This window comes from Metabacillus idriensis (assembly GCF_009674765.1).
In the GTDB taxonomy this organism is placed as follows: Bacteria; Bacillota; Bacilli; order Bacillales; family Bacillaceae; genus Bacillus_P; species Bacillus_P idriensis.
Genome location: NZ_WKKF01000002.1, coordinates 802,885 through 856,619, shown reverse-complemented (window position 1 = coordinate 856,619; position 53,735 = coordinate 802,885). Strand labels below are relative to the sequence as shown.

The 53,735-nt window shown below is 38.8% G+C and carries 78 protein-coding genes (1 of these 78 running past the window's edge); 25 read left to right on the top strand and 53 right to left on the bottom strand.

The genetic code is table 11. The annotated features are described in order from the left end of the window. From GJU41_RS12700 to GJU41_RS12640, 13 genes are all read right to left on the bottom strand, one after another. Nucleotides 1-417 carry the beginning of a phage portal protein gene (locus GJU41_RS12700; RefSeq protein ID WP_154318786.1) on the bottom strand. 1,083 nt of this gene lie to the left of the window's left edge, so the window shows 417 of its 1,500 coding nt (coding positions 1-417); the start codon lies at nt 415-417; its stop codon lies off the left edge, out of view. A 10-nt stretch (nt 418-427) separates the two neighbouring features. Continuing rightward, complete coding sequence (locus GJU41_RS12695; protein ID WP_154318785.1) at nt 428-1,627, bottom strand: PBSX family phage terminase large subunit; 1,200 nt, start codon at nt 1,625-1,627, stop codon at nt 428-430. After that, complete coding sequence (locus GJU41_RS25230; protein ID WP_154318784.1) at nt 1,602-2,441, bottom strand: terminase small subunit; 840 nt, start codon at nt 2,439-2,441, stop codon at nt 1,602-1,604. The genes GJU41_RS12695 and GJU41_RS25230 overlap by 26 nt, the downstream gene beginning before the upstream one ends. Nucleotides 2,442-2,483: 42 nt before the next feature. Beyond that, the gene (locus GJU41_RS12685) at nt 2,484-2,714 is read right to left on the bottom strand and encodes a hypothetical protein (RefSeq protein WP_154318783.1); all 231 of its coding nucleotides are present in this window, start codon (nt 2,712-2,714) and stop codon (nt 2,484-2,486) included. Between the two features lie 45 nt (nt 2,715-2,759). Continuing rightward, a complete protein-coding gene (locus GJU41_RS12680) occupies nt 2,760-3,173 on the bottom strand; it encodes a DUF3908 family protein (protein WP_154318782.1) in 414 nt (137 codons plus the stop codon). 115 nt (nt 3,174-3,288) lie between these two features. Then, entirely contained in the window at nt 3,289-3,786 is a 498-nt protein-coding gene (locus tag GJU41_RS12675) for a sigma factor-like helix-turn-helix DNA-binding protein (RefSeq protein WP_154318781.1), read from the bottom strand. A gap of 15 nt (nt 3,787-3,801) precedes the next feature. Beyond that, complete coding sequence (locus GJU41_RS12670; protein ID WP_154318780.1) at nt 3,802-3,990, bottom strand: hypothetical protein; 189 nt, start codon at nt 3,988-3,990, stop codon at nt 3,802-3,804. Between the two features lie 604 nt (nt 3,991-4,594). Continuing rightward, complete coding sequence (locus GJU41_RS12665) at nt 4,595-4,777, bottom strand: DUF3954 domain-containing protein (protein WP_170292798.1); 183 nt, start codon at nt 4,775-4,777, stop codon at nt 4,595-4,597. A gap of 164 nt (nt 4,778-4,941) precedes the next feature. Then, nucleotides 4,942-5,112, bottom strand: a complete 171-nt coding sequence (locus GJU41_RS12660; RefSeq protein WP_154318779.1) for a hypothetical protein — start codon at nt 5,110-5,112, stop codon at nt 4,942-4,944. Between the two features lie 21 nt (nt 5,113-5,133). Next, the gene (locus GJU41_RS12655; protein WP_154318778.1) at nt 5,134-5,298 is read right to left on the bottom strand and encodes a hypothetical protein; all 165 of its coding nucleotides are present in this window, start codon (nt 5,296-5,298) and stop codon (nt 5,134-5,136) included. A 3-nt stretch (nt 5,299-5,301) separates the two neighbouring features. Next, nucleotides 5,302-5,565: a hypothetical protein gene (locus GJU41_RS12650; protein WP_154318777.1), complete on the bottom strand. Its 264-nt coding sequence runs from the start codon at nt 5,563-5,565 to the stop codon at nt 5,302-5,304. Continuing rightward, complete coding sequence (locus GJU41_RS12645; RefSeq protein ID WP_154318776.1) at nt 5,562-5,711, bottom strand: hypothetical protein; 150 nt, start codon at nt 5,709-5,711, stop codon at nt 5,562-5,564. The genes GJU41_RS12650 and GJU41_RS12645 overlap by 4 nt, the downstream gene beginning before the upstream one ends. A gap of 175 nt (nt 5,712-5,886) precedes the next feature. After that, the gene (locus tag GJU41_RS12640) at nt 5,887-6,447 is read right to left on the bottom strand and encodes a hypothetical protein (RefSeq protein ID WP_154318775.1); all 561 of its coding nucleotides are present in this window, start codon (nt 6,445-6,447) and stop codon (nt 5,887-5,889) included. Between the two features lie 559 nt (nt 6,448-7,006). On the opposite strand from GJU41_RS12640, the gene GJU41_RS12635 reads away from it, so the two are divergent. Further along, the gene (locus GJU41_RS12635; RefSeq protein ID WP_224771406.1) at nt 7,007-7,216 is read left to right on the top strand and encodes an aspartyl-phosphate phosphatase Spo0E family protein; all 210 of its coding nucleotides are present in this window, start codon (nt 7,007-7,009) and stop codon (nt 7,214-7,216) included. An 89-nt stretch (nt 7,217-7,305) separates the two neighbouring features. Here GJU41_RS12635 and GJU41_RS12630 read toward each other — a convergent pair whose 3' ends face one another. From GJU41_RS12630 to GJU41_RS12520, 23 genes are all read right to left on the bottom strand, one after another. Continuing rightward, entirely contained in the window at nt 7,306-7,542 is a 237-nt protein-coding gene (locus GJU41_RS12630; protein WP_154318774.1) for a hypothetical protein, read from the bottom strand. 15 nt (nt 7,543-7,557) lie between these two features. Next, nucleotides 7,558-8,040 carry a hypothetical protein gene (locus GJU41_RS12625; RefSeq protein WP_154318773.1) on the bottom strand — a complete coding sequence of 161 codons (483 nt, stop codon included), beginning with the start codon at nt 8,038-8,040 and terminating at the stop codon, nt 7,558-7,560. 97 nt (nt 8,041-8,137) lie between these two features. Further along, nucleotides 8,138-8,350: a hypothetical protein gene (locus tag GJU41_RS12620; RefSeq protein WP_154318772.1), complete on the bottom strand. Its 213-nt coding sequence runs from the start codon at nt 8,348-8,350 to the stop codon at nt 8,138-8,140. A gap of 138 nt (nt 8,351-8,488) precedes the next feature. After that, nucleotides 8,489-9,133 carry a dUTP diphosphatase gene (locus tag GJU41_RS12615; RefSeq protein ID WP_154318771.1) on the bottom strand — a complete coding sequence of 215 codons (645 nt, stop codon included), beginning with the start codon at nt 9,131-9,133 and terminating at the stop codon, nt 8,489-8,491. After that, nucleotides 9,111-9,353: a FliH/SctL family protein gene (locus GJU41_RS12610; protein WP_154318770.1), complete on the bottom strand. Its 243-nt coding sequence runs from the start codon at nt 9,351-9,353 to the stop codon at nt 9,111-9,113. Before GJU41_RS12610 ends, GJU41_RS12615 begins: the two co-directional genes overlap by 23 nt. Before the next feature lie 171 nt (nt 9,354-9,524). Next, nucleotides 9,525-10,238, bottom strand: coding sequence for a hypothetical protein (locus GJU41_RS12605; RefSeq protein ID WP_154318769.1), 714 nt, complete (start codon nt 10,236-10,238; stop codon nt 9,525-9,527). A gap of 24 nt (nt 10,239-10,262) precedes the next feature. Then, nucleotides 10,263-10,643, bottom strand: a complete 381-nt coding sequence (locus GJU41_RS12600) for a replication terminator protein (RefSeq protein WP_154318768.1) — start codon at nt 10,641-10,643, stop codon at nt 10,263-10,265. 11 nt (nt 10,644-10,654) lie between these two features. Continuing rightward, nucleotides 10,655-11,098, bottom strand: a complete 444-nt coding sequence (locus GJU41_RS12595) for a RusA family crossover junction endodeoxyribonuclease (RefSeq protein WP_154318767.1) — start codon at nt 11,096-11,098, stop codon at nt 10,655-10,657. After that, nucleotides 11,095-11,325, bottom strand: a complete 231-nt coding sequence (locus GJU41_RS12590; RefSeq protein ID WP_154318766.1) for a hypothetical protein — start codon at nt 11,323-11,325, stop codon at nt 11,095-11,097. The genes GJU41_RS12595 and GJU41_RS12590 overlap by 4 nt, the downstream gene beginning before the upstream one ends. Next, nucleotides 11,325-11,525: a Fur-regulated basic protein FbpA gene (locus GJU41_RS12585; protein ID WP_154318765.1), complete on the bottom strand. Its 201-nt coding sequence runs from the start codon at nt 11,523-11,525 to the stop codon at nt 11,325-11,327. Before GJU41_RS12585 ends, GJU41_RS12590 begins: the two co-directional genes overlap by 1 nt. Next, nucleotides 11,525-11,704 carry a hypothetical protein gene (locus tag GJU41_RS12580; RefSeq protein WP_154318764.1) on the bottom strand — a complete coding sequence of 60 codons (180 nt, stop codon included), beginning with the start codon at nt 11,702-11,704 and terminating at the stop codon, nt 11,525-11,527. Before GJU41_RS12580 ends, GJU41_RS12585 begins: the two co-directional genes overlap by 1 nt. Next, nucleotides 11,697-12,614, bottom strand: a complete 918-nt coding sequence (locus tag GJU41_RS12575) for an ATP-binding protein (protein ID WP_154318894.1) — start codon at nt 12,612-12,614, stop codon at nt 11,697-11,699. The genes GJU41_RS12580 and GJU41_RS12575 overlap by 8 nt, the downstream gene beginning before the upstream one ends. Beyond that, nucleotides 12,535-13,494, bottom strand: coding sequence for a replication protein (locus GJU41_RS12570; protein WP_154318763.1), 960 nt, complete (start codon nt 13,492-13,494; stop codon nt 12,535-12,537). The genes GJU41_RS12575 and GJU41_RS12570 overlap by 80 nt, the downstream gene beginning before the upstream one ends. 13 nt (nt 13,495-13,507) lie before the next feature. Further along, nucleotides 13,508-13,687: a hypothetical protein gene (locus GJU41_RS24670; protein ID WP_170292787.1), complete on the bottom strand. Its 180-nt coding sequence runs from the start codon at nt 13,685-13,687 to the stop codon at nt 13,508-13,510. Further along, entirely contained in the window at nt 13,674-14,378 is a 705-nt protein-coding gene (locus GJU41_RS12565; protein WP_154318762.1) for an MBL fold metallo-hydrolase, read from the bottom strand. The genes GJU41_RS24670 and GJU41_RS12565 overlap by 14 nt, the downstream gene beginning before the upstream one ends. Next, nucleotides 14,375-15,262 (bottom strand): recombinase RecT, encoded by an 888-nt coding sequence (locus tag GJU41_RS12560; RefSeq protein WP_154318761.1) that lies wholly within the window; start codon nt 15,260-15,262, stop codon nt 14,375-14,377. The genes GJU41_RS12565 and GJU41_RS12560 overlap by 4 nt, the downstream gene beginning before the upstream one ends. Nucleotide 15,263: 1 nt before the next feature. Beyond that, complete coding sequence (locus GJU41_RS12555; protein ID WP_154318760.1) at nt 15,264-17,249, bottom strand: AAA family ATPase; 1,986 nt, start codon at nt 17,247-17,249, stop codon at nt 15,264-15,266. Further along, nucleotides 17,246-17,413 carry a hypothetical protein gene (locus GJU41_RS12550; RefSeq protein ID WP_154318759.1) on the bottom strand — a complete coding sequence of 56 codons (168 nt, stop codon included), beginning with the start codon at nt 17,411-17,413 and terminating at the stop codon, nt 17,246-17,248. The genes GJU41_RS12555 and GJU41_RS12550 overlap by 4 nt, the downstream gene beginning before the upstream one ends. Before the next feature lie 56 nt (nt 17,414-17,469). Further along, nucleotides 17,470-17,706, bottom strand: coding sequence for a hypothetical protein (locus tag GJU41_RS12545; protein ID WP_154318758.1), 237 nt, complete (start codon nt 17,704-17,706; stop codon nt 17,470-17,472). Nucleotides 17,707-18,037: 331 nt separating this feature from the next. Further along, on the bottom strand, nt 18,038-18,604 hold the full coding sequence (locus GJU41_RS12535) for a helix-turn-helix transcriptional regulator (RefSeq protein WP_154318756.1): 567 nt from the start codon (nt 18,602-18,604) through the stop codon (nt 18,038-18,040). Nucleotides 18,605-18,677: 73 nt separating this feature from the next. Continuing rightward, nucleotides 18,678-19,430, bottom strand: a complete 753-nt coding sequence (locus GJU41_RS12530; RefSeq protein WP_224771405.1) for a BRO family protein — start codon at nt 19,428-19,430, stop codon at nt 18,678-18,680. After that, on the bottom strand, nt 19,427-19,747 hold the full coding sequence (locus GJU41_RS12525) for a hypothetical protein (RefSeq protein ID WP_191559197.1): 321 nt from the start codon (nt 19,745-19,747) through the stop codon (nt 19,427-19,429). Before GJU41_RS12525 ends, GJU41_RS12530 begins: the two co-directional genes overlap by 4 nt. A gap of 201 nt (nt 19,748-19,948) precedes the next feature. Further along, the gene (locus GJU41_RS12520; protein ID WP_154318755.1) at nt 19,949-20,092 is read right to left on the bottom strand and encodes a hypothetical protein; all 144 of its coding nucleotides are present in this window, start codon (nt 20,090-20,092) and stop codon (nt 19,949-19,951) included. Nucleotides 20,093-20,166: 74 nt separating this feature from the next. Between GJU41_RS12520 and GJU41_RS12515 the strand changes: the two genes are divergently transcribed. After that, a complete protein-coding gene (locus GJU41_RS12515) occupies nt 20,167-20,445 on the top strand; it encodes a hypothetical protein (protein WP_154318754.1) in 279 nt (92 codons plus the stop codon). Here the strand turns inward: GJU41_RS12515 and GJU41_RS12510 are convergent. Continuing rightward, nucleotides 20,438-20,620, bottom strand: a complete 183-nt coding sequence (locus tag GJU41_RS12510) for a hypothetical protein (RefSeq protein ID WP_154318753.1) — start codon at nt 20,618-20,620, stop codon at nt 20,438-20,440. The two genes, GJU41_RS12515 and GJU41_RS12510, sit on opposite strands and share 8 nt — an antisense overlap. 11 nt (nt 20,621-20,631) lie before the next feature. Further along, nucleotides 20,632-20,865 (bottom strand): helix-turn-helix transcriptional regulator, encoded by a 234-nt coding sequence (locus GJU41_RS12505; RefSeq protein WP_154318752.1) that lies wholly within the window; start codon nt 20,863-20,865, stop codon nt 20,632-20,634. 132 nt (nt 20,866-20,997) lie between these two features. Between GJU41_RS12505 and GJU41_RS12500 the strand changes: the two genes are divergently transcribed. From GJU41_RS12500 to GJU41_RS12475, 6 genes are all read left to right on the top strand, one after another. Continuing rightward, complete coding sequence (locus GJU41_RS12500; protein WP_154318751.1) at nt 20,998-21,357, top strand: helix-turn-helix domain-containing protein; 360 nt, start codon at nt 20,998-21,000, stop codon at nt 21,355-21,357. A gap of 21 nt (nt 21,358-21,378) precedes the next feature. After that, nucleotides 21,379-21,936: a PH domain-containing protein gene (locus GJU41_RS12495; RefSeq protein ID WP_154318890.1), complete on the top strand. Its 558-nt coding sequence runs from the start codon at nt 21,379-21,381 to the stop codon at nt 21,934-21,936. A gap of 33 nt (nt 21,937-21,969) precedes the next feature. Continuing rightward, nucleotides 21,970-23,199, top strand: a complete 1,230-nt coding sequence (locus GJU41_RS12490) for a type I restriction endonuclease (protein ID WP_154318750.1) — start codon at nt 21,970-21,972, stop codon at nt 23,197-23,199. 107 nt (nt 23,200-23,306) lie between these two features. Next, nucleotides 23,307-23,954 carry an ImmA/IrrE family metallo-endopeptidase gene (locus GJU41_RS12485; RefSeq protein WP_154318749.1) on the top strand — a complete coding sequence of 216 codons (648 nt, stop codon included), beginning with the start codon at nt 23,307-23,309 and terminating at the stop codon, nt 23,952-23,954. Next, nucleotides 23,917-24,297 (top strand): hypothetical protein, encoded by a 381-nt coding sequence (locus tag GJU41_RS12480; protein ID WP_154318748.1) that lies wholly within the window; start codon nt 23,917-23,919, stop codon nt 24,295-24,297. The genes GJU41_RS12485 and GJU41_RS12480 overlap by 38 nt, the downstream gene beginning before the upstream one ends. 12 nt (nt 24,298-24,309) lie before the next feature. Then, entirely contained in the window at nt 24,310-25,473 is a 1,164-nt protein-coding gene (locus tag GJU41_RS12475; RefSeq protein ID WP_154318747.1) for a tyrosine-type recombinase/integrase, read from the top strand. A 98-nt stretch (nt 25,474-25,571) separates the two neighbouring features. Here the strand turns inward: GJU41_RS12475 and GJU41_RS12470 are convergent, their stop codons facing one another. After that, nucleotides 25,572-26,924 carry a glucose-6-phosphate isomerase gene (locus tag GJU41_RS12470; RefSeq protein ID WP_154318746.1) on the bottom strand — a complete coding sequence of 451 codons (1,353 nt, stop codon included), beginning with the start codon at nt 26,922-26,924 and terminating at the stop codon, nt 25,572-25,574. A gap of 143 nt (nt 26,925-27,067) precedes the next feature. Further along, nucleotides 27,068-28,231: an iron-containing alcohol dehydrogenase gene (locus GJU41_RS12465; protein ID WP_070875874.1), complete on the bottom strand. Its 1,164-nt coding sequence runs from the start codon at nt 28,229-28,231 to the stop codon at nt 27,068-27,070. Between the two features lie 158 nt (nt 28,232-28,389). Here GJU41_RS12465 and GJU41_RS12460 point away from each other — a divergent pair, with 158 nt between their 5' ends. Then, a complete protein-coding gene (locus GJU41_RS12460) occupies nt 28,390-28,623 on the top strand; it encodes a DUF378 domain-containing protein (RefSeq protein WP_070875875.1) in 234 nt (77 codons plus the stop codon). A gap of 181 nt (nt 28,624-28,804) precedes the next feature. Here GJU41_RS12460 and yugI read toward each other — a convergent pair whose 3' ends face one another. From yugI to GJU41_RS12430, 6 genes are all read right to left on the bottom strand, one after another. After that, the gene (gene yugI / locus GJU41_RS12455) at nt 28,805-29,203 is read right to left on the bottom strand and encodes a S1 domain-containing post-transcriptional regulator GSP13 (RefSeq protein ID WP_154318744.1); all 399 of its coding nucleotides are present in this window, start codon (nt 29,201-29,203) and stop codon (nt 28,805-28,807) included. Between the two features lie 100 nt (nt 29,204-29,303). Further along, nucleotides 29,304-29,834: a GNAT family N-acetyltransferase gene (locus tag GJU41_RS12450; RefSeq protein ID WP_154318743.1), complete on the bottom strand. Its 531-nt coding sequence runs from the start codon at nt 29,832-29,834 to the stop codon at nt 29,304-29,306. 68 nt (nt 29,835-29,902) lie between these two features. Then, complete coding sequence (locus GJU41_RS12445; protein WP_154318742.1) at nt 29,903-31,549, bottom strand: hypothetical protein; 1,647 nt, start codon at nt 31,547-31,549, stop codon at nt 29,903-29,905. Continuing rightward, nucleotides 31,542-32,099: an RNA polymerase sigma factor gene (locus GJU41_RS12440; RefSeq protein ID WP_070875879.1), complete on the bottom strand. Its 558-nt coding sequence runs from the start codon at nt 32,097-32,099 to the stop codon at nt 31,542-31,544. The genes GJU41_RS12445 and GJU41_RS12440 overlap by 8 nt, the downstream gene beginning before the upstream one ends. Before the next feature lie 208 nt (nt 32,100-32,307). Continuing rightward, on the bottom strand, nt 32,308-33,474 hold the full coding sequence (locus tag GJU41_RS12435; protein ID WP_070875880.1) for an aminotransferase: 1,167 nt from the start codon (nt 33,472-33,474) through the stop codon (nt 32,308-32,310). Then, nucleotides 33,471-33,971: an Lrp/AsnC family transcriptional regulator gene (locus GJU41_RS12430; RefSeq protein WP_070875881.1), complete on the bottom strand. Its 501-nt coding sequence runs from the start codon at nt 33,969-33,971 to the stop codon at nt 33,471-33,473. The genes GJU41_RS12435 and GJU41_RS12430 overlap by 4 nt, the downstream gene beginning before the upstream one ends. A 242-nt stretch (nt 33,972-34,213) precedes the next feature. On the opposite strand from GJU41_RS12430, the gene GJU41_RS12425 reads away from it, so the two are divergent. Next, the gene (locus tag GJU41_RS12425; protein ID WP_154318741.1) at nt 34,214-35,047 is read left to right on the top strand and encodes an alpha/beta fold hydrolase; all 834 of its coding nucleotides are present in this window, start codon (nt 34,214-34,216) and stop codon (nt 35,045-35,047) included. A gap of 183 nt (nt 35,048-35,230) precedes the next feature. Here GJU41_RS12425 and GJU41_RS12420 read toward each other — a convergent pair whose 3' ends face one another. Continuing rightward, complete coding sequence (locus GJU41_RS12420) at nt 35,231-35,485, bottom strand: DUF1871 family protein (protein ID WP_070875886.1); 255 nt, start codon at nt 35,483-35,485, stop codon at nt 35,231-35,233. A gap of 237 nt (nt 35,486-35,722) precedes the next feature. Here GJU41_RS12420 and GJU41_RS12415 point away from each other — a divergent pair, with 237 nt between their 5' ends. The 3 genes from GJU41_RS12415 to GJU41_RS12405 all read left to right on the top strand — a co-directional run bounded on the left by GJU41_RS12415 (nt 35,723) and on the right by GJU41_RS12405 (nt 38,776). Beyond that, the gene (locus GJU41_RS12415) at nt 35,723-36,889 is read left to right on the top strand and encodes a MalY/PatB family protein (RefSeq protein ID WP_070875887.1); all 1,167 of its coding nucleotides are present in this window, start codon (nt 35,723-35,725) and stop codon (nt 36,887-36,889) included. A 176-nt stretch (nt 36,890-37,065) separates the two neighbouring features. Beyond that, nucleotides 37,066-38,361 carry an ATP-binding protein gene (locus GJU41_RS12410; RefSeq protein ID WP_224771416.1) on the top strand — a complete coding sequence of 432 codons (1,296 nt, stop codon included), beginning with the start codon at nt 37,066-37,068 and terminating at the stop codon, nt 38,359-38,361. A gap of 49 nt (nt 38,362-38,410) precedes the next feature. Beyond that, nucleotides 38,411-38,776: a hypothetical protein gene (locus GJU41_RS12405; RefSeq protein ID WP_154318739.1), complete on the top strand. Its 366-nt coding sequence runs from the start codon at nt 38,411-38,413 to the stop codon at nt 38,774-38,776. A gap of 35 nt (nt 38,777-38,811) precedes the next feature. Here the strand turns inward: GJU41_RS12405 and GJU41_RS12400 are convergent, their stop codons facing one another. Both GJU41_RS12400 and GJU41_RS12395 read right to left on the bottom strand, forming a co-directional pair. Then, nucleotides 38,812-39,384 (bottom strand): superoxide dismutase family protein, encoded by a 573-nt coding sequence (locus tag GJU41_RS12400; RefSeq protein WP_070875884.1) that lies wholly within the window; start codon nt 39,382-39,384, stop codon nt 38,812-38,814. Between the two features lie 104 nt (nt 39,385-39,488). Continuing rightward, on the bottom strand, nt 39,489-39,701 hold the full coding sequence (locus tag GJU41_RS12395) for a hypothetical protein (protein WP_375142574.1): 213 nt from the start codon (nt 39,699-39,701) through the stop codon (nt 39,489-39,491). A gap of 351 nt (nt 39,702-40,052) precedes the next feature. On the opposite strand from GJU41_RS12395, the gene kapB reads away from it, so the two are divergent. Beyond that, nucleotides 40,053-40,436: a kinase-associated lipoprotein KapB gene (gene kapB, locus GJU41_RS12390; protein WP_070876108.1), complete on the top strand. Its 384-nt coding sequence runs from the start codon at nt 40,053-40,055 to the stop codon at nt 40,434-40,436. 79 nt (nt 40,437-40,515) lie between these two features. Here kapB and kapD read toward each other — a convergent pair whose 3' ends face one another. Beyond that, entirely contained in the window at nt 40,516-41,139 is a 624-nt protein-coding gene (gene kapD, locus GJU41_RS12385; protein WP_070876107.1) for a 3'-5' exonuclease KapD, read from the bottom strand. A gap of 450 nt (nt 41,140-41,589) precedes the next feature. Between kapD and GJU41_RS12380 the strand changes: the two genes are divergently transcribed. The 3 genes from GJU41_RS12380 (at nt 41,590) to GJU41_RS12370 (ending at nt 45,207) form a co-directional block, all read left to right on the top strand. Next, nucleotides 41,590-42,768, top strand: coding sequence for an MFS transporter (locus tag GJU41_RS12380; protein ID WP_154318738.1), 1,179 nt, complete (start codon nt 41,590-41,592; stop codon nt 42,766-42,768). Nucleotides 42,769-42,878: 110 nt separating this feature from the next. Continuing rightward, entirely contained in the window at nt 42,879-44,750 is a 1,872-nt protein-coding gene (locus GJU41_RS12375) for a transglycosylase domain-containing protein (RefSeq protein WP_139149095.1), read from the top strand. A 58-nt stretch (nt 44,751-44,808) separates the two neighbouring features. After that, complete coding sequence (locus GJU41_RS12370; RefSeq protein ID WP_070876121.1) at nt 44,809-45,207, top strand: thiol-disulfide oxidoreductase DCC family protein; 399 nt, start codon at nt 44,809-44,811, stop codon at nt 45,205-45,207. A gap of 33 nt (nt 45,208-45,240) precedes the next feature. Here the strand turns inward: GJU41_RS12370 and GJU41_RS12365 are convergent, their stop codons facing one another. After that, nucleotides 45,241-45,798: a DUF5366 family protein gene (locus GJU41_RS12365; protein WP_070876106.1), complete on the bottom strand. Its 558-nt coding sequence runs from the start codon at nt 45,796-45,798 to the stop codon at nt 45,241-45,243. 114 nt (nt 45,799-45,912) lie between these two features. Beyond that, nucleotides 45,913-46,146, bottom strand: a complete 234-nt coding sequence (locus tag GJU41_RS12360) for a hypothetical protein (protein ID WP_070876105.1) — start codon at nt 46,144-46,146, stop codon at nt 45,913-45,915. 227 nt (nt 46,147-46,373) lie between these two features. Between GJU41_RS12360 and GJU41_RS12355 the strand changes: the two genes are divergently transcribed. The 8 genes from GJU41_RS12355 to GJU41_RS12320 are packed head-to-tail and all read left to right on the top strand — an operon-like array spanning nt 46,374 to nt 52,817. Continuing rightward, nucleotides 46,374-48,764, top strand: a complete 2,391-nt coding sequence (locus GJU41_RS12355) for a Na+/H+ antiporter subunit A (RefSeq protein WP_070876104.1) — start codon at nt 46,374-46,376, stop codon at nt 48,762-48,764. Beyond that, entirely contained in the window at nt 48,761-49,198 is a 438-nt protein-coding gene (locus GJU41_RS12350) for a Na(+)/H(+) antiporter subunit B (RefSeq protein WP_070876103.1), read from the top strand. Before GJU41_RS12355 ends, GJU41_RS12350 begins: the two co-directional genes overlap by 4 nt. Further along, entirely contained in the window at nt 49,198-49,539 is a 342-nt protein-coding gene (locus GJU41_RS12345) for a Na(+)/H(+) antiporter subunit C (RefSeq protein WP_070876102.1), read from the top strand. Before GJU41_RS12350 ends, GJU41_RS12345 begins: the two co-directional genes overlap by 1 nt. After that, nucleotides 49,532-51,013, top strand: a complete 1,482-nt coding sequence (locus GJU41_RS12340; RefSeq protein WP_070876101.1) for a Na+/H+ antiporter subunit D — start codon at nt 49,532-49,534, stop codon at nt 51,011-51,013. The genes GJU41_RS12345 and GJU41_RS12340 overlap by 8 nt, the downstream gene beginning before the upstream one ends. 5 nt (nt 51,014-51,018) lie before the next feature. Then, complete coding sequence (locus GJU41_RS12335; RefSeq protein WP_070876100.1) at nt 51,019-51,495, top strand: Na+/H+ antiporter subunit E; 477 nt, start codon at nt 51,019-51,021, stop codon at nt 51,493-51,495. After that, nucleotides 51,495-51,779, top strand: a complete 285-nt coding sequence (locus GJU41_RS12330) for a Na(+)/H(+) antiporter subunit F1 (protein WP_070876099.1) — start codon at nt 51,495-51,497, stop codon at nt 51,777-51,779. Before GJU41_RS12335 ends, GJU41_RS12330 begins: the two co-directional genes overlap by 1 nt. Next, nucleotides 51,763-52,122 (top strand): monovalent cation/H(+) antiporter subunit G, encoded by a 360-nt coding sequence (gene mnhG / locus GJU41_RS12325; RefSeq protein ID WP_070876098.1) that lies wholly within the window; start codon nt 51,763-51,765, stop codon nt 52,120-52,122. Before GJU41_RS12330 ends, mnhG begins: the two co-directional genes overlap by 17 nt. 38 nt (nt 52,123-52,160) lie before the next feature. Next, nucleotides 52,161-52,817 (top strand): DNA alkylation repair protein, encoded by a 657-nt coding sequence (locus tag GJU41_RS12320; RefSeq protein ID WP_070876097.1) that lies wholly within the window; start codon nt 52,161-52,163, stop codon nt 52,815-52,817. A 349-nt stretch (nt 52,818-53,166) separates the two neighbouring features. Here GJU41_RS12320 and GJU41_RS12315 read toward each other — a convergent pair whose 3' ends face one another. Then, a complete protein-coding gene (locus tag GJU41_RS12315; protein ID WP_070876096.1) occupies nt 53,167-53,727 on the bottom strand; it encodes a GNAT family N-acetyltransferase in 561 nt (186 codons plus the stop codon). Nucleotides 53,728-53,735 lie beyond the last annotated feature (8 nt).

The following is a 53,735-nucleotide window of genomic DNA, read 5'->3' as shown; positions in this document are numbered from 1 at the left end:
TGAAGCTCTTCCGCATATTGCGGCCATTTTCCCAAGTTCAGAATCTGCATCCTCAGTATTATTCCGAATCAAAAATTCTTCAATTACTTGTTTTAAGGACTCATTGCTTTTGTCGACATCATAGCTAATCGGGTGCCCAAACATGTAACCTATTTTCGTGTCGACAATATCAGCATCAAAAGCATTATTGAGCCTGTTATCAACTTTGTCATCCAGTCGCAGAATGTCCTTGGCTTCTCCGAACCCGTCGTATGCAACAGCAGAACGCATAAAAATTTTAGGACCATCTACATCTGCCTTATAGCGTTCGTATAGACCCTTCATTCGTTTATGGTCCTCTGAATGAGCAGTGAGAATTTCGGAAATCAAGGTTTCATCTATTCCATTTTCATCAATCTGCTTTTTGAATTTCCTCATTTTTTCACCCCTAGCCTGTCTTTCTTCTTTTTGGTTTCAAATGGGTGTATATTGCATAGCGAATAGCATCAAGCACATCATCCCATTCCTTTACCGGTTCCCCTGTCTTCGCATTCCAGACGTACATGAAAATCTCTTTCTTGAACCGGTCAACACTATCTTTCACTACTTTCAATTTGCGCTTTTTGAACAATCTGGCCACTTCTTCAATCCCCGAAACGACAGCTTTATCAGCATTAATGGCTCTGATTCGCTCTCTTCTGAAACGGATGATGTGCTCCGGCCGTGCTGTATCACAGTAGAAATTAATATTTCCGTAACGACTCTTAACACCATTTGCTACCGTTACCCAGTAGTCGATTTCTTCATGCTGCTTAGCATGCTCTTCCAGCAGATACAAATCACCTTTGTCATCTTCTCCAATGACCACAATGGAGCCTGGATGTTCATATCCCCAGTCAACTCCGGCCCAGTAACGAACGAAATTGAGTTTATCAGCCTCTGCAGATGTTACATAATGGATGTTTTGGTCAAAGTCCTTATAGATAACACCTTCAGCTGCTACCCATTGCCCTTTAATATCTCGATCAGTAAACATTCCAGAGGGAGTAGAAGCTACAATACTCTCGACATACTCAGGATCCAAAAAGATATTATCGTACAACGTAAAATGGAACGCTCTGATATTCAGGCGTCCGCTGTCTAACGTTTGTCCGTCTTTATCTATAAGATCTTCTTTAACAGGATGAGCCGGATTCTCTGGGTTTGTATCGATAATGATACGTGCTCCTTTATATGAGCAACGTGAGATAACTTCTTTTATGAACATGTCATGAAGTGCTGTTCCCTCATTCATTAGTGCACCGGCTGCTGTAAATCCACGTGCCTTTTTCCATGAATCTGATTTAGATCCATCAAAAACATAAATTTTATTGCCGAATAAAGTGAATGAATTCTTTTTATCTAATTTAATATCTCGGCCAATAATCTTCTCCATATCATCAAGAATGTTCCGCCATATGGATGAATATGTTGCGCCGCCGATGATAAACGCTATACCTTGGTTCTCATACTTTGCAACATGTGCCAGGAACAAAAGAAGAGCAATAAAGGTTTTGCCTGCACGCTTTGCCCCACTTAGAAGAAGGATCTTAGGATCTTCACCTCTAACACTCTCGACTACTTCAATCTGTTTGGGTGTTAATTCCATTGACTAACCCCCTTAATGCAGCCGCCACGTCTTTTTCCTGTTCATCAACTTCTTTATGAATCTTAGCTTGAGCTAGCTTCAACTTTTCTTCCTCAATTTGACGTTTAAATTTATCGGGGAACAGGTCAAAGTATAGGGAAAGCTTCTCCATAGCCTTCATGCGATCTTCCAGCTTAATTGAGACGCCATCTTTCCCCTGCTTAACCTCAGATATAATCGTCCCATCAACAAATCCAGAGTCCTTAAAATCTACATAGTTTACTTCTTTCCATATTTGGTTGCCATTCTCATCCTTAACTGGACCAAATGGGCCCATAACCTCGACTTCTTTTTGGCCGAATGTAAGGAAGTCCGTTATGTTGGAGAAGGCTATCTTAACGTACTTGCTAAGCACATCCATTGCCTCTATATAGAGCTCATCTGTCATGCTTTGTTTGATTCGCCTAATTTCCACAGAAACCTTATCATTCTTTAGCAACCTGCTGCCTTCAACATGAGCACTCATTGTTGCATATCCGGCATTAATTGCTGATTGAGTTGCATTAAAGGATTTAACGTAATAAAGACAGAAAAGACGCTGTTTCTCAGTAAGCTCTTCTGCCTCAATCACATGATCATTTTTAGATGCATCTTTCTCTTTTGGGGTTGCAACCTTTTTCTTTATGGTTGCATCCTTTTTAGTTGCATCTCTGGACCATCCATCCCGGCTTTTCCTGCTCTTTAAGGTTCCGAGTTTTATGTCATGCTTTTCAGCAAGAGCCTTTAATGTGACATTAGTTGATTCAAACTCACTTTTAATCTCATCCCAATTCATTACCGCATCACCTAAACCCCCTCTGACAGAATCGATTTCTATTTATTTCTTTGGAATAAACTCATCATTATGTGCTAACTGGTGAATAGTATCTTTTGCAACCTCAGTCATTCCTACAGCTTGAACATAAGTATGAGAATCATAGACTGTCATGGTTGTACCGTCTTTCAAATCGAAGACTGCTACAAATCCATTAATTTCATGAAAATTGTCTTCTAGCCATTTAATTAGTCCGTTTGTCGGTCCCGGGAAAACTCTTTTAACGTTTAACATATTTTCACCCCATATAAAAAAGCATCCTCGAAAGGATGCTTGTGTTTATAATGCTCTATAAAACTCTTTAATCACTTCTACGTAATCATCTCTGAAATCATAATTCGAATCCTTTAACCCGTCTAAGGTTAACAATTTTCCGTTTTCAAATTTAATTTCCAGTACGTGATTACTATGGTCATGACGACTATTATATAGCTTTTTCGAATCCACTTTAGAGTAAATGTGCTCATACGAAACTTCTTTATGTTCATTTATTGTGATTGCGAGTAAACCTGATTTAAGTAAAAAAAGTAATTCTACAGGTTTTTCATTTTCAACGTTTTTTGGATAAAAGATTTTAATTGAATCTTCACCGTAGAATTTCTCAATATTGCTTATGACAGAGGCAAATTCTCTATGACCATCAATCTGTCTTCTGGTAACGATTTGCTTAAATTGCTCATAAGTAAATCCCATTAATATCACCTCCCCCCTAACTTAGTATAAGGAAAAAGAGGTAATAATTGAAATATTTTCTAATAAAATTAGATTCTCATATATACATCATTTGTACCACAAAAAAGAACCCTTTCTATGAAACTAGAAAAAGGCTCTCCTTTTTTCGATGCTCGATTTTCTTAATAGCTCGCTCAACATGGTTCTGAACTGATGTTTTCTTAATCCCCATTAGTTCTGCAGCATATTCAAATGTTAATCCCTCAACCTTAATCATTAGAAATGCATCCTTTTCCCTTTCTGACAGGGTGCAGAGTGCATCCTCAATTAATTCCTTCTCAAAATCACTCAGGTTCTTCGCTATGGCCTTATAAGTCTGATGAACAGGCAAGACATCCAGAATGGCCGGATCCGTCAAATACACCCCGTTCTTATCGATTCCACGCCTTGCATCTGGATTACGGCCGGAGATAAGCCATTCAATTTCGTATTCAAGGTCGCTGATCATGCTGTTGATGATTGTAATGTCTTCTTGATCACGTAGAGTAGGCTTTGCAATTGACTGTAATTTCTTTTTCATTTGTCTCGCGAAACGTAAGGACTGTTTATATTCCCATAACAATTTTTTCAACATGACCAGCTCCCTTTATTATTTGTAAGCTCCGCCTCTGCCGCGCTTTAAGGTCTTTCTGTTCATTCCCATTAGATAAACAAGCTCTCCCTCAGACAGCTCTTCCTTTTTCTTTGCAGGTTGTTTCTTCTTTACTTGTCTTAGCTGCTTAACTTCCTGATGATCCTTTTTCCATCTCCTTAATTGCTCTTTAAAGGAATCATTCATCCCCATTGCCCCTTTGGTTGCCAAATTATTGTTTTAAAGGTAATTTCGTTGCAAAGAGTAAACTTATTAATTTGATAAATAAAAAGAGCACCAAACAAACGCGGAATGCGCTCGCTCAGTGCTCTCGGTTTTTCCGATAAGCTTATTTTATTCTGTATTTCTTTAAAAACGAGTAACAAAAACTACATTTGACATAAAATAAAAGTACCAATAAATAAATTCGCCTGATCTATATCTACATCTAGATCGGGGTGTTTAAATAAATGGATTATTTTTTTGATAATGTAGCTACCTTTCTTAATAGTGTTTTAAGTGGTTTACTTGTTATTTATTTATCGTCAAAAATCAGAAAGTATTTTAAATAAAGTATTTTTATTACAGGTGAATTTATTTATGGCGCTGGGAGGCTTGATTTACTCCCTAAGGCGTCATAAATAAATTAAACATAAATAGGGTATATAGAGATGTCACACTCCTTCATTGATCTGGAATGTGGCATTTTCTATTGTATATTAGGTATTTATTTCAGCCATATAGTCTTAATCAAAGGTGCTCTATCAATACAAGTAAATTATACATAACCTCGTTTCTTCGTTTTTCATCTTTAAAACTTAATATCCGTTTCTAATTTACCGTGGCAAGGTTTGCCCCCTTGCCAACTGATCACTTGTTTTCCATATCCATCAGCAGGCGCTGGGACCTGTTTTAAAGTTCCATCTTTAACAATGTAGGTTGCATTATTCATCAAGTTAATTTCCGCGGTCATCGTCTCTATATCGACCTTCACCAAGATCGCCCCCTAGTGTATACTTAATTTAGGTTGAGCCGAGAGAAATCTTGGCTTTTTTGCATATTTCATTAAGCATTCACAAATACTTTTAACACCAAGGACTCCTACAGAGTGGTTTAACCTTTGTTTCCTTGGCAAGCCAGGTGGCCACCATACCTGGCTTATTTCTTTGGACCGGAATTCATTAAAGCCTTCTGCATTTCTACTGTTAATGTGAATGCCTGATCCTTGCTAAATCCTTGTTTTAACAAATTGTTGTAATAAGACCACATAACAGGTGCGATGTCTCTGAGTGTAGCTTGAAGCTGCTCCATCTGTTGAAAGAAATTCATTCCCTTTCCTCCTGATCCGTATTATTTTCTACACAATTTAAAAGTGCCATCTTTAAGAATTGCCTTTTCACCGTCTTTAGCAATGCCTATAACTCCGCCGTTTTTGCTACTTGTGAACGCTGAACAAACTATCATCATCAAACCTCTTGGCGTATAAAGTTTTAGCTGTCGGTATCTTTGTAACATCCATTATCCCTCCACCCCCGCGCTTAATTTCATCATTTCTTCTTTATACCTGCGTTTGATAAACGTATCATGTATTTTCGTTCTAACATTCGGGTGTCGGTGCGGTTGCTGAAGGTATTCTTCCCCCACATGGTCAATTGATTTTGGAGGACTGCACCACCAAGAATCACTCCATGTTCCCTTTCCGTCTGTGAATCTGGACATTACACCATCAAATTCACCAGGTTTGCGCTCATATCTCCACATTTCAAATTTCAGGCGTTTCATTCAGGTTCCACCCCCGCGCTCAATTTCGCCTGTTTTTGGTGTCGGAAGCCTTTACTATACAAGTAGCACCAAAGACCAAAAATATTTTTGCCACTAAGCTTTACTGTCTGACCGTTTTTGCCTGTTAGCACGTATTCTCTTGTCATTCTTCATTGCCTCCTCAGTTTTTTTACCGATTTCCACCCATTTATCTGTACAAGGTTCACAAAACCACTCTCTAACGTCTTTCAACCATTCGCCACAATCAAGACAACTAGCCATTTTAAATCCTCCTATTCTGCATCAGGGTTCAATATTTCGCAATATGGTCGAAATGTGACATTAAATATTGTGTTTTTCGCAAGTGTCAATTTCCCAATAATCGTATGGTCTGTAGTCAAATTTATCAGTCACCCATTGCTCCAGAACGCTGTGACAGTCTATATATTTGGGTCTGTTTACATCATTTTTAACGGTTATAACAATAGGATCATTTCCTTCAATCATCACAAAAAATGTTCTATCCTGTTCGGCAAGATGGATGAAAGCAAATCGTTCGTTATAATTCATGATTAGTCTGCCTACTGCACGTCCACTCGCAGTTCTAACACTGTATAAATGTTCTTTTTTCAGCTCTTGCAAAAACGCTTCATGCGCTGCGGTGATTTTCCGTTTTTCTTGTTCGAGTTCGGTAATGCGTTCTTTATGTTCATCTGCCAATCGTTGCCACAAGTTTAAACTTGTTTTATATTGCCATTTTTCCTCCTGAAGCTGCTTGATTGTGGAAATAAGCCAATGCACGTTTTCACCTGAAATCGCACCGCCTATATTTTCTTCTGCAAACGGATTATTTTTCAGCTTCCATTCTTCTTCAATCTCCTGTAATCTCTCGTTAATGTTCATACATGCACCCCATGTTAGATTTAGTCAATCAAACTACTAAGATGTTTGATTGTATATTCATCTTCATATTTCACGAAACAACCACATCTGTTTTGAACTTTTTTTCGGTTGTTGCATATCCTATATTGACTAAACTATTTCCTCTTCTGGTATATTTTTCGGTCACCAAAATTGGTGGCTTTTTTATTGTGGAGTGAAAAAAAGCACCCTTTTTTATAAATTACATACACTAACCTAACAGACCATTTATTACTCCTAATACCACCTTAATTGGTGGATTTTTTTGTATTTCATCTTCAAGTTCAAAACTAATTATTATAAATGGTCAACATCAACAAAGTAGTTTACATGCTATTTCCATAAGCCTTCTAGGTCCTCAACTCACATATTATTTTTACAGTTCTACAATAGGTCATTAGTTACTAGAAATTTATAGTTTATGTCGAAATTCAAAAAGTTTTGTCGAATACATTCCATTTTTTTCATTAATAAGCAATAATAGTAATCCTAATAACCCGCCCCATTATGCTTATGATAATTTAGTGTTGGAGTGAAAAAATTGCATTTAGATCAAAATGATTTATTAACAGAGATCAATATTCTTAGAGCAATAATGATTGAGATTGCTGAAAAACAAGGTTTCAGTAGTCCGGATACTCTGTTGTATAGCCAGAAATTAGATAAAGTAATCTTTGAATATCAGAGGTGTACTTCTTTAAATAGTTCAGCTATTGAAAGAAGAAATTCACCAGCCCTTTCAAATTTCTGATTTCAAGATCTTTATCCATCTGAAAAAGGTCATTCACAAAGATATTGATAGCAGCAGCGTTGCAAACATCAATCCTCTGAAGAATTTCATTATCCCCAATGGCCATTCTTTTTCATTATTTCGGTAATTTCATTTACATACGGTTCATCGGTATTTATGACAAGATAAGTATTTTCAACCTTTTTTCCTTCAAAAGCCTCCTTGTTCCCACTCACGTATCCCAATAATCTATTTAATTCTCTTTGAAGATTTGGATGAAGATACTTTTCAATGTCTTCATTATTCACAACTGTATATTTCATTTCCATTCCTTCTGTAGTTGTCATACTTAATCGCTCCTTTCACCATTCATATATCTTCACTTGCTCCAGCAGATCCGCAGCTATTTCCTCATTACCGGAAATTAAAACTCCCTCAACATTCACACTGTTAAAATCTCTATTTCTCACAAACTCTTCACCATAGAGAAAAGGTGAACTGTTCATTTCTTCCCAAGCTGTATAATGACTGACTCTATTCATACAATGCCATTGAATGTACTCCATGCCTTTTTCAGTCTCAAAGAGTGTTTTACTCGCCAAGCTTAGTTGAACGAAGTGTGAGCCTGTATCAAGCGATATGAAAAGCACCGCACCGCTCTCTGGAACATACTGATTATCGTTACACCTTTGAATGGCGTATTCTTTTATAAAAAAGCTGCCGGACTTTCCTATGTATTCTTGAAGTAATTTTCTAGCCCGGCCAAGGATGATATTGATATCAAAATCCAGTGTTTCCAATTCTTCAAACATATGAAAGATTGTCAGTTGTTCTTGCTGAAGCATTATATAAACAATCCTTTCAAAATCTTTATCCAGCCGAAAAAGCTAAACCACAAAGGTATTGATAAGACTGCCGCCCACATCAAGCCTTTGAAGAATTTCACCTGCAACTATCACAGATCCACAGGTTTTCTTCTTCGCTGTACTCAACAGTTTTTTGGAAGTAGCACTCTGCGCAAAAATCAACTTTTGCATTTTGTTTTTGTTTCACGTATTCAACCCGAGCCTTACGCTCCTGTTCCATTTCATGCTTTGCCCACTCAGTGAATGCATATAGGATGACCCCAATGATGGTTAGAATGAAAATAGTCATTTCTCATCTTCCTCCTTAACCTTTTCGATAAGAAGGACAGTCATGCAACTTTCACAAAACGACCGGTTCCAATGACATGCAGGCTTTACTTTACATTCCAGGCATAATTTCATTTTCATACACCTCACCATTGATTTTTTAATAACCTTGTTTTTGCCTTTGGTGATTAACTGCATTCTTGGTGTAGTAGGCTTGTTCTATTTGTTCATCTGTGAAACCTAACATTTCTCCTAAATTCAGATATGCGGCAAATAGTTCGCAATAGTAATCATCATAATTAAGTTGTGCAGCATAGTTTGCAACTAATATAAATTGACCGGTTATTGTTTTTGTAGGTGCGACCTGAAGCTTTTTCTGTACTTCAATCCCATTGAAATACTCCCAAACATCGAATCCTATTTCATCAGCAATTTCAATGCCTAATTCTAAAATGAAATGTAGTTTATCAACGTACTCTTCTAGGAGTGGGTTTCTTACATCGATTACTCCTGAACAATCGCACACTTCGCAATCAATATACTCATGATTTCCATTGCCCTCTGCATCTTCTTGAACCATCTCATAATTCAAATCACCAGTTCCATCACAAACAGTACAAGTCGCATTTTCCTCAGTTCTTGATTTTTGGTTTTTACTCCAGAACTTAAAGCCTCTCCATTCATTCGCGCATTCCCCACACTCAACTATTAGAGCAAGTATTAATTTCTCAAAACGATCCTGTTTCTTATATCTAATCCGGTCCCGAAGCACTCTTTGCATATCAAACAGATTTTTCAGATTCATCTGGAACCTCCTTGAAGTATTCGCCGCCAAAGTGAGTAACGATTTTCTGTAGCATCTTAGGTCCTATACCTGGTACCTTTTCCAAGCCATCAAATTTCATAGCTAGGATCTTGCAGGCTTCATCTTTTCCGATATCCGTTCCACTCTTAAAGCCGTTTTCAAATCCTTGGTTGTAACCTTCTTGCCTTGCTTTTTCAATAACGGGGTTTTTCTTTTTCATAAGAGCCTCCTCTTATTTTAGGAATCTCTGAGCCTCCAAGTTTCTTACAATCAAAACCAATGCGACTCGAGCATTTTTTGAAAAGGGAACAGCGTGCAGCACACGCCATTACCCTATCTTCTGCTTTGATCCAATCCGGACGGTCGTCAGCGATTAGAACGTTTTCCATGATTAAGCGATGATAATGATTTTCCCAGACTCTATTTCTTTTTCTAATGCAATCTGCAGGTAATCTTTCACGTTTCTCATGGCTGTAATCTTCCATGCTCCCCCATCAGCTGCAAACAACGCGCATCTGGGACCATTCTTCATGCGGAAGATAAAATCACTTTCCGGCTGATCTACTTCAACAAAGGTACGGTATGGCTTTAAGACCACTGGGTTAGGTACTTGAACCGTTGCGACCGTTGCAACACCGACTTTTGCTGAAACAGCTTGTGAAACTCCGTCATCTCCTACTGTACGGACATCCTCTTCTTTGATGTTTCCTACAACCTGCAGCATGATGTCACGATCTTCATTTTTCACAAACACGGATTGCAGTTTGATGTTGAATGACTCTGAATCGTACCAGTGATCAAAGTCAAACGAAGGAATCATCGCAGTTGCTTGGATATAATCATTTCGGTTGTAGTTTCCGTTAAAGGTACTGAAGGCAATGACTTCTGTTGGACTGATGACCTGGACCATTCTCTTCTCAAACGCGTCATCATCAAAGCCTGATTGTAGATACTCAACCAGTCCTGAGAGACTTCTAACCTTCAATGCTGATGGTGTTGCTTCTCGGATCAATTGTAGCTGCTGGGTAGAAAAGGTTTGTCCATCGATCTCATTTGTTTCAACGTTTCCCAAGTTAATTAAGTATTGCAAGGCTTCTTTAATCATTCCCATTCCTCCGATTGTTTTTTATTATTTGGACTGCTGTTTCAAATTGATAATCTTTTGACCTCGATCGTCAGCAACATCGCCTTCTTCAGTGATGTATGTTTGACCTCTAACACCTGATTTCAGTTCTGCCCCGGTAACCTTACCTCGACCGTCTAGATCCATGAGAAGCTTAGCTTCAATTTCTTTTGCTGGAGCAAGGGTAGACTTTGCAATTACATTTGTTAATACAAGATCCCGTTTGTCATCAGCTTTTAAAGATATCGTAAGAGTAAGCTTTCGAACCTTCTTGGCATCCGTATTAGGATCAGCAATGTTTTCAAGAATCTTTTGCAATTCAACATCAAAGCGTTCAGCCATTGCTCCTTCAGCGAAGCTATTAAGATCAATAATTTTTTGTGGCATGTTTTTTCCTCCTAGATTGTGAGTTTCGTTTGTTCCTGATGCTCTTTTAAAGAATCAACAGTGATTTCAATTCGTGGGTTTTCGCTGTAGTACTTGCTGATATGTAGATCCACGACTTGGCTGTCATCGTGCCAGAGAACTTTGTTGCATGCATCCTTAACGGCTTTCACGTAGTTATCAACATCAGGTTTTGTAACCGGCCTAAGCTCACCATTTTCAGCAGCTGCTGCTTTTTTCTTGGAGAAGCTTTTTAATGTCGGTTTGAAAATTACGACTTTTAAAGTTAAAGCACCTTGCAGTAATGTTTTAGGACGGTGTTGTGAAGCAACTAACTTCACGTACTTCTTAAAGTCCCTAGACTTAGCAGGATCATACATTTGCACCCTGCCGTGAATGGTAGATGCCCTGGGCCGTCCTTGAGCGACTGGTTCTCCATAAACTGTGAACTGAATCATCCGGTCTCCTCCCTGATCATCTTCACCATGAACAATTCATGTTCTTCTGTTCGGATAAAGTCTCTTCTGTAGCATTGATACCTGCCGTATGAACGCTTCCAAAGCTTATTCACTAATTTCTTTGAGCTTATAGGAGCAACACATTCATATCCTCGCTTTTCCAACTCAATGACCCTTCTTACAAGCTCCAGCTTGCTGCCAGACTTCAATACGCATATTTGGCTCATTAAGCACCTTCTACCTTTGACATCTCTCTTCCGAAGTCACACTTTACGTTTATATGAATCTCTTCTAAATCCGACAATGTAAGCTCATATAGCTGCTTCCCATCAGGGGTTTTAAAATAGCCATATCTCATTAGCTCTGACTTAAGCTCGTCCTTGCGCTGTTCAACAGCTTGTCTCAAGCGATTTTCAGTTACTGTCATTACGACACACTCCCTAATGCTAATCTCATCTCAGCTTCAGCAAGCTTAGCGTACAGAAGCTCATACCTTGCCTTTTGATTTTCTTTGCTCTCAGGCCCGCAATTCGGGCAATTATGAAAGCTTATAGAGGATTGAGTGTCTACATGTACAACATGCGTTCCGTTGCATAAATTACACATTCTCTAACCCTTCCAATCTATGATTTAGTTGTTTTCGATCACCTTTAATGACCACTGTAAATTCTTTGCACATTTGATAAATACGTGTACCGAGCGCCTCATCCACGTCAACCAGCTCGTCCACAGTAAGCTCTGAAGAAATAAGGATTGGCATGTGATTCAGATACCTGTAGTTGATGACTGCGTAAATTTGCTCAACCGTCCACTCCGTTGCTCTTGGCACACCCTTTGCTGGTTTGAACAGATCATCCACAAACAAGACATCCACTTTTTTCATGCGTTCAAGCTTCTCTTCCAGTTTGCTAAAGTCGTCCTTAAGATCGTTGAACCCTTCCACGTAGGGGAAGTAAAGAACTGAAATCCCTTTGCTAATCAGATTATTTGCAATGGCTGTCAGCAAATGTGTCTTTCCTGATCCCGGTTGACCTAGGAGTGAGATGCTATTGCAACGTTCCTTCCTGATCTCCGCGAACTCTTTAAAGTAATTCAATGCACATTGGTATGCATCTACAATCACTTGAGGCTTGTCATCTACAACAAATGAGCGAAAGCCGAGCTTTTTAAACGCGTCTGTTATTTCACTTGCCTTCAAGAGGTTTCTAATCCTCACCTGGTTTATACAGTCGCACTGTTTGGAATAGGAGTCTTTCCACTCCCACGCCTTATCAGGAGTGCAGATTTTCCCAGTAAGCAAATCGTCTTCAAGAACCATGTTTTCAGGAACAGAAATGTACTGCTCCTCCCCATTTACAACCACTTTTTCTTCAATCCATGCTGTATCTTTGTGAACCCTGTAAAGAATAAGCTTCAGATCTTTGCACTTAACGCAGTTAAACCTTTTTGTTTCTTCCAATCCAGCCGATTTGTCCTCCGGTAATTGAGTCTTCTGCTTTTCGTGCAGGCTTTGCATGACCTCTGCGATACTGGTGAATCGTTGCACCATGGGTTACCTCCTGTCCCGAATCTCGCTCTAAATCCGAAGGAGTTTTGAATCCTTGCTTTTTCCAAGCAACTAACTTTTTGTAAACATACTTCCAAGTTCGTCCATTTACGCGGGCAGCATCTTTGATAGCCTCTATGATCATTTCCTCTGGTTGTTCAAAACCAAAGTTATTTATCACATCCTCAATATCGTCTCGGAGAAATTCTGTAATGTCATTCGGTTCTAAGATTTTGCTTTTCTGTAAAAGAATTATTATGCGTTCCACGATGCTTATCTCCTCCTCCTCTTTATTTATCTTTAAATATATATCTTTAATAATATCTTTAAGGACCTCTTCACTCTTACTCTCCCAAGCGTTTGGGGAGTCTTCTAGTAAGTGTTTTACTAACTCACTAGTTAGTGTTTTACTAACTTTTATACCGATTTCAGTTAGTGTTTTACTAACTATGTTTTCTAAGTCAGTTAGTGTTTTACTAACTTTTTTTCGTTTTATATTATGGTGCAATAACTTATCCATACGCTCTGAATCCCACCCTTTTGAAGGAGTAATTTGCCATTTTTCATAATCTTTATTTACTGAAAACAGATTTTGATTATGGTCCCAGACAATCACTTTTGATTCAGAGAGGAACTTTAATTCTTTCTTAACATCAGTCTTATAAACACCAGCTATTTCGAAATCACTTAGCTTTTCCACTATGCAATCTTTCTTTTGGCATCCATAAGATAACCGGATGATGAAGTGAAGGATTGCTAATTGTCGCTTGGAAAAATCTCTCCTAATGATTTCGTCCATTAGCTCAGTTGCAATACGTATAAAGCCATTTTCCAGTTGTACATTAGCCATCCATGACCATCCCTCACTTCTTTTTCTTACAGATTGCTTTCATGCCCTCAATTCTAATGAGCTCCATATCAGGCTCAGAGCTCTTCAGATACCCAATAACATATCCCTTGAATACCTCAACCCTGTTCATCACACCCTCAGTCATCCATAAGTAGCAGTAAGGGATTGGAACTTCATATTCACCCTGGGACATAGACAACTTTTCCTGTTAGCTCCATGATCTGCTGCTTAAATAACTCAGCGTTGCTATTGCTATCACTTAAATGGAGCAACCATATTTCTTGTACTTCAGACAAGTCATTTTCTTTTAAAAACTCTTTGACATTTTCTAAGCTAAAATGTGACCTCATAAGCCGCTTTTTCATAACTGCTGGGACTGAACCTCGAACAATATTTTCGTTTAATATCTCCATTGAGTAATTACACTCTACAAGCAGGTGTGTAAGGCCTTTAAACTTGTATCGAATGTAGTAAGTATCTGTAGCGAATAAAAGCTTCTCACCGGCTTTATTTGCAAGTAGAAACCCTAATGGTTCAGAAACATCATGCTGCACATCAAAGGGCAATACAGTCCAAGTACCGATGTTAAATTGTTCCTTGGCTTTAACTGGTTTTATTCTGTGGTGCTGTATGCCAATCGCTGCTGCAGTACCATTTGATATGTAACAATTTATGCCGGCCTTTAAAACATCTTTTATCGATTTACAGTGATCACCATGTTCATGTGTTACTAGGCAGCCTGCTACCTCTGACATCTTAAATTCAAAGCCCTTTTGAATCTCCCTATAGTTGATACCGCATTCAAGCAGGAGAGGAGTCGTGCCATCAGTCACCCGATAGCAGTTCCCCTTGCTACTGGAAGCGAGAGCTGTTATTTCAATCAAAAGTCTGGACCGTCTTTTTCAAATTCAAATGCACTTTGTTTTTGTTTATTTTGTAGGTGCTCAGGTTGTTTTTTTTCAACCTCTTCATTAACTTCGCTATATTCAATGTCGATAATTTCAGAGTTCGCGTTTTCTTCAATCTGTTGCTGTGCCTCCGCTTCAGGAGAGACATCAACACGCTCATTATCGTACTCATTTTCGGTTGAATTATTGATTGCTTCTACAAGCAGATCACTGTCATCACTTGTATTAATAAAAGCTTTAGCTGCGCGATTGATGACTGTACGCTTGGCCATTTCTTGCGGAAACTTTTTTTGTACGTTCGTTGTTTTCGCTTGGCTCCACGATGTATCAATTTCTTTTCTAGTCATGACTGTCAGTATTTCATCATCATCATTGGTTTTGACTACTGCATAAGCTCCTAAAATGTCGTTATCACGATTTAAAAAGTTTGTTTCGTGCTTAATCAACTTTTCCCGGCCACCAGCAATTTCATAATCGAATACATCACCATCAAAAATGACGTTTGCCCAGATGTCCTTTACATTGGTTAATCTCTTAAGGACTGCCTGTGTACCAAAATAAGAACGATTCAGTTGTAATTGAGTGCCATAAACAATAAAGTAACATTGTGTCTTGGCTGGACTTAAACCTTGAACAACCATGTCAAGCAATGAGTTAGCAATTGACTCTCTTGTACAAACTTCAAGCGCGGGTTTTCCGTTACGATCTTTAACCTCTTGAAGCTTAAAAAATGCCGATTTTAGCGCGTTGCTTGCGTTGTAATTAGGAGGGACTACTAACCCCTCTTTTTGCAATTCTCCTATTTTACTGTTAACACTGTCTGTTATGTCTTTTTGAATGATTGCTAGTTGATTTGTCAAATCAGATGGCCTCCTTATCTAGGTGCTTACCGTATTCAACCCTAAGCTCTTTATCAGCCTCTGAAACAACTAAGCTAACAACCTGAGATTTAACTTCAATTAATTGAGTTACCGCCTCACTGTTATCTACGAATATTGGTGCCGATACACCGTGGTGATCAGAAAGCGTGTTAATAATGTCCAAGCCGATATTGATTCGTGCAGCATTATTTAAGCCAGTGCTATAAGGAACACCTTTATAGGTCGTGTCACAAATTTCTTCTAAGCCGCCATTAATATTTGTTTTGAACAAGTTGAACCGAGCGTATTTGAATTTTGAATTGATTTTATCTTCAAGGAGGTTAACTTTTGTGCGTATGAACTCTTCTGTTAAGTACAGTTCCTGCTCCAGGTCTTCAAATTGGCCGGCTAATTCTTTTTCTTGCGCTTCTAATTCTTCAATTCGACTCTCAGCTTGTTTAACCAAATTGAATTTAGAGATGTCCTGCTGAAGACTATTCAATTCAACCTTTAACCTGGACAGCTCATCTCTTGCTTTTGTTAACGCCTGATTTACTGAAGATTGTAATTCCTGAATCTCAGATTCAATTTTTAGAGCCTGTTCTTTCTTTGCTGTGTAAACGGGATCGGAACCAAAGTCTTTCACTTCTTTTTGCAGAGAGCTAATTAACTCTTCAACTCCATTAATCTCTTCTTGCTTAGAAGTTAATGAAGTTAATAGATCATTGATTTCTTGCTGCAGGAGGGAGTTTTTCTCTTCAATATCTTTCACCCTTTGAGTGTTAACCTTGCCTTTATGTGAAATCTCTTCAAGTTCTTTAGATTTCCTTAGATTGAAGGATGCCAAGGCATTGTCATGAGCTGCTTGAATTTGTTCTTCTGGAAGAGCTTGTCCACAAGTAGGGCAATCTGTATTATGAACGTTTTCAAACTGCCGGTTATTTACTGCATGCCAGTCTTCTCTTAAGCGCTGTGTTCCGCTCGAGTGATTATTTGATATTTCTTTGTTAGAAAGGATTTGTCTCTCCTTCCTTTTAACTTCATGATTCAATGTGTCTAAATCATTCTGAAGTTCAAAAAGATGTCTTCTTTGTTCATTTACTTTCACATGCGAAGCTGATTGAAACTCGTTTTTTATATTGATAATCTCGCTTTCAATTTCACGAAGTTGTTTTTCCTTATTCGCAACCTCTCCACCGGTTTGAATGCGGCTTATCTCTTTTTCTTTTTCTTCAATCTCACGTTTTAAGTAAGTAATTTCATCATTTATGCTTTCTTGATCTAAGTCGGCTACATCCGGTATAGTTCTTTGCACTTCATCGATTCTAATTGGAATACGATCCAATTCTTTATTAATCTCAGCGCGTTTAGCAACAATCACTTTACGGTGATCCTCAATGCTTCTATCCCTTAAGATGGATGGAAGTTTATCTAATTTTTTATTGCTCTCAATTACTTCCTGATCTGTAATCCCGCCACAAACCGCAAGTAAAATTTCACGACGTTTTTGCCAATGCAACTGCTCATTGAAATATGCTGGTGAAGTTAGAAGTTTAAAAATATCTTCATCAACTATCCCAGCGACCTTATCAACAAAATCCTTTTTCTTTGCAGGAACACTATCGATAAAGTAATCCGTTGAGTGACCGCTGAACTCAGCTTGTGCTGCTCCACGTTTTTTCGTCCATTTCTCTGAGAAAACTTTTCTTAAAGTGAGTTTCTTGTCGTTTATAAGGAATGAACCTTCAACTTCATGATCTAATCCACGATAATTGTCTCCGGAATTACTAAGCGTTTTGATTTGAAAATCTTTCTTGTTTTGACTGTCTTTATCAAAGAGAAGCCATATAAACCCATCGAACAAGGTTGTTTTTCCTGTGGCATTATCACCGTATACTTTTACGTTTTCACCCTGTGCATCAAAGGTGAAGCATTTTACACCTTTGAAATTTTTAAGAGTGAGCTGCAATAACTTGATTGTTTTCATGCAGATACCTCCTTGCGTTTTCCCAGTTCGTTATACTTCAAAAATTGTTCTTTGGATTTAAACTGAAATACTGGCATACCATTAGGTTTAATTGTGATTTGACCGCCTGCTTTAGTGAGACGCTGCTGATCAAACTTTTTACCGCTAAACATTGTTTCAATCATGTTTATTCCTCCATTTGATTTTTTGAAGGGAATCCACTAAAATGAAAGCAAGTAAATTAAATTGTGGATTCCTTAAAGCTCACTTTTGCCAGTGGGCTTTTTTCAATTTTTTTATAATCGTTAATTCTGACAATGGATTTATTGATATCATTGGATAAATCAGACAAGATTTCTTTCTCTTCTTTAGATGAATTTATTTCCAAATCATATGCAAGTCCCCAAGCTTCATCGCGAAGATCTTTAATTTTTTGAATATCCTTCATTTTTTCACCGCCATTCTGATGCTGTTTCATTCGCATCGTGACAGCTAAGAATCATTTTTTGGCGGGGGAATGGAAACAATGCGCTATTCTTAGCCATCACGACAAGAACAAAGGTTCTTGTCTCACATACTAAAATGTGATAAAATAAAGCTCCAACCAATTAATTTTCAACCCGTTGAGTAGTAAGCTTTCCAAGAGCTTGCTGCTCATTTTTTTTGCAAGTTATTAAATTCTTTATCCTTCTTCATCATGTCGAAAATAAAACCCATGGACCCCAACATGAACCCAATTCCTAGCGCTATAAATATCATTCCTGAAGCCACTAATAAGAAAATCAAATCGCTCAACATAATCCCTCCTATTAAGCCATTAAGGCTTTTCTATCTTCATATCTAGGCATTGCAACTCTGGTGGAAATAGATTTTACATTCCAGTTATCTGCAAGCAACTTTAAATCAACTCCAAATTCTCTATTAAGTGCATAAGTAACCGTCTTCGTACCTGGGCATAGATCATATAGCTCTTTAAAATCCTTCATAGGAACGTCAGCAATGACTCCTGGTCTTAATTCCGATATCCAATATTCAATATTTTTAATAGCTTCTAAAGCATCGTAAATTTGGTGTCTAAGGTTTATTATTCCGCGACCAAGATTGTCGTTTAGTCGTGGGTCAATCGGTGCCGTTGCTAGGGGGTGTAAATCAAATATGTAATGCACCATATCAACATGTTCATGAGCTCCTAATGCGGTAAACCATTTGATTGCGAGTTCAGGTGAAGGATCCACATAACCGTTTTCAATTTCGCTCATTTGTTTCTGAGTACGTCCAATGATATTTCCAAGTGCAGATTGACTAAACTCGGTTTTTATTCTCATGTCCCTCATCTCCACATTTAGATTGTGGATTGAGTATGGTTTGTTCGACATATTTTCGCCTCCTGATATATTCAACTTTTATTGGTAATATTTTTATATAGTAGAAACTTATTCCATTAACAAACTATGAAACTTTATTGTTCTCTTTTTTCAAACGATCAATGATATACATTTGGCCTTTAGGTGTAATCCTCATAGTTAACCAGGTATGAGAACCACTGGAGCTAGTTCTGACTCCTTGAGATATGGTGAAGTATTCACGATCAACGTATTCTTGATAAGGCTCATTTCTGTTTTGGAAAATCAATTTCCATTCTCGAAGCTTTTGATATAAGCGTCTTTCGCCAATTAGGATTCCTTCTTTGGAAATCAGTTTTGCCAGCTCTCTAACTAAGAGTGATTTTTCCGTTGCCATACAAGTCTCTGCGAAGTTAACGAGTGGCTGTAGCTTAACTAATTTAGTTTCTGCGAGTTTTCTAGCTTCTTGTTCCTGTTTAAGGTTAGTAGCCAATTGGATCAAGAAGTCAGGACTAGTAATAACCTTTTCAATTGTTTGAGTTGTCATATAAGCACCATGTTTTCTAATTGACGGTAGTACTTCTTGCTTCACCCATTTTTTAAACATTTTTGCTTCGAGTTTGCGACTTGCAAAAATCAATTCATACAGACCAGATTCATTAACAATGTTCACGTTACCCTGACGACCTATGTTGAACATAGACCGTTCATCTTCATCCAAACGTTGAATTGCTTGAGTTACATTTTTGATTTCTAAAATATCGCAAACATCTTTTGCTACAAACCACGGCTCGTCATTGTGAATCACCATTCTCAGCTGCTGACCTTTAAATTCGAATAACCTTTGAAGTTCGTTCACCCGATTGCCTCCTTTTCGAAATAAGAAGTGTGATCTTCAACCCATTGAGTGTTCTTTTCAATCCATTTCATTAAAAGATGAGTAGGGATTTTTACACCAAACTCTCTATTGACTGGAAAGTCTGGCCTGCTCATGAGTTCTGCCATTAAGGTAGCACCACACTTTAAGAAATCCATGGCTTCAGTTCGAGTTAGAATCAAAGGAATAGAAAACTTACTTCGACCGTCTTCAACACCTTGCTCATAAGCTTTTTGAATAATTGCTTGTAGCTTAAGACCAGTAATAGCTTTTTCGAGTTCATCTAGTGTAGGTTCCATGCTAGTTACCTCCTTGTCTTTTTATTATAGAAATTGAGTATTTCCCAGTTGAGTAACCGTAATGATTCAAAAAGTTACAGCTACAGCAAATTGAAATGGACAAATCTCCAAAACCAAGAATTTTCGTTTCACTTAATTTCATATTCTTTCAAAAAAATAGATAATATGGAAATTCCCCAACAAACTCATGTCAAGCATTTTTTATAAATTATGTTTTTCAAGCATCTCAAGAAGTTGAGATGCAGCTTCTTCTTTTGAGTAGTTTTCATCGCTTAACAGATCATTAGCAATGGTTAAAATGTTTGTTCTTAATTCAGACTGACGGAGTAATTCACTGATGTTCACCTTGGTGTCACTCCTTTTTAGCAGGTTTACTTAACTCCCTTACCGAAATAATTAATTAGAAGGAGGTGTAAACTATGCCGATATATTTAGTTACGTATGACCTCATTTCTCCTGCCAGAGACAATGAAGCAATGCATAACTTTCTAAATACTTTAGGAGAAGCTTTGCAGGTACAAAAATCAGCTACTTTCTTATCAACCGATCTTACTGAGCAAGAATTACACACCCACATTACATACAATGCTGATAGCAGTGATGAATGGATCATCACTAAATTAGAAAAAGATTTTACAGGTAGTTCTAATAAAGATGATTTACTGAACAGATTTTTAAAATCTCAACAATTCATCTAATTTTTTGTGGTCGATGTTCCTGTCTGTACTGTTGCGCTACTTTAATTTCAGCAGCTGACAATTCAGGAACTTCTACCTTCATTTTTACTATTACAGCTTTACAGACCCGGCAATTATTTGTATAACTTGTTTGCCTTTCGCAAAAAGGGCATACCCAAACATCAATTGATTTCACTTGATCGCCTCCTAGGCTGAATTCACACCGCACGATATGTGCTGTTGTTGTTCAAAAAAAATTTCTTGTACAGTTGTTTGGTAATACTCTGCTAGTTTTACTTTGATTTCATCACGTGGAATTCGTTGACCATTCTCATACATTTGCAAAGCACTTACACTTATTTTGATTGCCGAAGATACCTCTTCTCTTGACTCATCACCTCGCAATTCTAATAACTTTTTACCTATTAAAATTTTGTCCAATGTACAACCTCCTCCGCACATAATGTGTGGTATACCTTTATGATAAACCACACACTATGTGTTGTCAACACATTTCGTGCGGAAGTTATTCATTAAACACATTACGTGTTATTATTTATATAGGTGATGAATATGAAAACATTTGGGGATAGATTAAAAGAATTAAGAAAAGAAATTAATAAATCACAAAAAGAGTTTGGAAAGGTTTTTGATCTTAGCGAAAGCACGATAGGGATGTATGAAAGAAACGAAAGAAAGCCTGATTACGATACCTTGATCAAGATTGCAGACTTTTTTGAAGTATCAACTGATTACTTATTAAAAGGGGAAGACTTCAGAACTCAGGCAGAAAAATTACTGAATGATCCCGATATGCAAATTGCTGCTCGCGATGGTGATATGTCAAAAGAAAAAGCTATGGATGCTATTGCTTGGTTACTTGAACAAGAAAAAGGGCGAAAGCCTGGAGATAAACAAAATAGAAGAAAATAATGAATTGTGTGGGGGATTCATTTGGCTTTTAATTTTCGTAATGAAGATGTATTTAACAGTATATCCGGTAAAAAAAGAAAAGCTTCATCTGCTTTTAAAGATACATACTATGTAGCTCATGCTTATACAGCTAAGACTAATGAAGTTATCAATGAAATCGTTTTTGGAACTTTAAATACAAAGAGTTTGAAAATTGAAGGTCTGCTATTAGTGACAAATCGTAGACTTTTGTTTATAGCAGTTAAAAAATATAAATATAAAATGCTAGCATGGAATTTTGTTGATATTAGACATATATCTTTAGCAAAGAAGTTCTTAGGATTCAATGTGACTATATCGACTTCAACTGAATCATTTATAGTTGCTGGTATAGCTGAAGGGGATCATGAAAAATTTATTACTTCTATTAGAAAGATGACAAATAAAAATTCTGCTGTCACAACTACTTCAACGAAAACCACACAGAAGTCCACTGAAAAAATTATTGAAGAGATTAGAAAATATTCTGCACTAAAAGATGAAGGACTTTTAACTGAGGATGAATTTGCAGCCAAGAAAAAACAATTATTAGGTATCTAAATTTATACATTAATGTTACCGGAGTGTGTGAATATGAATCTTAAGGAAACCTTAGAAATGCTAAACAAAGTTGTAATCCAAAATAAAGATTTAATTAAAAATGAAGAATCAACAAAGCAGTTTTTAATTTTACCTTTACTTAGAGGATTAGGTTACGACACTTATAGCCCCCAAGAAGTTACCCCAGAATTCACCGCAGATTTTCATAAAAAGAATGAAAAAGTGGACTACGCTATTTCAATAAATGGAGAACCCAAAATTTTCGTTGAAGCAAAACCAGTGAACAGCAAAATTAACAAAAGCGCTCCACAGTTAAGTAGATACTTTAGTACGTTCCCAAATGTGCGCTTAGGTATCCTAACAAATGGCGTTGAATTTCATTTCTTTACTGATTTAAATAACACCAACATAATGGATTCCAATCCTTTTTTGATATTTAATATAGCTAACTATAGTGAAGATGATTTCAATCATTTAATCAAATTCTCTAAAAACCTTTATGACTATGAAAGTATAAAATCTCTTGCTGAATCACTTATGTATTCTCAGTCTTTTAAATCGGTAATAAAGGAAATATTCGAAAGTCCGAATGACGACTTTATTAAATTTGTAATTAAAGAAAGATTTAAATTTAAAGTGACTCAACAATTTATTAATACTGCTAGGCCATTGGTTCAAAAATGTATTCAAGAAGCATTAACCGAAATTATTAGTGAAAAATTTGATGGTGCAATGCACTATCAAATGATTGAAGAAGTTGCTACTGACATTGAAGAATTACAACAAGAAGATAAAAGAGTATATTACTCTCCAGAAGAAATAGCATCATTAGGTACTTTTGAAGAATTTGAAGGTGTTAAGGTTGTTTTGCCAAATACCGAGTCTTATAAAAAATTATTAAAGATGCAGCCATCAAGATATTCAGTAGAGAGAGGCAATCCTTTAAGTGATTTCTTCGTATCTTCAGTTCTCATTCAAGGAAATGCAATTGTAGGTTACTTAATCGGTCAATATTACAACGAAAAACAGGATACTACTTTATACACAGTGAAATCAAATGAAATTGCAAAATTTCTTGAAGAAAATCCTATAGTAGTTGAATCAGGTTTTATTAATGCAAGATTAGGATCCCGACTAAACAAAAACACTAATGAAAAAACATATTTTCTAAAAAGTTGCATGACTAATCTTTCTTTTAGGGATATTCCTAATCTCGTATCAAAGGTTGACGACATTGATATTTTTTTTAGAAGTATTAGATAAATTTAATTCATAGGACAAAACAGATTGATATAAACCAGTATTAGCTCTCCTACAGGGCTTTTCTTTTCATCAGAAAATAGAACATATATTCGTTTTGAGGGGTAATTATGAAATACCAAAAGACTATTTTAGAAGAAGATGTACAAAAATTGTATATAAAACTTTCAATTAATGCTCCCGAAGAAATTAACATGTATTCCATTGCTGAAGCATTTGATATCTGGATCCATTACAGAGATCAAAACAGTGAAATGCAATGTATCAACGGACTGTATAGTATCATTCTAAATGAAAATTTATCATTTGCAGGAATGTGGCAAGACTTCGGTCATGAATTGGGTCATGTTGTTAAACATGTTGGTAAGCAGCATGCGCTGGGAAGAAGTTTTAGGGATTTGCAAGAGAGTCAAGCCAATAATTTTATGTACCATTTTTGCGTACCTACTTTCATGCTAATGAATTATGAAATAAATGATTTTTTGAATGTGCAAGCCGGCATCCCCTTTATTGCAGAGACTTTTAATGTCACTCAGGAGTTTGCTGAAAGAAGATTAGTTATGTTCCGAAATCAAATATTACAGGCGAAGATGGATGAAGAGCACAGAAGATATATGGAATCTATGTATCCTAAGGTAAATCCTGAAAATTACTCTGATGAAACCAAGGAAATTCTTTCTAAATTAAATTGCCAAGTAGCAGCTAAGGAGAGTCTCATAAATGCCTATACAGAGAATATATTACGATCATGTAAATGAAGAACTTGTTCCATATTGGTATGTATTAACCTTTAAAAGGAATGAAATCTCATGGGATAAAAATGTATTTTTCTTTGATGCTATTGCACCCTTCGAGTATTTGAATAGGGATCAATATGATGAGTCAATTATAAGTGTGTCTATTTACATGTCTGATTTAATTATAAATCCTGTTAATCCTCAACTAATAGGGATAAATTTGAATAATGTTAGTAAACGTGTACTGAAATATGCTGTTTTTCCATCTGATGTTAAGCAATTCATCATACCCATTCCAGATATTAACGAAGTGATTAAGTTGCTGCCAAACAGAAAAAAACAGTCATTCATCATTAATCGATAAGGAGTGAGAGGGTTGGCTTATTTTCAGAAAGTTCCTGCGAAAAATAAACAGGGCTATAAGTGGAAGTGCACAGAAGATGCTCCAAGAGATCCAGTTACCGGAGAACGGAGGCAAATCACCAGAAGAGGAGATACAAAAAAAGAAGCAAGTGAGAAAGTCCAGCTAGCACTAAAAGAACTTGAACAAAATAATTATTTGTCTTTAGACAATAAAGTTACCTTTAAAGATTTTTTGCCTGATTGGTTAGATACCTATAAAAAAGGTAAGGTAAAGCCTTCAACATATGAATCACATAAAAGAAATATCTCTACACATTTATTAGCAAACTTCGGACATTTGAAAGTTAGAGATCTTACGGTGCACAGATACCAAAAATATATTAACACTTTGCTTGAAACAAGAAAAACAGCCACTGTTCAACACATCAACGCTACGATGAGCAATGCATTAAAGAAAGCTGCTGAGTTGGGCATAATCACAAAAAATCCATGCGTAGGCGTAATAATAAAGAAAAGAAATGAGATCGTGGAGGAAAAAATCCAATATTGGGTGAAGGAAGATATTAAATTGTTTCTAAAATGCTGCAAACAAGATAAAGAAACATATTTCTTTTTGTTTTTAACACTTATCAGGACGGGATTGAGAAAAGGAGAGGCTATGGCTCTTCAGTGGGAAGATATTGACCTGGACAAAGCAGAGTTAAATGTCAATAAAACCTTGTTATATCACCTTAGTAGTGAGGAAGACGCATTTGGACCACCTAAGACAAATTCATCATATAGGACGATAAAATTAGATCCCTACCTAATACAGGAGCTTCGAAAATTAAAACATCTCCAAAATAAGCGAAAACTTTTATACGGAGACAGATATTCTAAATTGAACTTTGTATTTTGCAAAGAAGATGGCAAGCGTTTAAGAGATAGAACAATTCAAACTGCCTTTGAAAGACTAAAAAGGGTAAGCAGGTTACCAAATATTAAAATTCATGATTTAAGGCATACCCATGCAGTTATGCTACTGGAAGCAGAAGTATCTTTAAAAGAGATTCAAGAAAGATTAGGACACAAAGATATTATGACTACTGGAAACATTTATTCTCATGTTACTAAATCTATGGAAGCCAAATCAATAAATAAATTCTCGGAGTATATGGCCGACTCAAACACATTTTAGCAAGGAATGTGGTCAAAATGTGGTCAGCCAACCTATATATACCCCGAGAACTACACAATTACTTTATAAAATACGACTAATGAAAGTGGCGTAAACCCTTATTCCTCTAAGCGTTTTTCAAGCTTCGCTTTCACTTCTTCAAATCCCGGTTTCCCAAGTAAAGCAAACATGTTTACTTTGTATGCTTCAACACCAGGCTGGTCAAATGGATTGACTCCTAAAAGGTATCCGCTCATTGCACATGCTTTTTCGAAGAAATAAACAAGGTATCCGAATGTGTACTCGTTCATTTCCGGAAGGTTCACGATCAAGTTCGGAACGCCTCCGTCTGTATGAGCAAGCATTGTGCCCTGGAATGCTTTTTTATTAACGAAATCAACTGATTCTCCAGCTAAGTAATTTAAACCGTCCAAATCATTTTCTTCTGCTTCAATCGTTAATTCATGACGAGGCTTCTCTACGTTCAGCACGGTTTCAAATAAATCGCGGCGTCCTTCTTGAACGTATTGTCCCATTGAATGAAGATCCGTTGAGAAGTTTGCTGAAGCAGGGAAAATACCTTTTTGATCTTTTCCTTCACTTTCGCCAAACAGCTGTTTCCACCACTCTGAAAAGTATTGAAGACCCGGCTCATAGTTAATGAGCATTTCAATCGTTTTGCCGCGGTTATATAATGCATTTCTGACAGCAGCATATTGATAGGCAGCATTCTCTTCAAGCTCAGAAGCTGCAAAGTCCTCCATAGCAGCTGCTGCACCTTTCATCATTTCTTCAATGTCAGCTCCTGCAGCAGCAATCGGCAATAAACCAACAGCTGTTAATACTGAATAACGTCCGCCAACATCATCAGGAATAATGAATGATTCGTAGCCTTCTTCAGTCGCAAGTGTTTTTAAAGCACCGCGAGCTTTGTCTGTTGTCGCATAAATACGGGATTTAGCTTCAGCTTTGCCGTATTTTCCTTCAAGCAGCTTGCGGAAAATACGGAATGCAAGCGCAGGTTCTGTCGTTGTGCCTGATTTAGAAATAACATTGATGGAGAAGTCTTTTCCCTCAAGAAGATCCATTAAGTCCTTCATGTATGTTGAGCTGATATTATTTCCCACAAAAATGATCTGAGGCGTTTTGCGCTGTTCTTTAGAAAGCGCATTGTAGAAAGAATGGTTCAGCATTTCAAGAGCAGCACGTGCTCCAAGGTATGAACCGCCAATTCCGACAACTAAAAGAACATCTGAATCAGATTTGATTTTTTCAGCACTTTTTTGAATGCGTGCAAATTCTTCTTTATCATACTCAGACGGAAGATCAACCCATCCCAGATAGTCGCTTCCAGCACCTGTTTTTTCATGAATTGAATGATGCGCCACTTTAACGAAATCGCGCAAATATGTAAGTTCGTGTTCACCAAAAAATGACAACGCTTTAGAATAATCAAAACGAACATGTGTCATTGCAGTTCCTCCATCGCATATAAAAATTTTTATCCTCTTTCACTTTAACGAAACTGAGAGGGTAAATCAAGCGAGCCTCCTGATGTAAACGCGTCCAATTCAAAAATAAATAAAACACCCTGCCAAAACAGGGTGTTCTGCTATTACAGGGATGCTCTCAAGATTGCAAGAACGTCTTCTTTATTCAGCTTTTTAAAGTTGCCGAACTCGCCATTAGCCATTGCTTTATCAGCAATCAGATCAAGCTTCTCGTCTGTGATGTCATAATCAGCCAGGCGGCTTGGCGCGCCTAAGCTGCTCCAGAATTCGCTTAGCTTATCAATTCCTTCTAATGCGATATCACGATCTGATTTTCCTTCTGGGTCTACATTGAATACACGCACAGCCACTTGTTTAAAGCGTCCAACATTTTCATCCAGCGTGTGTCTCATCCAGTTAGGGAAAAGGATCGCGAGGCCGCCTGCATGCGGAATATCATAAACAGCTGATACAGCATGCTCAATGTTATGAGTAGCCCAATCGCCGCGGTATCCCATTTGCAGAGATCCGTTTAATGCAATTGTGCCTGAATACAGAATGGTTTCGCGAAGCTCATAATTTTCTAAGTCACTCATCAGCTTAGGAGCTGTTTCAATAACTGTTTTTAAAGTAGCTTCACAGAAACGATCCTGCAGCGGTGTGTTTTTCGTATGGTGGAAATATTGTTCAAATACATGGGACATCATGTCCACCATGCCATACACTGTTTGGTCCTGCGGAACTGTATACGTGTTGACAGGATCTAAAATAGAGAATTTGGGGAATGTCAGAGGACTTCCCCATCCGTATTTTTCCTGAGTTTCCCAGTTCGTGATAACAGAGCCTGCATTCATCTCAGATCCAGTAGCAGCTAATGTGAGAACTGTTCCAAAAGGAAGAGCTTCTGTCGGCATATGTTTTTTTGTAACGATATCCCAAGCATCTCCATCATACTTTGCTCCTGCAGCGATTGCTTTTGTACAGTCGATAACACTTCCGCCGCCAACAGCTAAAAGGAAGTCAATATTTTCGCTTTTAGAAAGATTTACGCCGCGTTTTACAGTTGATAACCTTGGATTTGGTTCAACTCCTGCAAGTTCAAACACGTTCGCTCCGATTTCCTCAAGCTGCGCAAGAACTTTGTCATATAAACCATTACGTTTAATGCTTCCGCCTCCATAAACAAGGAGAACATTTTTGCCGTATTTAGGCACCTCTGTTTTTAGCTGTTCAAGCTGATTTTTACCAAAAATTAATTTAGTAGGATTATGGTATGTAAAATTTTCCACAATCATCGCCTCCTTACTTTATATGAATTAAGTATGGCCTTTTTCCAATTGTTTTTGCAAGAAATGCGCTCTGCAAACTCTTTTTTTATAGCATGAATAATTTGACCGATATCTTCACACTCTATGAGTGCATTCACATATTTAAAGGAGGTAACAGCATGAGCGCTTTACAGCGAATTGCACTTGTACTTACTATTATCGGAGCGATAAACTGGGGTTTAATCGGCTTCTTCCAATTTGATTTAGTAGCTGCTATTTTCGGCGGCCAGGACGCTGCATTATCTAGAATTATCTATGGACTAGTGGGAATTGCAGGTCTTATCAACCTTGCCATCCTCTTCAAGCCGGCAGCTGAAATTGCCCGCGACGAACCAAGACCCGAAGCACGATAAAATGAATTCAGAGGCGCCGAATGTCATCATTCGGCGCTTTTTTGTTGTCCTTAAATTTAGCGGAATCATAGCCATTTATTTAGACTGAAGTTCTCGATTAAATATTTTTATTAGCTATTTCATTTTTCACAAAAAAAAGAATCCATCCGCAAAGGATGCATTCTCTTTAATAAGTCCGGACTTATTTGTTTGTTTGTTTAGACTGTTCAATCCACTCTTCTAATTTTTCTTTAAGAGTGTTGAAGCCTTGTGGAGTTTCATTAGAATAAGCAGGAGTTGCTTTCATTGTAGCTTGACGCTTTTTAGGCTTTTTAGGAGCTTCAGTTTGTTCTGGATCTTCTTGAGTTGCACGAATTGAAAGGCTGATTTTTCCAGCTTGCTCGTCAACTGAAAGAACTTTTACTTGAACTTCATCGCCTACTTTTAATTGCTCGTTAATATCTTTAACAAAACCGTGTGCGATTTCAGAAATGTGAACTAAACCTTGTGTTGATTCATCTAATGCTACAAACGCTCCGTAGCGTTGGATTCCTGTTACTTTGCCTGTGTGAACAGAACCTGTTTCGTATTTTGTGCTCATGGTAACACTCCTATATAAGTTGTATTTTTCTCGTTTAATATACGCAATTTAAAACTATATCATATATCTCCATTTTTTTCAATGAAGTTTTTTATTTATGTCAAGCATTTGAACTCTTTGACATCAGCCAGCAATCCCGGTAAGCGTTTTCGTGAAATACGTGCTTCGGCAGCATTTTTACTTTTTGGAAGCCGCACTTTTCATAGCAGCGAATGGCACGCTCGTTTGTTGTCAGAGGATCCATGACCAATCGATCTGCATGAACAAGCAGGCAGGAGGCCATCGCACCAATAACCTGCTGACCAAGTCCTCTGTTCCAAAATTCGGGCTCACCTATGAATTGATCCATTCCAAGAACACTTCCATCTACATATCCGTACAATTCACGTTCTTCCTCACTTATTTCATAAAATTGCAGGTATCCAATCGGGTTATCATCATAGGCTATGATACATCTTGTTGTTTCGCTATTCCGATCGTAAAATTTCTTTTCAGCCATTGCCAATGAAAACGGTTTGTCCCTTCCCTCATAAAACTCCAGCACCCTGTTGTCAGAAAACCACTTTGCCAATAAAACGCTATCCTTTCTTTCTAATTTACGTACTGATAGCCTATCTGTTTGAACCAGCATCTGAACGCCTTCCTTTCCTATTAAAAAAACCGGGCTGCATGCGCCCGGTATCCACCTGATGAAAGAATTTATTTCCTTTTCGGGTAAACAATCTTCGATGAATAATTTTGCGGATCGATTCTTAGTTCAAAGCTGTCAACAGAACCATCCTCATAGAAAAATTCTAATTTTACGTTATTTTCATCATATTTTTCACCTAGCTTATACAGCTTATTGGAAAGTGCTTGATACTCCGGTGCTTTATTCTGTATTTCACGTTCAAATTCCTCTTTTGACGGAGTCCCTTCTTCCTTAAAAAGGAGCTCATAAGCAGTATCTGTATCTCCCTTAACAATTGTATACATATATAGTCGAAGCATATCGGCAGGCTGGAGTTCATTTAGTGCTGTTTCGTTTCCATCATCCTTAAATGAAAGGTAAGCATTGTATATTCGATTTGATAAAGGAAGCAAATTGAATTCTCTGCCTCCGTAAAACGATACAGCCGGCCTTAAACTTTCTGGTACTGTTACCTTATATTGCTGATATTCTTCTATTGAATTAAACGTAAAATTCTTTTCTTTTAAATAATTGTAGAATTCTGATACGGCTGCCGCGGTTTGACTATTTGGATCCTTTTCCATGACATATTCCATTGCCGACTTCCATTCCTCCTTCAAACGATTCTCTTCATCGATTGCAGGAGAGTTGTTAAGTCCTTTTAAGAGTAAGAACAGCCAAAATTCATACCGCTCTCTTAGCATTTCACCATATTTAAAATTCGGATTTTTATTAATAAAGTCTTCTAATGCAACTGTCCGATCTGCAAGTTCCTGCGGTGTAACACTGACAGCACCGTCTTCTGTCACCTGAGCCTGATTTTCCATTTCAAAATACTTTTGCATTTGAGGGCTAGGCTTTAGTTCCGCTTCCAATAAAGCCAGATCAGACTGAAAATTAATCATCCCTTCCCCTTCATGGTAAAATCGATACCCGCTGTCCCTGATCTCTTTTACGACTGGACCAGCTTCAGGGTCATCAGTGCCGGAACTATTCAATTCGTCTGCAAAAGCAAACACATCTGTATATTGTAAGTTTTGTGAGACGGCCAGCCATTTTTCAAAGTAATATTCATTCATGATACGCTGTTTTTCAAGCAAACTGATGATTTCTTCATCTTTAATTTGCTGTCCTTCTTCAGCTTTCGTACGCAGATTTCTAAGCTGCTCACTTGGAACTGCGACATTTTGCCGAACCGTCTGCTTCACTTTATTACAGTAATTTTCAAGCTCTGGCTTTGATTTAAAAGTATCTCTTTTCTCAAAATCTGCTACAGCTTTTTTGGCATCTTGTATAAAAGCATATTGTTCAGGATCAGCTATACTGACTTCTTCATCAAAAGCCGTCAGATGCTCATCATACAGCTGTCTGATTTCTTCATGCCTTGCTTCAATTTCTTCAGCTGAAGGAGGAACTGCGGCTGCTGGAGGCTGGTCCCCTGCTCCTCCATTGCGGTGCTCTTTTTGCATCAAAAGCTGCGTTCCTAAAAGTCCTGCTATAATCAAAACGCCAATGAAGCTTGCGGCATATAAAGTTTGTGCCGAGAAAAAACTCCGCTTCTTTTTCTGTTCTTTTTTAATTCGTTCCATAATTTTACCTGCAGAAGTCTGCACAGGCAGCTGCTGGTAGGATTGTTTTAAGTTTGATAATCTTTGCTCAAAGATTTGATCATCCATGAGTTTCACCTTCTTTCTTCTCGTGCTCCTCCAATATCTTCTTAAGCATCGCTTTTCCTCTTAAAATTCTTGTTTTCACAGTAGATAACGTAATCGACATAATTTCAGCAATCTCTTCATATTTAAGTTCATGAAAAAAATAGAGCACAATTGGAACTCTGTATTTCTCATCTAGTTTTTGAAGACATAGATGAAGGGTTCTGTCTTCTTCATTTTGAAGAACATGAGATTCAACCTCCGGATAATCATAAGCAGGCTCGCTTTGAATTTTAAAGACCTTTTGCATATTAGACATTCGTTTTCTTGCAGCATCGCGCGTAACATTTAGGGTTATCTTATAAAGCCATGTTGAAAATTTTGCTTTTGAAAATTGATCAAGAAAACGGTACACGCGTATAAATACTTCCTGTGTAATATCATCTATATCATCACGCCGGTTTCCCAGCTGATAAGCAAACTTTTCAACAATTGGAGTGTATTTCTCAACAAGCTCCTGAAACGCATTCATATTGCCTTTTTTTGCTTTTAAAACCAACTCATCATCGTTCATGTTCTGCCCTCCTTCTGACATCTATGAAACGTGAGCTAATGACTATTTGTTTCAAAAAATATCTTCAGAATTTAGAAGTTGAAAAATGTAAAAAAGAGGTTTATCACTCAAAAAAAGGGGAATACTATTAGCGTATAAGCTTTCTAGTATTCCCCCCTTTTGTTTTTGGACAAAACCTTAACGGTTTTGTCCATTTTTTTATGAATTCCTACTGAAAATTCTTCATGAAAATAGAAATTCTTCTTAATGCCTCTTGCAGCTGCTCTAAGGAAGATGCGTATGAGCATCTGATAAAACCCTCTCCGCTTTCTCCAAAAACATGCCCAGGCACAACTGCTACCTTTTGTTCAAGCAGCAGCCGCTCAGCAAATTCTTCTGAACTTAGTCCGGTATTTACAATGGACGGAAACGCGTAGAAAGCTCCTCCAGGCAGATGGCAAGGCAGCCCGATTTCATTAAGAGTCTCAACGAAATAATTTCTTCTCTGCCTGTAGCTTTTTTTCATCTGTTCGACATCCTGAAGTCCGTTTTTCAAGGCTTCGATTGCTCCAAACTGAGCCATTGTTGGAGCGCACATCATTGAGTACTGATGAATTTTAAGCATAGCCTGAGACAGTTCAGCTGGAGCTGCAATAAAACCAAGGCGCCATCCAGTCATCGCAAAGCCTTTTGAAAAGCCTGATATTAAAATCGTCCGTTCTTGCATTCCCTTTAAACTCGGGAAGCTAGTATAGGCCTCATCATATGTAAGTTCAGCATAAATCTCATCAGCTAAAATGATTAAATCGTGCTTTTCAGCCATTTCAGCGATTTGTTCGAGCTCCTGTTTATTTAACACAGCACCTGTAGGATTGCTTGGCGAGCAAAGCAACAGCGCCTTTGTACGATCTGTAATTGCTGCTTCTATTTGTTCAGGAAGAAGTTTAAACTGATCTTCAGCTTTTGTATGCAGCGGTACAGGCACCCCTCCTGCAAGCGATACTAAAGGTCCATAAGAAACAAAGCACGGTTCTGGAATCAGCACTTCATCTAAAGGATCAGTGATTGCTCTTAACGCAATATCCAAAGCCTGACTGGCTCCTACAGTAACAATAACTTCGTCCTCATAGCGATAAGAAACATTGAATTTCTGATGCAAATACCGGACTATCTCCACTCTCAGCTCTGCAAGACCTGCATTCGCTGTGTAGGAAGTAAATCCCTGCTCAAGCGATAAGATGCATGCTTCTCTGACATTCCATGAAGTGACAAAATCCGGTTCTCCGACTCCAAGCGAAATAACACCTTCCATGCCAGCCGCAAGATCAAAGAACTTGCGGATGCCGGAAGGCTTTAATTGTGAAACGGTTTTAGATAGATACCTCTCTTGTGTCATGGAGACACCACAATTCGTCTGTCTTCATCATCCTGCTCGTAAATTTTGCCGTCATGCTTATATTTTTTCAAAATAAAATGAGTCGTTGTTGACAGCACGGAATCAAGAGTAGATAGCTTATCTGAAACAAAATGAGCAACCTCTGACATCGATCTGCCTTCAATCACAACAGATAAGTCGTAAGCTCCCGACATGAGATAAACAGATTTCACTTCTTTAAATCTGTATATCCGTTCTGCAATCGCATCAAAGCCTGTTCCTCTTTTTGGCGCGACCTTTACATCAATCATTGCTGTTACACCTTCATGGCCATCAACTTTGCGCCAGTTGACAGTTGTCGAATAATCAATAATAACTTTTAGTTCTTCAAGACGTTTAATGGTTTCAATCGTTTCTTCCTCTGACAGCTGCACCATTTTAGCAATTGCAAGAGGAGTCAGTCTGCTGTTTTCCTCTAAAATCTCAAGTATTTCCGTTTCTTTTTGAGAAAGCTTCATTTCGTCGTCCTCCTTCTATCCATTAAGAATGTTCTGATAATTATAGCATGAACAAAAGAAAACAGACATGGGGTTCTCCGTTTTTTTTCCTCAAAATACGGGTAGATTTTACATGAGTTATTTCAGGATTCAAGGTTAAAATAACAGAAACTTTCACGGCAAATATGCTGATAACCGTCAGCTTTTGTCAGCTTATACGAATTCATGTCTATAGGGGAAATTCAGAATAAATGCTGGAGTGAATGACTATGGTGACTTTTGAAAATAAACAGGAATTTAAGATGAAGATACAAGGCATTCATGTTCATTACGAGCTCTATGAGAACGCTGGAAAACCTACAATGGTTTTGATTCATGGCTTTCTTTCTTCTACTTTCAGCTACCGGAGGCTGATTCCGTATTTACGAAATGAGTATCGGATTATTGCGGTTGACCTGCCTCCTTTTGGGCAGTCGGAAAAGTCAATTGCATTTGTTTACTCATACCGCAATATGGCTAAAGTCGTCATAGAGCTTTTAAAAAATCTTCATGTGGATGACGCCATTCTTGTAGGACATTCAATGGGCGGGCAAATTTCCTTGTATGCTTCAAAAGAAATGCCTGAAATGTTCAGAAAGGTTGTCCTTCTCTGCAGTTCAGGATATATGAAAAGATCTCATCCATCCCTTATTTTCGGCTCATATGTGCCTTATTTCTACCTTTGCATTAAACATATTATGAGCCGTCAGGGAGTATGGAAAAACCTTTGCAATGTCGTTTACGACCATTCTTTGATTGATCAGGAAATGATGGATGGCTATATTCAGCCGTTTTATGATGACAGGATTTTTATGGCTTTATCTCGAATGATTCGTGACCGTGAAGGTGATTTATCTGCAGAAGATTTAAGAAAAATCGAGACACCGAGCCTCCTCATTTGGGGGCAGGAAGATAAAGTCGTTCCCGTACAGATCGGTGAACGCATGAACAAAGACCTTCCAAATTCTCATTTCTTTTCATTGAAAAACACAGGACACTTAGTTCCTGAGGAGCGACCTGATTTCGTATCGGAGCGGATCTTCGAATTTTGTGTATGACATAATAAAAGCGGAATCGCCTGGTTAGCTCCGACAGACAGATAAGGGTCAGCCAGTAAAGGCGCTTTTTGCCTTTGCTGGATGATCCGTTCTGGCCGAGGGGCTAGGAGGTGTAGCTAGACATCGAAGCGCAAAATTATACTTTCTTATCTTTAAACAAAAAATGCAGCTGAGAACGGCCGATTACCGTTCACAAGCTGCATTATTTTTTATAAGAAGCAATTCTATGGCTATTTTTTCACATTCTTTTAATGGAATGATTTCTTCAAAAGAGAATTCATATATAGCCTGAATTTTTCTGGACAAAGGGGACGGCTTTTCTGAAACGTGAACAGCCTGCAAAACATCGAATACTTCTGTTTCATAAGCTTCCGCACCGTAATGAAGCGGATCCCACTTATATAAAATTTCGAGCATCTGCTCATTAGCCTCTTTCATTTCCACTTGAGATCACCTATCCATTTCATTTGCATAGCTATTTTATCATAGATATGATAAAAGAAAAGCGGAACCGCCCGTTTAGCTCAGGCATGACAGATAAGGATCAGCCAGTGAAGGCGCTTTTTGCCAATGCTTGCTGAGCCGTTCTGGCCGAGGAGTTGGGCGGTGGAGCTGGACAAACGAAAAGCGGAACCAACCGTTATTACATACAACCAGCAAAGAAGGAGTGTTAAAATGAATCATTTTGATCAGACAACAGACAGATTCAATACTCAATCCGTTAAGTGGGATTACACGGAGGAAATTTTCGGCATTAAGGATGTTCTGCCTATGTGGGTGGCGGATATGGATTTTAAAGCCCCAAAAGAAGTAATTGCGGCTCTCGCAGAGCGGGCATCCCATGGTATTTTCGGATATACATCTGCAGGGTTCGGTGCCAAAAAAGCCGTGCAGAATTGGATGGAAAAACGCCACAGCTGGAATATCACGCAAGAATCGATTGTTTTCAGTTCAGGTGTTGTGACCGCTTTAAGCATGGCCATTCAGTCTCTGACAGATCCCGGAGACAGTGTCCTCATTCAGTCTCCTGTTTATCATCCTTTTTTTGACATGACTGAAAAAAATAACCGGACTATCATTAATAATCAATTAAAGCTTGTGCAGGGAAACTATGAGATTGATTTTGCAGATCTTGAAGAAAAGCTATCTGATCCTGCAGTTAAACTTATGCTCCTGTGCAATCCCCACAACCCTGGGGGCAGAGTCTGGTCCTCGGATGAATTGAAAAAGCTTGGCGAGTTATGCGCGGCTCATCATGTTATCGTTGTTTCAGATGAAATCCATTCGGATTTAATGCTGTTTGGACATAAGCACGTGCCATTTGCCTCCATTTCAAAGGAGCTGGCCGACCTTTCCATTACATGCATGGCTCCAAGCAAAACATTTAATCTTGCAGGTCTGCAATCATCTGCAATTATTATTCCAAACAAGGATCTTCGCACGAAATATGAGGATTATCAAAAGAGACAGGGTTTTTTCACTCTGAATACATTCGGAATTACAGGAATGGAAGCTGCTTATACTTATGGCGCTCCTTGGCTTGAAGAGTTAACAGCGTACTTGGAAGGCAACGTCAATACGGTCACTTCCTTTATTTCAGAAAAACTGCCAGAGTTAAAGGTGATTCAGCCGGATTCCACCTATCTTGTTTGGATTGACTGCAGAAGCCTCTCAAAAACAGACGCGGAATTGAAGGGATTATTGCTTGAAAAAGGGAGACTTGCCCTTGAAGAAGGCACAAAATACGGCCCTGGCGGTGAAGGCTTTGTCCGCATGAATATTGGCTGTCCCCGTTCAGTTGTTCTTGATGGGTTAACACGCCTTGAAAAAGCATTTTCTTAAAGCAGCAAAAGCCATAACTGGGATTATGGCTTTTTTTAACCTGCGATCCGGTTTAATTAAGCGTGTCATTTCGGCAGCACATCCCCTGGGTATAAATTGAAATATGTTGAAGTATATTGAATTTTTTAATGGTATAATGTATTCAGAATATTGTAAAGGTTGCGAATCCATTGATCATGACAATTGAATCGATTAAAGAATTAATTCTGCATATGACATTCATTCTTTTTCCTGTATTTATATATCAAACCGCATGGCTCAGCAGGCCTTTTAAATCGCCCCCCAGCCGAAACAAAACACTTATTTATTTGCTTTGTGCACCTTCTGCTATTCTTTGCATGACCTATCCGCTTCATGTTATTGACGATTTAAGCTTTGATCTGCATTCTATTCCCATCGTGATCAGCATTTTATATGGAGGGCCGCTGTCCGGCGCTCTGGTTATTCTCACTGTATTTGCCTACCGATTTTATACAGGCGGATATTGGCTGATGCTGAGTCTGCTTACCATCCCTTTTTATATTATTCTTCCTTACTATCTGCAAAAAAAATGGTTTTTCTATAATAAACAGCGCAAAATGATGTTCATTCTGCTGACAGCAACTATTAAAACCGCAGTCACTTATTCTGCATTATATGTAACTGGAACTCTTGGTCTGACTCCTATGATTTTCTCCGGAAGCAATATGGTTATTTTATCACTGGGCTGGCTTTTCCTCCTATTTGCTTTTTTTCTCGCACAATACGCCATTGAATACATTCGTGAAAACGCCATGATGCGTTATCAGATCATCAAAAACGAAAAACTCTCTATCATAAGCGAGCTTGCTGCCAGTGTTGCTCATGAAGTCAGAAATCCATTAACGGTAGTAAGGGGTTTCATTCAATTGATGGGTCAGGAACTGCAGGAGAACGAACATAAAAATAAGGATTATTTCGAATTAGTATTATCAGAGCTTGATCGGGCTCAGGATATTATTACCGATTATTTAAATTTAGCGAAACAGCAATATTTTGAAAAAGAGAACGTTTCTTTATCCTCTTTGCTGATTGAAGTCGATCAATTAATGCGTTCCTATGCCAACTACAAAACGGTCTCAATCGAAACAAAAATCAATTCCGATTTAGTCGTTTATGGAGATAATCCGAGATTAAAGCAAGTGTTTATCAATCTATTAAAAAATGCAATTGAAGCTGTCCCTGATTTAGAAGGACAAGTTTTCATAAGAGCCTATTCTTCCCATGAATACATCAGAATCAAAATTTCTGATAATGGAAGCGGAATGAAGGCAGAACAGCTTGAACGATTAGGGGAACCTTACTTTACCTTGAAGGAAAAAGGAACCGGTCTTGGGTTAACTGTCACCTTCTCCATCATTCATCACCACGGGGGAACGATTCGATATCAGAGCTCCATTGGCGAAGGGACAACTGTCACTGTATCTCTGCCCATTCAGTCAGGTGCTGAATAATTCGAATGTTTCTTTCATTTTTATAATAAACTGACCATAGAGACAAGAAGTGAACAGACGAAAAGAACATGAGGAGGGGTTTTTTCTGAAGAACCGATTCATGCTGATTTTTCTGCTTACCTTATGCTTACTGACCGCAGCCTTTTTTATCCCGCAGAAAATGGGGAACGGCGCACAAGCGATACCAAATGAAGAAATGCAGCAAGAAGCTTCCCTTGCGATTGACACGATTCTATCCCTTCACTTTAATTCCTTTCAGCGTGCTCTTTCCCTGAACGAGCAAGTGCTGAGCATCAAAGAACAAAAAGGCTCTGATCAGAAATGCTATGAAACGACTGTACAGTTTTATACATTTTTCGGACTGCCTTTCTCAAAAGTAAAAGCAGACTGTAATCAAATCGCTGAAATAAAGTAAAAACGGCCGAATGAGGCCGTTTTCACCGTTTAGGATTATTTTTTTTCTTCAGCTGGTTTTACTTCCTTCTTATCAGAACGTTTTCCTTCTTTTTCTGTAATTTCACCGCAAGCGATGCGTGCTCCTGAATCTCCAGATGGCTGAGTCATCCCGTCATCCTTCAGTTCAGTAATAATCAGCGTTGTTCCCTCTTTCATTAACAAAGAGTTTTTCGCATCTTTTTTTAGCGTTACAGCCGGTGCAACAATTTCTGCCTCAACCAGTCCATCTTCATCTGCAATCAAATTCTGCAGATCACCTGCATGTGATCCTTCTGGATGCAGCAGACCGTGCTGCTTTTCATCAGGATTGAAATGATTGCCTGCACTTTTAAATTCAGGCGCCTCGCATTTTGCATTTTCATGTATATGAAAACCATGCTCTCCAGGCGGAAGACCCTCTAAAACCAATTCCATCTTTATGCCTTTTGTCTGTTCGGAAAGTTTCACCGTCCCAAGTGAATCACCGCTTGCATTAAACATTTCTACATCTACTTTTGTCGGTGCCTCTTCCATGCACCCGCTTAAGAATGAAAGGAATAAGACTGCCGGAACGATACGTTTTTTCATTGTTCCCTCCAGAAATATGTACTTCTTACCATTTTCGGCATTCGGTCGGTATTTTATTCTGGAAAATAAAAATACCAACCCCGAGTATGGAATTGGCTTTTATCTTACAATTTATTTTTATGAGCGGCTTTAAGGTTTTGTTCAAACTCCTCCGCTTTCAATTCTTCTTTTTTTGAGATTTTTTTAATGAGCATGAACGCTGCTACAGCAGCAACGAAAAAGATGAACATGGTAATTCCAGCTGGAAGGTACTCAGACTTATCTTCAGGAAAATAGAGAAACAGACCAAATATGAAAGCGTTTAACAAAACGATCACTCCTTACCTTTATCCACTTAACTATAACAAGTTTTAACCATAAGCTCCACTCCTGTCACAAAAAGTTCGCATTGCTTATAGAAAAGCGGAACCGACTGGTCAGACTCGGGCAGACAGATAAGGATCCGGCAGAAAAGGCGCTTTTTGCCTTTACTGACGGATCCGTTCTGGCCGAGGGGCTAGGAGGTGGAGCTGGACAATGTGTAATGCCGAAATACCGTTTTGCGCAGGCAGACAGATAAGGATAGCGAGTGAAGGCGCTTTTTGCCAATACATAAATACATTATAATTAAAATAAATCTCAAAAATAAAAATGGGGATTTGCACCAAATAAAAACAGGGGGCATAAAAATGAGAGAAGAACTTTTTATAGGGGAAATCGTGACAGGCATCTATAAAACAGGAAAATATATCGGAGAAATCACGAATATTCGGCCGGAGCATTATTTAGTAAAAGTGAAAGCCGTCATTAAACATCCGCTTCAAGGAGACTTGCACATGCCTAAGGAATCCGAGGTTCCGCTCTTTCATGAACGAAGAGCACTTGCAGAGAAGGAGCAAACCAATATTCCTAAGAGCATGGTCCGTAAATATGAAGGCATCATCCCAGCTTATCAGGAATCACTGAGAAAAGCAGTTGCCGAACTTGAGAATGATTTAGCAGAAGATTCTAGACCATGGGCTAAAATGTCACTCGAGAAAATCCAGGTGTTAAAAGCAGATTACTTTAAGTAATCGACTCTTTTGTAAAACATTGCTGCTAAAAGCACAGCCAAATAATAATAAGCCAAATCACGTGTAAGGTGATTTGGCTCTATGTTGCAAATTTGTTCATGACTTTTGAAAAATCAATTCGGTCGCCGATTGTCGTCGGCGTTGGTTTTTGAAGATATCGTTTATCATTTTCGACAAGGTTATAAATATTGCAGGTGGTCAGTGCATCGTCTAATGCGCAATGATGCCTGCCTGTTCCCTTTTTTCCATACTCTTCAACCGCTTTCCATAAACCTGTCTGATTTCTGTCCCCAAAAAACTTCTTGTATTCCATTGATAAATCTCTGAACTTGCCGCTGAAAGGGAAATCAACGTTGTTCTTCTGGCAATTTTGCCTGAGTACCTTCATGTCCATATTTCCCCATGTAACGACGGTAGTCTTCGGATAATCTCCAAACTCCTTCAAGATCGTGATCAATTCCTGAAAGGAAATACCTGAGTTAACCTGTGCCTGAGAAATGTGCAGAAATGATTTGCAGCGATTTGATAAAAAGGGAAACTGAACTGGCCTTACATAAGAGGAAAATTGTTTGTGTGCGGTATGATTGATGACGGAGACGATTCCTACTTCGATTATTTCCGGATAAAATCCGCGCGGGTTAGCTTTTCCTTCTGGCATGGTGAATTCAAAATCAATAAAAATTAATTGATGGTGATCTGCCATACGAGCCCTCCTTTCAACTCATTTTATACATCAAAAAAGAAATTTCCTTTTTATTACTATTATATCACCAAACTGGAAAATATAGCTTTATTTTTCTAAAAATAATGAATATTGCTCAGTTATTATTTCTAAAAACGAAAGGATTGATTTATAATATTAAGGGACACGAAATAAAGTGAAACTTCACTCAGTGGAGTTTTTGCTTTTACACTGAGTGTTAGTTGACGGCCCACAGGATGTGGGTCACACAGTCGTTGCCACAGGACGGGGCGGTCTTAGACTGTGTTCCGATTTTCGGGCTTTTACGGGCAGTTGTCCTCTGATTCTCATCGTAGAATTGTGCATCTTCCTTTTTGAGGACTTACTGCCCGTTAATCTGCGATATATTGCTGGGGTTTTATACTAAAGAAGGTGTTTTTTATCTCAATTCAGAAAAGAAATTTTTTAATCATGTGGGCAGCTAACTTTTTTGTTGCGGCAAGTGCGACCATGATTATGCCGTTTTTGTCTTTATACTTAAGCACATTTGGTGATTTTTCTGATGACTATGTGCGCAAATGGGCCGGCTACGTATTTGGCATCTCTTTTTTAATGGCTTTTCTTGTCTCTCCTCTTTGGGGAAGATTTGGAGATAAGTATGGCTATAAAAAGATTTTGCTCATTACAGGTTCCGGCATTGCTACAAGCATTCTTTTAATGGGGTTCGTAAATTCCGTTCATGAGTTATTTTTGCTGCGGCTTGTGATGGGTGCTGTTACTGGATTTATTCCGACTTCTCTTGCTTTAATTTCAGCTCAGACTAAAAAGGAAGTTGCAGGACGAACACTTGGCACCCTTCAGATGGGGACGGTATCAGGTGGATTATTCGGACCGCTTATTGGAGGCCTTCTCGCTGACGAGTTTGGTTTTACCTACACCTTTTTCATAACAGCAGGCGTTATTTACATATCAGTCCTTCTTGTTGCTTTTGGCATTAAAGAAGCACCGCTAAGAGGAAAAGAGGAAAAAAAGAAATCATACACAAGGAAACAAGTCCTTCAGCATATTTTTAAATCACCTCTGCTCTTAACGATTATGTTCTTAACCCTGCTTGTTCAAATCGGCAACTTCAGTATTCAGCCACTGCTGGCTCTTTATGTGAGCGAACTTCACGGTCCGGTCAATCTGGCCTTTTTCTCTGGACTTGCTTTTTCTGCAACTGGTGCAGGCAATTTACTGGCATCAAGGAGATGGGGAGCTCTTGGCGACCGGATTGGACATGAAAAAGTGCTGATTGGACTTTTGATTGCCTCTGTCTTCTGCTTTATTCCGCAGGCGCTCGTTCAGACTTTATGGCAGCTGATGATTTTTCGTTTTCTGTTTGGCATGGCGATTGGCGGAATCATCCCTTGCATTACCGCATTTATCCGCCAGACAGCACCTGTTGCTATGCAGGGAGAGGTCCTTGGCTACAATGTCAGCTTTAAGTTTCTGGGGAATGTCGTTGGTCCTGTTCTTGGCGGAATCATAGCAGGAAGCTTCGGAATCTCTGCCGTTTTTTATGTAACAGCCGGATTATTTCTATGCAGTGCGATTCTATTATGGAAAAGCCTGCGCAGTGAACAAAAAGCTCTTGCAAAAGCGAGCTGAAGAAACGCTCTCCAAACTGGAGGGCGTTTTTTGCTGCGCCTACAGGAAATATCTTCTATCTCATCCCATCTGATGGTACTATAAAGTGTACACAATAACCTAAAAAGCGAGTGACAGCATTGCGTTCAATAATTGGCTGGATAAGCCTGATCATCATGGTCCCCGTACTTATTTATTTATTTTTAATTTCCGGGGAGGAAGTAAAAAATGTGAAAGCTGTATCAACGGTTTTAAACGAAAAGCTCCCTTTAAAAGAATTTCCTCTAACACAAAATAGTTTTATCGTTGATCAAAACGGCGCCCTCGTTTCTGAAATCATCACAAATCAGGAAAACCGGACCTATGTGCCTTTTGATAAAATCCCTGAAGCTGTAAAAACCATTTTCATTGTTTCAGAGGATCAGAAATTCTATGAACATATTGGATTTGATCCTGCCGGAATGGCAAGAGCGGTCCTGATTAATGCCAAAAGCCAATCGATCGAACAGGGCGGAAGCACAATTACCCAGCAGCTTGCCCGCAATGTCTTTTTATCTCACGAGAAAACCTATAATCGGAAGCTTAGCGAGCTTCTGTACTCTTATCACATAGAGAGAACTTTTTCAAAAGAAGAAATTCTTGAAGGATATTTAAACGCAGTCTATTTTCATAACGGAGTTTACGGGGTTCAAATGGCGAGCAATTATTACTTCAGCAAGCCAATCGACAAGCTGACGCTGGCACAAATTGCATTCATCAGTGCCATTCCGAATAATCCGGCCTTATATGATCCAATCAAGCATTTTAATCATACAAAGAAAAGGCAGCTTCTGCTGCTTAAAAATCTTTTAGACGGTAAATATATAACTGGGGAACAATATAACTCTGCTTCAGCAGAAAAAATCAGATTAAATCTGCAGCATCGGACTGACCGCTATCCTGACTACGTCACCTATGTCCATGATGAACTAAAACGCCTTATTGCTGAAAATGAAGGCTTCACAAAAAGAGCAGCGGATGCGGGCAAGGAAGAAAAAGCTGAAATTGAAGAAGAGCTGAATAATAGAGTTCATGAAGTTGTAAAAAAAGGCGTGATCATCCATACAGCTCTTGATCCAACCATGCAGGCAAACGTGGCCGATGCTTTTAAAAATAACCTGAGCGATTCCTCTGTTCAAGGAGCGAGTGTGGTTATTGATCATCATGCTCATCAAATAAAAGCCTTATTCGGAGGCAAAGATTATCAAAAATTCAATTTCAACCGGGCTTATCAGGCATACCGGCAGCCGGGTTCAGCGATAAAGCCATTGCTCGATTATGTTCCATATATAGATGTGAAAAATGCTTCTGCATCATCCATGATAAGTGCAAAACCTTTTTGTAAAAAAGACTATTGCCCCAAAAACTATGATGAGAAAACATATGGAAATATGACGCTTGAAACAGCTTTTAAAAAATCGTACAACACACCTGCAGTCAGAATGCTTGATGAAGTTGGCATTGAAAAAGGATATTCTTATTTAACGCCGTTCGGTTTCCAGGCTGTAACGGAAACTGATTACGTGCTGCCATCAGCAATCGGCGGCTTCACAAACGGGTTTTCACCTCTAGAGCTTACACAAGCCTATTCGGCTTTTGCAAATGACGGAGTTTTCCATAAAAGTCATGCCATTGTCCAAATAACAGATTTGCAAGGAAACTCTTTATATCATTGGAACGAAGAACCTTTAAGAGTATGGAAAAGCACAACCAACAAAGAAATGAGGAAGCTTTTATCGGCTGCCACATCAAGCGGGACAGGAACAAAAGCTAAGCATTCTGCTCTCTATTTAGGCGGCAAAACAGGAACAACCAATGACTATAAAGATTTATGGTTTGTTGGTTTAACCGACCGCTATACAGCCGGCGTGTGGATTGGGAAAGACAAATCAGGCAGCATAGAGAAATTATCCAAATCCGCTCCACAGCAGCTCATCTGGCGTGATATCACAAAATATCGATAGTTTTAGATTGTTTATTCGTGGAATAGAAAAGATAAAGCATGTAATTGAGGGTGAAATCATGAAAAACAGAAAAATTCTATTGTTTGATGGTGTGTGCAATTTTTGTGACGTGACTGTGCAATTTGTCTTAAAACATGATAAAAGAGCTGTTTTTAAGTTTGCCTCTCTTCAGTCTGATGCGGGACAGCAAATTCTTGCTAAAAACAGCCTCCCCTTGACAGACTTTGATAGCTTCGTTTACGTCGATGGGGATAAGGTTTACTTCAAATCTACTGCAGCTTTACACGTATTAAAGGAGCTCGGCGGATTATTCAGACTTTCTTTTCTATTAATAGTCATCCCCCGGCCAATCAGGGATTATATTTATAGCATTCTTGCCAAAAATAGATACAAATGGTTTGGAAAGAAGGATTCGTGCACACTCCCTACTCCTGAAACAAGAGAAAGATTTTTATAAGAAAAGCCCCTCGGGATTAGCCGAGGGGCTTTTCTATACGGGCAAACTCGCCATCAAACTGTTGTACAATCTCATGCATATATAAAGAATGCCGAACAAAAAAATGGACCAGAACAGCACATGAAATAAAACAAGTCCTATTAAAGAAAAAGATGTTAAGAAAAAGCTGAACTGATAAACCGCAAAAATGAAATAACACAGCGTGGCGAGCAGAAAGACAGCGAAAATGCCAATTCCATATTGGACGAGCAGCAGAGAAAGTGCAGCTGCTAGTAAATAGAACGCCGACCCAAGTCTGATTTTCTTCAGGCTCTCACCGTTCACATCCTTTGAAAAAAAGAGCAGAGATAGCTCTGTCACTGTATCTGCAATAAGCTTTAATGCTGAAAAAATCATAAAATAAATAAGAGCAAAAACAATAAATAAAGATAATTTGATGCCATTCTCCGAAAAGAACTCAAGCATTCCCCCGTAAATTCCGAGCCTTTTAAGCACTTTTAATACCATCATGACTGTCGAGATAGAAAAAGAAGTGCTGAACAGCAAAATGGAGATCAGCGGAAAGTAGCTGGTGAAATAAGTATTTTTCATTCCATGAATCTCCTAATCTGACAGAATACTCATTCATTATGCCTCACAGCTAAAAGGGTTACAAGAATTTTTTTCCACATATAAAACAGAACGTCCCAAGGCTGACGTTCTGTTTTACTTATTCACATTCACAATCCGAATGTATTCTCTCGGCTTAAATTTCTCAAGCATCCTTTTTTCCTCATTAGACAAATAAAACGGCTCTTCTGTTTCAGAGATTTCCGCTTTGCTTCCACTCAAGGAATCAGGATCAATGTAGGTTCGTTTTGTCTTTTCATTTGCAGCCCATGCACTCGTGAACATGGCTGTAAAAATAAAGGAAGCAGTGATGATCTTCTTTTTATTCATATGGATCACCTCATCCCTAGCATGCTCATTCAAAAACGGAAATATACAAGCCTGAAGTGAAAAAAATCCGTTATTTTTTGGCTGATTTTCGTTTCTTTCTTCTTATTTAATAGAACAGATAAAGGTGGTCAATAATAGGTGTGTAAGGAATGCATGAACGAAATTTTTACGTTATAATCAATTTAGGGTCTTATGACCGTGAAATTTCATCATAAGGAGGATCAAAAATGACGTTATTACATGCGGCTATCATCTCACCATTTCTACTGGCCATTCTGATACCTTTCCTTTATAAATATTTCAGAAGCATACATACTGGTTGGTTTGTGCTCGTTTTGCCGATTGTATTGTTCGTTTATTTTCTTGGATTTATGGGCGAAACCGTTCAATCAACTGTAAATTGGATTCCATCGCTTGGCATTAACTTTACAGCCTATGTGGACGGGCTTGGGCTGCTGTTTGCTTTGCTGATTACAGGTATTGGATCGCTCGTCGTATTGTATTCCATTTATTATCTCTCAAAAGAAAAAGAAAAATTAAATCACTTTTATGTTTATCTGCTGATGTTTATGGGAGCTATGCTTGGCGTTGTGCTTTCGGATAATGTCATTGTTCTCTACACGTTCTGGGAATTTACCAGTCTTTCATCTTTCTTATTGATCGGCTACTGGTACCACAGAGAAAAATCAAGATACGGTGCATTAAAGTCGATGATGATTACCGTGTTTGGCGGACTTTCAATGCTCGGGGGTTTTGTCCTCCTCTATTTGATGACAGGAACATTCAGCATCCGCGAAATGATTGAGGCTGTTCCTGGCATTATGAACGATCAGCTGTTTATCCCTGCTCTTGTTCTTGTTCTGCTTGGGGCGTTTACAAAATCAGCCCAATTTCCGTTTTACATCTGGCTTCCGGATGCGATGGAAGCACCAACGCCAGTCAGCGCGTACCTGCACTCAGCAACAATGGTCAAAGCAGGGATTTATCTTGTCGCAAGATTCAGTCCTGTATTTGCTATGACGGCTGAATGGTTTTGGCTTGTCAGCATTTTCGGACTCATTACGCTGTTCTGGGGATCATTAAATGCTGTGAAGCAGACTGATTTAAAAGCGATTCTCGCTTTCTCAACGGTGAGTCAGCTTGGGTTAATCATGTCATTGCTCGGAGTCGGGGCAGCCGCTCTTCATTACAATTCACTTGATGATAATTTTTATACCATTGCAACTGTTGCAGCTATTTTCCATTTAATCAATCATGCAACATTTAAAGGCAGTCTTTTCATGGTAGCGGGAATCGTTGATCACGAAACCGGCACACGCGATATCCGCAAGCTCGGCGGTTTGATGAGCTTTATGCCGATTACGTTCACAATCGCTGTTATTGGCGCTTTCTCTATGGCCGGCCTGCCGCCTTTCAACGGATTTTTAAGTAAAGAAATGTTTTTTACCGGTATGATCAACGTAACAAAAATGGATATTTTCAGCATGGAAACATGGGGCTTATTATTCCCTGTTCTCGCCTGGATCGCCAGTATTTTTACGTTCTTATACAGTATGGTCCTTGTATTTAAAACTTTTACAGGCCCTGTTCAATTGGAGAAGCTTGAAAAGAAGCCGCATGAAGCACCGCTTGGCATGCTGATTTCTCCTATTATTCTAGGTTCACTTGTTGTGATTTTTGGATTTTTCCCGAATCTGCTGTCTTACACATTAATTGAGCCTGCCGTAGAATCGATCATGCCTTCGCTGCTTTCTGAAGGCGAAAAATTTGAAGTCCATATCACCTTCTGGCATGGCTTCACACCTGAATTAATGATGACAATCGGGGTTATCGCACTTGGTGTAATCGGATATTTGACTCTTGGAAAATGGAGAAAGATGTACGATTTGTTCCCGAAAAAACTTGCACTCAATAAATTCTATGATGCTTCTTTAAGCGGCATGGAGCGCTATTCAAGCACATTTACGCGCTTTTACATGACAGGGTTTATTAGAGATTATCTGGCCTATATTTTTGTTTTCCTGATTGTAATTACAGGAGGAACAATGGTCATAAAAGGCGGATTTTCATTCAGTCTGGATGGTACCGCGGAAATTGGCATTTATGAAGCCGTCCTTGCTTTTTCCATGATTGTCGGTACGGTCACGATTTTATTTTCCAAATCCAGATTGACAGCGATTATTGCACTCGGATCAGTGGGCTACAGTTTAGCTTTATTCTTTGTCCTGTTCCGTGCACCAGACCTGGCCCTAACCCAGCTTGTGATTGAAACGGTATCGGTTGCGCTGTTTTTGTTATGCTTCTACTTCCTGCCTTCTTTCAAGAAAAGAGAAAAGAAGCTCAGTTTCCGATTAGTGAATTTCTTTATTTCACTGGGAGTGGGACTTGTTGTCACATTGGTTGCTATTTCCGCCAACAGCAATCGCGTCGGCGAAACGATTTCGTCTTTCTTTATTGAAAACAGTTATACAGAAGCCGGCGGTAAAAATATGGTCAACGTTATCTTAGTAGATTTCCGCGGATTTGATACTTTATTTGAGATTACCGTTCTTGGCATTGCTGCACTTGGTATTTACGGCATGGTCAAACTGCGGATGGCAAAGGGGGAGGAAGGATGAAAAAGACACATATCAAAACAAACGACGTGATCCTGCAGACGATAACTAAAGTTGTGTTCTTCATTATCATCATTTTCTCAATTTATCTCTTTTTCGCCGGACACTACACACCTGGCGGCGGATTTGTCGGAGGATTAATGACTTCCTCTGCAATTGTGCTGCTTCTGCTCGCTTATGATGTAAAAACAGTCATCAATATTTTGCCTGTCAATTACATTAATCTGGCTGCAGCGGGTCTGCTGATCGCCGTTTTAACAGGAGTCGGGTCTTTCTTTTTCGGCGTTCCGTTTTTATCCCATACATTCGGACATGTTGATCTGCCGATTCTTGGGGATACGGAGCTTGCAACAGCAGTCTTGTTCGATCTCGGGGTTTATCTTGTTGTAATCGGTGTAACCCTGACCATTATTCAGACGATTGGAGAGACAGAATAATGGAAATTTTAATGGCAATCGTTGTTGGTATATTGTTTATGGCTGCAACTTATTTAATGCTATCTAAAAGCTTGCTTCGCATTATTATCGGTACAGGTTTGCTGAGCCATGGCGCCCATCTTTTGATCCTTACTATGGGCGGATTGAAAAAAGGCGCAGCACCGCTTCTTGGCGAAGAAGCTTCATCATATGTCGATCCTCTGCCACAGGCTTTGATTTTAACGGCAATTGTTATCAGCTTTGGTGTTACATCCTTCTTGCTTGTTTTAGCTTACAGAGCGTATCAGGAACTTGGAAGTGATGATATGGATCAGTTAAGGGGAAATGATCATAATGAATAATATCGTGATGCTGCCTCTCATTGTTCCATTATTGGCAGGTATTCTTTTAATCTTTTTCAATAAATATATAACCGTTCAAAAGTGGATGAGCGTCATTGCCTCAGTTGCTGCAGTTATCATATCTTTTCTGCTCGTTCAGGATGTCAGAGCAAATGGCATCCTCACGGTGGAAATCGGAAGCTGGGCGCCTCCATACGGAATTGTCTTCGTTGCAGATATGTTTTCCAGTCTGCTCGTGCTGACAACTTGCATCATTGGACTGACTTCTATTTTGTTTGCTTTCCGTTCAATCGGGGCTGAACGGGAGCGTTTTTACTTTTACCCTGCCGTTCAGTTCCTGATTGTCGGCGTAACAGGCGCTTTTTTAACAGGCGACATTTTTAACCTGTTTGTCTTTTTTGAAGTGATGCTTATGAGCTCGTATGTGCTGATTGTTCTTGGCGGAACAAAGCCGCAGCTGCGGGAATCTATTAAATATATTATCGTGAACATTTTGTCTTCTGCTTTATTCGTCATCACCGTTGCCTACTTATATGCAGTGACCGGAACCTTGAATATGGCAGATTTGAGTCAGAAGATCAGTGAAAGCGGCCAAACAGGCATTTTGACTGTTATCGCGATTTTATTTTTAGTCGTTTTCGGCATGAAGGGAGCTATCTTTCCGCTTTACTTCTGGATGCCGGGATCTTATCAGGCGCCGCCGGCTGTTGTAACAGCTCTATTCGGAGCTCTATTGACAAAGGTTGGCGTGTACTCAATTACACGGGTGTATACGCTCATCTTCATTCATGATACGGGCTATACACATCAGATTTTAGCCTGGCTCTCTGTTCTGACCATTTTGTTCGGAGTGATTGGGGCAGTTGCCTATTGGGATGTAGAGAAGATTGTGATCTATAATATTATCGTCGCAGTCGGCGTCATTTTATTTGGAGTTGCCGTCTTTAATTCACCTGGCATTGAAGGAGCTATTTACTATTTAATTCATGACATGATCATAAAAGGTGCCCTCTTTATGCTTGCCGGTGCCATGATTGTGATTACTGGAACAAGCGACTTGCGGAAAATGGGCGGGCTGCTGAAAAATCATCCTCTGCTTGCATGGATGTTCTTTATCGCCGCCATCGCTCTTGCTGGAATTCCTCCATTAAGCGGTTTTGTCGGGAAGCTTAAGATTATTCAGGGCGGATTTGAAGCAGGGGAATATGTTTTTGCTTTATTTGTACTGCTGTCAAGCTTGCTTGTTCTATACTCCATCATGAAAATTTTCATCAATGGTTTCTGGGGTGAAGTCAAGCTTGAGAAAGAACAGGAGAAAGGCTCAACAAAAGGTCTTCTCTTTCCAATTGCTGTCCTGATTGCTCTGTCGATTGCTTTTGGGGTTGGAACGGAAGCAGCTGCACCGTATATCACTCAAGCTGCTGAAACGCTGCTTGATCCATCAATCTATATTCAAGCCGTGCTGAAGGAGTAGATGATATGGCCTTTCAAATATTACTTAATTTCTCTATTGCGTTTACATGGATGTTTCTAAAGGGAGAATACTCCGTCCAGGACTTTTTTAACGGCTATTTTTTCGGATTGCTGATGATCTTTGTGCTTCGCCGTTTTTTCAATCACCGGTTCTATTTATGGAATGTTTTTGCCGTTTTAAAACTCTTTTATATCTTTAATCGCGAGCTGATTATGTCTAATTTAGCCGTTTTAAAGGTCGTGCTTGCGCCTAAAATTACAACTCGTCCCGGAATCTTCAAGCTTGAAACAGAGCTGAAAAAAGATTGGGAAATTACGATTCTTGCAAATCTGATCACCCTTACACCCGGGACACTTGTTGTCGAAATATCAGACGATAACCGCTACTTGTATATTCATGCGATGGACTTAGCTGACGCTGAAGAAGCCAGAAAAGATATAAAAAACACGTTTGAAAAAGCAATTCAGGAGGTGAGCCGCTAATGTTTGATTTAGTATTAAGAATCTCCCTTCTAATCATCGCCATTTCAACAGTTTTATACTTGTACAGGCTGATCAAAGGGCCTTCGATTCCTGACCGGGTCATCGCGCTTGATGCCATCGGAATTAACCTGATCGGTATTACGGCCATCATTTCAGTTATGCTGCGCACCAATGCTTTTCTCGAAGTCATTCTGCTGCTTGGAATCCTGACATTCATTGGAACAGTTGCCTTTGCAAAGTTCCTTGAGAAGGGAGAGATTATTGAAAATGATCGTAATCGCTAATATCATTATCGGGTATTTCATCCTCCAGGGTGCTTTGCTGAGCCTTATAGCAGCCTATGGGGTTGTCCGTCTTCCTGATGCCTATACGCGCAATCATGCCGCATCCAAAAGCGCAACGCTTGGCGTCATCAGCATACTGCTTGGTGTATTCTTCTATTTCTGGCTGATTGAAGGCCATTTAAATGCACGAATTATACTGGGTATTGTGTTTGTCTTTATGACAGCACCGGTTGCCGGACACCTCATTATGAGGGCTGCATACAACACGAAAGTGCCGCTGTGGGAAAAAAGTGTTCAGGATGAATTAAAATCAGATCGAAAAAAAGAAGGTGTAAAAGGATGAGAACTGTCTCATCCTTTTTTTAAAGGAGCAGAAGCAAAATGAGCTATGCAATTAAGCTGAAAGACGTTTTTTCACAGCACGCAGATCAAGAAAAATCCATGGCGATGGAGAAGTATATGCGCCATCAATTTCGCTTTTTCGGCATAAAATCACCTGACAGAAAAGAAATAACCAAGCAATTTCTTAAACAGCACGGACGGCCTGATCACTTGAGTGACACTGTTTTGGAACTTTGGACGTTTGAAGAGAGAGAACTTTTATATGCGGCAATTGATCTTCTTCTGCTTGAAAAAAAGAAACTTGTGCCATCAGATATAGAATGGATAAAGCATCTGATTATAACACACTCCTGGTGGGATACGGTCGATCTGATTGCCTCAAACGTGATCGGCCAGCTTGCAACGAAGCATCCCGAATTGCGGGGAACGTATATTGACCAGTGGGCAGATTCGGACAATCTCTGGCTGCAAAGAACGGCCATCCTGCATCAGCTAAAATATAAGCAAAAAACAGATGAAGCATGGCTCTACCCTGTTCTCATAAAGCACTCAGCATCCAAAGAATTTTTCATTCAAAAGGCTATCGGGTGGGCATTGCGGGAATACTCAAAAACAAACCCGGAATCTGTCCGGGCGTTTATTGAAAGCAAAGAGTTGTCTTCGTTAAGCAGGCGCGAGGGAAGCAAGTATCTTTAATAATCTAGTTTTTTCAAAATCAGGAACTTTGGGAGTGTTGATTCCGCCAAACAGCTCTTTTCCTTCATATTTGGAATCATAGCTTGCCTTTGTTTCCAAAAAACAGGGCTTTTCCTTCATATTTGGAATCATAGCTTGCCTTTGTTTCCAAAAAACAGGGCTTTTCCTTCATACTTGGAATCATAGCTTGCCTTTATTTCCGCCAAACAGCTCTTTTCCTTTGGATTTGGAATCATAGCGTGATGATGTAGATTCCCTACATAATATAATCATATTTCCGCAAGACCTAAATTAACAACTAAAAAAGGGTGTTTAATTGCTCAGCAATTATGCACCCTTTTTCTTCTAATTACACGCTGTGCTCTTTCATGTATTCCTCTTTTAAAACAGAACACACAGCTGCATCACAGAATACCCCTTTTTCATAGGCAGCCTGTCTTAAGACTCCTTCAAATATAAATCCTGCTTTTTCGAGGCACAGTTTTGAAGCCGTATTGCCCGGATCATAAAAAGCTTCGATGCGATTTAGATTCATTTGGGTAAAACCAAACTTCAAAATGGGTGATAAAACCTCGGTCATCACGCCTTTTCTCCAGTGATACGGATTCACTTCAAAACCTATTTCCGCTTTAAAATGTTCTTTTTCCCAGTTGTGATAGCCGCAGCTGCCTATGATTTTATTTGTTTGTCTATCTGCGATTCCCCATCTGAACCCCTCATTATTATGGAACCTTTCAGCCCAGCGGTTAATTACCTCAACAGCCTGATCTACTTCAGTAAAGCTTTCAAGATCGTAGTACCGTGTGACTTCATCATCTGAAAAATAAGCAAACACCTCACCCGCATCACTTTCTTCCATTTTCCTTAATACAAAACGCTCTGTATAGAGAACCGGAAAACTTGTTTTCATCTGTTATT

Bases quoted from the DNA above. Each gene is read 5' to 3' on its own strand.
- GJU41_RS12630 (WP_154318774.1), bottom strand. From the start codon at position 7,542: ATGACAACTACAGAAGGAATGGAAATGAAATATACAGTTGTGAATAAT.
- GJU41_RS12585 (WP_154318765.1), bottom strand. From the start codon at position 11,525: ATGACAGTAACTGAAAATCGCTTGAGACAAGCTGTTGAACAGCGCAAG.
- GJU41_RS12410 (WP_224771416.1), top strand. From the start codon at position 37,066: ATGACAATTGAATCGATTAAAGAATTAATTCTGCATATGACATTCATT.
- GJU41_RS25230 (WP_154318784.1), bottom strand. From the start codon at position 2,441: ATGAATTGGGATGAGATTAAAAGTGAGTTTGAATCAACTAATGTCACA.
- GJU41_RS12360 (WP_070876105.1), bottom strand. From the start codon at position 46,146: ATGAATAAAAAGAAGATCATCACTGCTTCCTTTATTTTTACAGCCATG.
- GJU41_RS12620 (WP_154318772.1), bottom strand. From the start codon at position 8,350: ATGACTATTTTCATTCTAACCATCATTGGGGTCATCCTATATGCATTC.
- GJU41_RS12600 (WP_154318768.1), bottom strand. From the start codon at position 10,643: ATGCCACAAAAAATTATTGATCTTAATAGCTTCGCTGAAGGAGCAATG.
- GJU41_RS12650 (WP_154318777.1), bottom strand. From the start codon at position 5,565: ATGAAACGCCTGAAATTTGAAATGTGGAGATATGAGCGCAAACCTGGT.
- GJU41_RS12330 (WP_070876099.1), top strand. From the start codon at position 51,495: ATGTTTGATTTAGTATTAAGAATCTCCCTTCTAATCATCGCCATTTCA.
- GJU41_RS12480 (WP_154318748.1), top strand. From the start codon at position 23,917: ATGCCTATACAGAGAATATATTACGATCATGTAAATGAAGAACTTGTT.
- GJU41_RS12490 (WP_154318750.1), top strand. From the start codon at position 21,970: ATGAATCTTAAGGAAACCTTAGAAATGCTAAACAAAGTTGTAATCCAA.
- GJU41_RS12425 (WP_154318741.1), top strand. From the start codon at position 34,214: ATGACTATGGTGACTTTTGAAAATAAACAGGAATTTAAGATGAAGATA.
- GJU41_RS12550 (WP_154318759.1), bottom strand. From the start codon at position 17,413: ATGATTGAAACAATGTTTAGCGGTAAAAAGTTTGATCAGCAGCGTCTC.
- GJU41_RS12335 (WP_070876100.1), top strand. From the start codon at position 51,019: ATGGCCTTTCAAATATTACTTAATTTCTCTATTGCGTTTACATGGATG.
- mnhG (WP_070876098.1), top strand. From the start codon at position 51,763: ATGATCGTAATCGCTAATATCATTATCGGGTATTTCATCCTCCAGGGT.
- GJU41_RS12670 (WP_154318780.1), bottom strand. From the start codon at position 3,990: ATGAATGATTCCTTTAAAGAGCAATTAAGGAGATGGAAAAAGGATCAT.
- GJU41_RS12435 (WP_070875880.1), bottom strand. From the start codon at position 33,474: ATGACACAAGAGAGGTATCTATCTAAAACCGTTTCACAATTAAAGCCT.
- GJU41_RS12365 (WP_070876106.1), bottom strand. From the start codon at position 45,798: ATGAAAAATACTTATTTCACCAGCTACTTTCCGCTGATCTCCATTTTG.
- GJU41_RS12415 (WP_070875887.1), top strand. From the start codon at position 35,723: ATGAATCATTTTGATCAGACAACAGACAGATTCAATACTCAATCCGTT.
- GJU41_RS12355 (WP_070876104.1), top strand. From the start codon at position 46,374: ATGACGTTATTACATGCGGCTATCATCTCACCATTTCTACTGGCCATT.
- GJU41_RS24670 (WP_170292787.1), bottom strand. From the start codon at position 13,687: ATGTCCCAGGGTGAATATGAAGTTCCAATCCCTTACTGCTACTTATGG.
- GJU41_RS12545 (WP_154318758.1), bottom strand. From the start codon at position 17,706: ATGAAACAGCATCAGAATGGCGGTGAAAAAATGAAGGATATTCAAAAA.
- GJU41_RS12605 (WP_154318769.1), bottom strand. From the start codon at position 10,238: ATGATTAAAGAAGCCTTGCAATACTTAATTAACTTGGGAAACGTTGAA.
- GJU41_RS12440 (WP_070875879.1), bottom strand. From the start codon at position 32,099: ATGAACGATGATGAGTTGGTTTTAAAAGCAAAAAAAGGCAATATGAAT.
- GJU41_RS12470 (WP_154318746.1), bottom strand. From the start codon at position 26,924: ATGACACATGTTCGTTTTGATTATTCTAAAGCGTTGTCATTTTTTGGT.
- GJU41_RS12575 (WP_154318894.1), bottom strand. From the start codon at position 12,614: ATGCAAAGCCTGCACGAAAAGCAGAAGACTCAATTACCGGAGGACAAA.
- GJU41_RS12320 (WP_070876097.1), top strand. From the start codon at position 52,161: ATGAGCTATGCAATTAAGCTGAAAGACGTTTTTTCACAGCACGCAGAT.
- GJU41_RS12595 (WP_154318767.1), bottom strand. From the start codon at position 11,098: ATGATTCAGTTCACAGTTTATGGAGAACCAGTCGCTCAAGGACGGCCC.
- GJU41_RS12315 (WP_070876096.1), bottom strand. From the start codon at position 53,727: ATGAAAACAAGTTTTCCGGTTCTCTATACAGAGCGTTTTGTATTAAGG.
- GJU41_RS12345 (WP_070876102.1), top strand. From the start codon at position 49,198: ATGGAAATTTTAATGGCAATCGTTGTTGGTATATTGTTTATGGCTGCA.
- GJU41_RS12535 (WP_154318756.1), bottom strand. From the start codon at position 18,604: ATGTCGAACAAACCATACTCAATCCACAATCTAAATGTGGAGATGAGG.
- GJU41_RS12640 (WP_154318775.1), bottom strand. From the start codon at position 6,447: ATGAACATTAACGAGAGATTACAGGAGATTGAAGAAGAATGGAAGCTG.
- GJU41_RS12485 (WP_154318749.1), top strand. From the start codon at position 23,307: ATGAAATACCAAAAGACTATTTTAGAAGAAGATGTACAAAAATTGTAT.
- GJU41_RS12350 (WP_070876103.1), top strand. From the start codon at position 48,761: ATGAAAAAGACACATATCAAAACAAACGACGTGATCCTGCAGACGATA.
- GJU41_RS12500 (WP_154318751.1), top strand. From the start codon at position 20,998: ATGAAAACATTTGGGGATAGATTAAAAGAATTAAGAAAAGAAATTAAT.
- kapB (WP_070876108.1), top strand. From the start codon at position 40,053: ATGAGAGAAGAACTTTTTATAGGGGAAATCGTGACAGGCATCTATAAA.
- GJU41_RS12675 (WP_154318781.1), bottom strand. From the start codon at position 3,786: ATGTTGAAAAAATTGTTATGGGAATATAAACAGTCCTTACGTTTCGCG.
- yugI (WP_154318744.1), bottom strand. From the start codon at position 29,203: ATGAGCACAAAATACGAAACAGGTTCTGTTCACACAGGCAAAGTAACA.
- GJU41_RS12645 (WP_154318776.1), bottom strand. From the start codon at position 5,711: ATGACAAGAGAATACGTGCTAACAGGCAAAAACGGTCAGACAGTAAAG.
- kapD (WP_070876107.1), bottom strand. From the start codon at position 41,139: ATGGCAGATCACCATCAATTAATTTTTATTGATTTTGAATTCACCATG.
- GJU41_RS12610 (WP_154318770.1), bottom strand. From the start codon at position 9,353: ATGAAAAAGAAAAACCCCGTTATTGAAAAAGCAAGGCAAGAAGGTTAC.
- GJU41_RS12655 (WP_154318778.1), bottom strand. From the start codon at position 5,298: ATGTTACAAAGATACCGACAGCTAAAACTTTATACGCCAAGAGGTTTG.
- GJU41_RS12370 (WP_070876121.1), top strand. From the start codon at position 44,809: ATGAAAAACAGAAAAATTCTATTGTTTGATGGTGTGTGCAATTTTTGT.
- GJU41_RS12555 (WP_154318760.1), bottom strand. From the start codon at position 17,249: ATGAAAACAATCAAGTTATTGCAGCTCACTCTTAAAAATTTCAAAGGT.
- GJU41_RS12570 (WP_154318763.1), bottom strand. From the start codon at position 13,494: ATGGCTAATGTACAACTGGAAAATGGCTTTATACGTATTGCAACTGAG.
- GJU41_RS12680 (WP_154318782.1), bottom strand. From the start codon at position 3,173: ATGGGATTTACTTATGAGCAATTTAAGCAAATCGTTACCAGAAGACAG.
- GJU41_RS12660 (WP_154318779.1), bottom strand. From the start codon at position 5,112: ATGAATTTCTTTCAACAGATGGAGCAGCTTCAAGCTACACTCAGAGAC.
- GJU41_RS12450 (WP_154318743.1), bottom strand. From the start codon at position 29,834: ATGCTGGTTCAAACAGATAGGCTATCAGTACGTAAATTAGAAAGAAAG.
- GJU41_RS12515 (WP_154318754.1), top strand. From the start codon at position 20,167: ATGCCGATATATTTAGTTACGTATGACCTCATTTCTCCTGCCAGAGAC.
- GJU41_RS12420 (WP_070875886.1), bottom strand. From the start codon at position 35,485: ATGAAAGAGGCTAATGAGCAGATGCTCGAAATTTTATATAAGTGGGAT.
- GJU41_RS12460 (WP_070875875.1), top strand. From the start codon at position 28,390: ATGAGCGCTTTACAGCGAATTGCACTTGTACTTACTATTATCGGAGCG.
- GJU41_RS12685 (WP_154318783.1), bottom strand. From the start codon at position 2,714: ATGTTAAACGTTAAAAGAGTTTTCCCGGGACCGACAAACGGACTAATT.
- GJU41_RS12400 (WP_070875884.1), bottom strand. From the start codon at position 39,384: ATGAAAAAACGTATCGTTCCGGCAGTCTTATTCCTTTCATTCTTAAGC.
- GJU41_RS12340 (WP_070876101.1), top strand. From the start codon at position 49,532: ATGAATAATATCGTGATGCTGCCTCTCATTGTTCCATTATTGGCAGGT.
- GJU41_RS12430 (WP_070875881.1), bottom strand. From the start codon at position 33,971: ATGAAGCTTTCTCAAAAAGAAACGGAAATACTTGAGATTTTAGAGGAA.
- GJU41_RS12590 (WP_154318766.1), bottom strand. From the start codon at position 11,325: ATGAGCCAAATATGCGTATTGAAGTCTGGCAGCAAGCTGGAGCTTGTA.
- GJU41_RS12580 (WP_154318764.1), bottom strand. From the start codon at position 11,704: ATGTGTAATTTATGCAACGGAACGCATGTTGTACATGTAGACACTCAA.
- GJU41_RS12380 (WP_154318738.1), top strand. From the start codon at position 41,590: ATGTGGGCAGCTAACTTTTTTGTTGCGGCAAGTGCGACCATGATTATG.
- GJU41_RS12525 (WP_191559197.1), bottom strand. From the start codon at position 19,747: ATGGAACCTACACTAGATGAACTCGAAAAAGCTATTACTGGTCTTAAG.
- GJU41_RS12615 (WP_154318771.1), bottom strand. From the start codon at position 9,133: ATGAATCTGAAAAATCTGTTTGATATGCAAAGAGTGCTTCGGGACCGG.
- GJU41_RS12625 (WP_154318773.1), bottom strand. From the start codon at position 8,040: ATGCTTCAGCAAGAACAACTGACAATCTTTCATATGTTTGAAGAATTG.
- GJU41_RS12695 (WP_154318785.1), bottom strand. From the start codon at position 1,627: ATGGAATTAACACCCAAACAGATTGAAGTAGTCGAGAGTGTTAGAGGT.
- GJU41_RS12445 (WP_154318742.1), bottom strand. From the start codon at position 31,549: ATGGATGATCAAATCTTTGAGCAAAGATTATCAAACTTAAAACAATCC.